At 68.2% G+C, this 55,294-nt stretch carries 54 protein-coding genes, 1 tRNA gene and 1 pseudogene (1 of these 56 cut by a window edge); 30 read left to right on the top strand and 26 right to left on the bottom strand.

Annotation, left to right across the window (positions count from 1 at the left end):
- Nucleotides 1–293 carry the 5' portion of a hydrogen peroxide-inducible genes activator gene (locus ACFOM8_RS15075; RefSeq protein WP_377762732.1) on the bottom strand. Its footprint begins 613 nt before the window's first position, so 293 of the gene's 906 nt are visible here — the first part of the coding sequence; it begins with the start codon at nt 291–293; the stop codon falls past the left edge of the window.
- 94 nt (nt 294–387) lie between these two features.
- On the opposite strand from ACFOM8_RS15075, the gene ACFOM8_RS15070 reads away from it, so the two are divergent.
- Nucleotides 388–1,869: a catalase gene (locus ACFOM8_RS15070; RefSeq protein ID WP_377762730.1), complete on the top strand. Its 1,482-nt coding sequence runs from the start codon at nt 388–390 to the stop codon at nt 1,867–1,869.
- Nucleotides 1,870–1,962: 93 nt separating this feature from the next.
- Here the strand turns inward: ACFOM8_RS15070 and ACFOM8_RS15065 are convergent, their stop codons facing one another.
- Entirely contained in the window at nt 1,963–3,099 is a 1,137-nt protein-coding gene (locus ACFOM8_RS15065; RefSeq protein ID WP_377762729.1) for a DUF6456 domain-containing protein, read from the bottom strand.
- A gap of 218 nt (nt 3,100–3,317) precedes the next feature.
- On the opposite strand from ACFOM8_RS15065, the gene ACFOM8_RS15060 reads away from it, so the two are divergent.
- Nucleotides 3,318–3,725, top strand: a complete 408-nt coding sequence (locus ACFOM8_RS15060) for a DUF6477 family protein (protein WP_377762727.1) — start codon at nt 3,318–3,320, stop codon at nt 3,723–3,725.
- Here the strand turns inward: ACFOM8_RS15060 and ACFOM8_RS15055 are convergent.
- Nucleotides 3,688–5,223, bottom strand: coding sequence for a helicase HerA-like domain-containing protein (locus ACFOM8_RS15055; RefSeq protein WP_377762725.1), 1,536 nt, complete (start codon nt 5,221–5,223; stop codon nt 3,688–3,690). The two genes, ACFOM8_RS15060 and ACFOM8_RS15055, sit on opposite strands and share 38 nt — an antisense overlap.
- A gap of 473 nt (nt 5,224–5,696) precedes the next feature.
- On the opposite strand from ACFOM8_RS15055, the gene ACFOM8_RS15050 reads away from it, so the two are divergent.
- Complete coding sequence (locus tag ACFOM8_RS15050; protein WP_377762723.1) at nt 5,697–6,464, top strand: invasion associated locus B family protein; 768 nt, start codon at nt 5,697–5,699, stop codon at nt 6,462–6,464.
- A gap of 105 nt (nt 6,465–6,569) precedes the next feature.
- Here ACFOM8_RS15050 and ACFOM8_RS15045 read toward each other — a convergent pair whose 3' ends face one another.
- From ACFOM8_RS15045 to ACFOM8_RS15030, 4 genes are read right to left on the bottom strand one after another with little or no spacing between them, the layout of a single operon-like run.
- Nucleotides 6,570–7,856, bottom strand: coding sequence for a beta-ketoacyl-[acyl-carrier-protein] synthase family protein (locus ACFOM8_RS15045; RefSeq protein WP_377762721.1), 1,287 nt, complete (start codon nt 7,854–7,856; stop codon nt 6,570–6,572).
- On the bottom strand, nt 7,853–8,119 hold the full coding sequence (locus ACFOM8_RS15040) for an acyl carrier protein (protein ID WP_207470541.1): 267 nt from the start codon (nt 8,117–8,119) through the stop codon (nt 7,853–7,855). Before ACFOM8_RS15040 ends, ACFOM8_RS15045 begins: the two co-directional genes overlap by 4 nt.
- Nucleotides 8,120–8,131: 12 nt before the next feature.
- Nucleotides 8,132–9,232, bottom strand: a complete 1,101-nt coding sequence (locus tag ACFOM8_RS15035) for a UDP-3-O-(3-hydroxymyristoyl)glucosamine N-acyltransferase (RefSeq protein ID WP_377762719.1) — start codon at nt 9,230–9,232, stop codon at nt 8,132–8,134.
- A gap of 40 nt (nt 9,233–9,272) precedes the next feature.
- Nucleotides 9,273–10,913, bottom strand: a complete 1,641-nt coding sequence (locus tag ACFOM8_RS15030; protein ID WP_377762718.1) for a L,D-transpeptidase family protein — start codon at nt 10,911–10,913, stop codon at nt 9,273–9,275.
- Nucleotides 10,914–11,183: 270 nt separating this feature from the next.
- On the opposite strand from ACFOM8_RS15030, the gene ACFOM8_RS15025 reads away from it, so the two are divergent.
- Both ACFOM8_RS15025 and ACFOM8_RS15020 read left to right on the top strand, forming a co-directional pair.
- The gene (locus ACFOM8_RS15025; protein ID WP_377762716.1) at nt 11,184–11,744 is read left to right on the top strand and encodes a YcbK family protein; all 561 of its coding nucleotides are present in this window, start codon (nt 11,184–11,186) and stop codon (nt 11,742–11,744) included.
- 158 nt (nt 11,745–11,902) lie between these two features.
- Entirely contained in the window at nt 11,903–12,490 is a 588-nt protein-coding gene (locus ACFOM8_RS15020; RefSeq protein ID WP_377762714.1) for a TetR/AcrR family transcriptional regulator, read from the top strand.
- On the opposite strand, the gene ACFOM8_RS15015 is transcribed toward ACFOM8_RS15020, so the two are convergent.
- Complete coding sequence (locus tag ACFOM8_RS15015) at nt 12,487–13,104, bottom strand: TetR family transcriptional regulator C-terminal domain-containing protein (RefSeq protein ID WP_377762713.1); 618 nt, start codon at nt 13,102–13,104, stop codon at nt 12,487–12,489. The two genes, ACFOM8_RS15020 and ACFOM8_RS15015, sit on opposite strands and share 4 nt — an antisense overlap.
- Nucleotides 13,105–13,321: 217 nt before the next feature.
- Between ACFOM8_RS15015 and ACFOM8_RS15010 the strand changes: the two genes are divergently transcribed.
- The 8 genes and pseudogenes from ACFOM8_RS15010 (at nt 13,322) to ACFOM8_RS14975 (ending at nt 20,887) form a co-directional block, all read left to right on the top strand.
- Nucleotides 13,322–14,587, top strand: coding sequence for a Zn-dependent hydrolase (locus ACFOM8_RS15010; protein WP_377762711.1), 1,266 nt, complete (start codon nt 13,322–13,324; stop codon nt 14,585–14,587).
- A 73-nt stretch (nt 14,588–14,660) separates the two neighbouring features.
- On the top strand, nt 14,661–16,112 hold the full coding sequence (gene hydA / locus ACFOM8_RS15005) for a dihydropyrimidinase (protein WP_377762710.1): 1,452 nt from the start codon (nt 14,661–14,663) through the stop codon (nt 16,110–16,112).
- Nucleotides 16,113–16,577 carry a hypothetical protein gene (locus ACFOM8_RS15000; protein ID WP_377762708.1) on the top strand — a complete coding sequence of 155 codons (465 nt, stop codon included), beginning with the start codon at nt 16,113–16,115 and terminating at the stop codon, nt 16,575–16,577.
- Complete coding sequence (locus ACFOM8_RS14995; RefSeq protein WP_377762706.1) at nt 16,570–17,349, top strand: ABC transporter ATP-binding protein; 780 nt, start codon at nt 16,570–16,572, stop codon at nt 17,347–17,349. Before ACFOM8_RS15000 ends, ACFOM8_RS14995 begins: the two co-directional genes overlap by 8 nt.
- Nucleotides 17,342–18,241, top strand: a complete 900-nt coding sequence (locus tag ACFOM8_RS14990) for an ABC transporter permease (RefSeq protein ID WP_377762704.1) — start codon at nt 17,342–17,344, stop codon at nt 18,239–18,241. Before ACFOM8_RS14995 ends, ACFOM8_RS14990 begins: the two co-directional genes overlap by 8 nt.
- Nucleotides 18,238–19,083, top strand: coding sequence for an ABC transporter permease (locus ACFOM8_RS14985; RefSeq protein ID WP_377762703.1), 846 nt, complete (start codon nt 18,238–18,240; stop codon nt 19,081–19,083). Before ACFOM8_RS14990 ends, ACFOM8_RS14985 begins: the two co-directional genes overlap by 4 nt.
- 23 nt (nt 19,084–19,106) lie before the next feature.
- Nucleotides 19,107–20,087 carry an ABC transporter substrate-binding protein gene (locus ACFOM8_RS14980; protein ID WP_377762701.1) on the top strand — a complete coding sequence of 327 codons (981 nt, stop codon included), beginning with the start codon at nt 19,107–19,109 and terminating at the stop codon, nt 20,085–20,087.
- A 157-nt stretch (nt 20,088–20,244) separates the two neighbouring features.
- Nucleotides 20,245–20,887, top strand: a pseudogene (locus ACFOM8_RS14975) (YitT family protein).
- Between the two features lie 34 nt (nt 20,888–20,921).
- On the opposite strand, the gene ACFOM8_RS14970 reads toward ACFOM8_RS14975, so the two are convergent.
- Nucleotides 20,922–21,923 carry a hypothetical protein gene (locus ACFOM8_RS14970; protein WP_377762699.1) on the bottom strand — a complete coding sequence of 334 codons (1,002 nt, stop codon included), beginning with the start codon at nt 21,921–21,923 and terminating at the stop codon, nt 20,922–20,924.
- Between the two features lie 135 nt (nt 21,924–22,058).
- Between ACFOM8_RS14970 and ACFOM8_RS14965 the strand changes: the two genes are divergently transcribed.
- The 7 genes from ACFOM8_RS14965 to ACFOM8_RS14935 all read left to right on the top strand — a co-directional run bounded on the left by ACFOM8_RS14965 (nt 22,059) and on the right by ACFOM8_RS14935 (nt 27,805).
- Nucleotides 22,059–22,394 (top strand): PepSY domain-containing protein, encoded by a 336-nt coding sequence (locus ACFOM8_RS14965; RefSeq protein ID WP_377762697.1) that lies wholly within the window; start codon nt 22,059–22,061, stop codon nt 22,392–22,394.
- A 10-nt stretch (nt 22,395–22,404) separates the two neighbouring features.
- Nucleotides 22,405–23,067: a response regulator transcription factor gene (locus ACFOM8_RS14960; RefSeq protein WP_377762696.1), complete on the top strand. Its 663-nt coding sequence runs from the start codon at nt 22,405–22,407 to the stop codon at nt 23,065–23,067.
- 10 nt (nt 23,068–23,077) lie between these two features.
- Nucleotides 23,078–24,376, top strand: coding sequence for an ATP-binding protein (locus ACFOM8_RS14955; protein WP_377762694.1), 1,299 nt, complete (start codon nt 23,078–23,080; stop codon nt 24,374–24,376).
- A 98-nt stretch (nt 24,377–24,474) separates the two neighbouring features.
- Nucleotides 24,475–25,833, top strand: coding sequence for an NAD(P)-dependent oxidoreductase (locus ACFOM8_RS14950; RefSeq protein ID WP_377762692.1), 1,359 nt, complete (start codon nt 24,475–24,477; stop codon nt 25,831–25,833).
- 12 nt (nt 25,834–25,845) lie between these two features.
- Complete coding sequence (gene preA / locus ACFOM8_RS14945; protein WP_377762690.1) at nt 25,846–27,147, top strand: NAD-dependent dihydropyrimidine dehydrogenase subunit PreA; 1,302 nt, start codon at nt 25,846–25,848, stop codon at nt 27,145–27,147.
- Nucleotides 27,144–27,485 carry a type II toxin-antitoxin system HicA family toxin gene (locus ACFOM8_RS14940; protein ID WP_377762688.1) on the top strand — a complete coding sequence of 114 codons (342 nt, stop codon included), beginning with the start codon at nt 27,144–27,146 and terminating at the stop codon, nt 27,483–27,485. Before preA ends, ACFOM8_RS14940 begins: the two co-directional genes overlap by 4 nt.
- Nucleotides 27,431–27,805: a type II toxin-antitoxin system HicB family antitoxin gene (locus ACFOM8_RS14935; protein WP_377762687.1), complete on the top strand. Its 375-nt coding sequence runs from the start codon at nt 27,431–27,433 to the stop codon at nt 27,803–27,805. Before ACFOM8_RS14940 ends, ACFOM8_RS14935 begins: the two co-directional genes overlap by 55 nt.
- A gap of 20 nt (nt 27,806–27,825) precedes the next feature.
- On the opposite strand, the gene ACFOM8_RS14930 is transcribed toward ACFOM8_RS14935, so the two are convergent.
- The 4 genes from ACFOM8_RS14930 to pdxH all read right to left on the bottom strand — a co-directional run bounded on the left by ACFOM8_RS14930 (nt 27,826) and on the right by pdxH (nt 29,809).
- Nucleotides 27,826–27,902, bottom strand: a tRNA-Pro gene (locus tag ACFOM8_RS14930).
- A 40-nt stretch (nt 27,903–27,942) separates the two neighbouring features.
- Nucleotides 27,943–28,446 carry a DUF192 domain-containing protein gene (locus ACFOM8_RS14925; protein WP_377762685.1) on the bottom strand — a complete coding sequence of 168 codons (504 nt, stop codon included), beginning with the start codon at nt 28,444–28,446 and terminating at the stop codon, nt 27,943–27,945.
- The gene (locus ACFOM8_RS14920) at nt 28,433–29,032 is read right to left on the bottom strand and encodes a cold-shock protein (RefSeq protein WP_377762683.1); all 600 of its coding nucleotides are present in this window, start codon (nt 29,030–29,032) and stop codon (nt 28,433–28,435) included. Before ACFOM8_RS14920 ends, ACFOM8_RS14925 begins: the two co-directional genes overlap by 14 nt.
- A gap of 162 nt (nt 29,033–29,194) precedes the next feature.
- The gene (gene pdxH / locus ACFOM8_RS14915; protein ID WP_377762681.1) at nt 29,195–29,809 is read right to left on the bottom strand and encodes a pyridoxamine 5'-phosphate oxidase; all 615 of its coding nucleotides are present in this window, start codon (nt 29,807–29,809) and stop codon (nt 29,195–29,197) included.
- Nucleotides 29,810–29,891: 82 nt separating this feature from the next.
- On the opposite strand from pdxH, the gene fabI reads away from it, so the two are divergent.
- The 4 genes from fabI (at nt 29,892) to ACFOM8_RS14895 (ending at nt 32,775) form a co-directional block, all read left to right on the top strand.
- The gene (fabI, locus tag ACFOM8_RS14910; protein ID WP_377762680.1) at nt 29,892–30,719 is read left to right on the top strand and encodes an enoyl-ACP reductase FabI; all 828 of its coding nucleotides are present in this window, start codon (nt 29,892–29,894) and stop codon (nt 30,717–30,719) included.
- Between the two features lie 9 nt (nt 30,720–30,728).
- A complete protein-coding gene (locus ACFOM8_RS14905; protein WP_377762678.1) occupies nt 30,729–31,340 on the top strand; it encodes a LysE family translocator in 612 nt (203 codons plus the stop codon).
- 11 nt (nt 31,341–31,351) lie between these two features.
- The gene (gpt, locus tag ACFOM8_RS14900; protein ID WP_377762676.1) at nt 31,352–31,852 is read left to right on the top strand and encodes a xanthine phosphoribosyltransferase; all 501 of its coding nucleotides are present in this window, start codon (nt 31,352–31,354) and stop codon (nt 31,850–31,852) included.
- Nucleotides 31,853–31,965: 113 nt separating this feature from the next.
- Nucleotides 31,966–32,775, top strand: coding sequence for a PRC-barrel domain-containing protein (locus tag ACFOM8_RS14895; protein WP_377762675.1), 810 nt, complete (start codon nt 31,966–31,968; stop codon nt 32,773–32,775).
- Nucleotides 32,776–32,822: 47 nt separating this feature from the next.
- On the opposite strand, the gene trpE is transcribed toward ACFOM8_RS14895, so the two are convergent.
- From trpE to ACFOM8_RS14875, 4 genes are all read right to left on the bottom strand, one after another.
- Nucleotides 32,823–34,328, bottom strand: a complete 1,506-nt coding sequence (trpE, locus tag ACFOM8_RS14890) for an anthranilate synthase component I (protein WP_377762674.1) — start codon at nt 34,326–34,328, stop codon at nt 32,823–32,825.
- Nucleotides 34,328–36,181 (bottom strand): peptidylprolyl isomerase, encoded by a 1,854-nt coding sequence (locus ACFOM8_RS14885; RefSeq protein WP_377762672.1) that lies wholly within the window; start codon nt 36,179–36,181, stop codon nt 34,328–34,330. The genes trpE and ACFOM8_RS14885 overlap by 1 nt, the downstream gene beginning before the upstream one ends.
- A gap of 66 nt (nt 36,182–36,247) precedes the next feature.
- Nucleotides 36,248–37,432, bottom strand: coding sequence for an aminotransferase (locus ACFOM8_RS14880; protein ID WP_377762670.1), 1,185 nt, complete (start codon nt 37,430–37,432; stop codon nt 36,248–36,250).
- Nucleotides 37,425–37,979, bottom strand: coding sequence for a hypothetical protein (locus ACFOM8_RS14875; protein WP_377762669.1), 555 nt, complete (start codon nt 37,977–37,979; stop codon nt 37,425–37,427). The genes ACFOM8_RS14880 and ACFOM8_RS14875 overlap by 8 nt, the downstream gene beginning before the upstream one ends.
- A 106-nt stretch (nt 37,980–38,085) precedes the next feature.
- Between ACFOM8_RS14875 and ACFOM8_RS14870 the strand changes: the two genes are divergently transcribed.
- From ACFOM8_RS14870 to ACFOM8_RS14855, 4 genes are read left to right on the top strand one after another with little or no spacing between them, the layout of a single operon-like run.
- Complete coding sequence (locus tag ACFOM8_RS14870) at nt 38,086–38,676, top strand: anthranilate synthase component II (RefSeq protein ID WP_377762667.1); 591 nt, start codon at nt 38,086–38,088, stop codon at nt 38,674–38,676.
- The gene (gene trpD / locus ACFOM8_RS14865) at nt 38,673–39,698 is read left to right on the top strand and encodes an anthranilate phosphoribosyltransferase (protein ID WP_377762665.1); all 1,026 of its coding nucleotides are present in this window, start codon (nt 38,673–38,675) and stop codon (nt 39,696–39,698) included. Before ACFOM8_RS14870 ends, trpD begins: the two co-directional genes overlap by 4 nt.
- Entirely contained in the window at nt 39,695–40,333 is a 639-nt protein-coding gene (locus ACFOM8_RS14860; protein WP_377762663.1) for a uracil-DNA glycosylase, read from the top strand. Before trpD ends, ACFOM8_RS14860 begins: the two co-directional genes overlap by 4 nt.
- 19 nt (nt 40,334–40,352) lie before the next feature.
- Entirely contained in the window at nt 40,353–40,583 is a 231-nt protein-coding gene (locus ACFOM8_RS14855) for a hypothetical protein (protein WP_377762661.1), read from the top strand.
- Between the two features lie 142 nt (nt 40,584–40,725).
- On the opposite strand, the gene hflX is transcribed toward ACFOM8_RS14855, so the two are convergent.
- From hflX to dusB, 9 genes are all read right to left on the bottom strand, one after another.
- Nucleotides 40,726–42,036 carry a GTPase HflX gene (hflX, locus tag ACFOM8_RS14850; protein ID WP_377762659.1) on the bottom strand — a complete coding sequence of 437 codons (1,311 nt, stop codon included), beginning with the start codon at nt 42,034–42,036 and terminating at the stop codon, nt 40,726–40,728.
- Nucleotides 42,037–42,270: an RNA chaperone Hfq gene (gene hfq / locus ACFOM8_RS14845; RefSeq protein WP_020949330.1), complete on the bottom strand. Its 234-nt coding sequence runs from the start codon at nt 42,268–42,270 to the stop codon at nt 42,037–42,039.
- A 94-nt stretch (nt 42,271–42,364) separates the two neighbouring features.
- Complete coding sequence (locus ACFOM8_RS14840; protein WP_377762658.1) at nt 42,365–43,993, bottom strand: potassium transporter TrkG; 1,629 nt, start codon at nt 43,991–43,993, stop codon at nt 42,365–42,367.
- Between the two features lie 6 nt (nt 43,994–43,999).
- Nucleotides 44,000–45,376: a Trk system potassium transporter TrkA gene (gene trkA, locus ACFOM8_RS14835; protein ID WP_377762656.1), complete on the bottom strand. Its 1,377-nt coding sequence runs from the start codon at nt 45,374–45,376 to the stop codon at nt 44,000–44,002.
- 319 nt (nt 45,377–45,695) lie between these two features.
- Entirely contained in the window at nt 45,696–47,087 is a 1,392-nt protein-coding gene (ntrX, locus tag ACFOM8_RS14830; protein ID WP_377762654.1) for a nitrogen assimilation response regulator NtrX, read from the bottom strand.
- The gene (locus tag ACFOM8_RS14825; protein WP_377762652.1) at nt 47,084–49,348 is read right to left on the bottom strand and encodes a sensor histidine kinase NtrY-like; all 2,265 of its coding nucleotides are present in this window, start codon (nt 49,346–49,348) and stop codon (nt 47,084–47,086) included. Before ACFOM8_RS14825 ends, ntrX begins: the two co-directional genes overlap by 4 nt.
- A 72-nt stretch (nt 49,349–49,420) precedes the next feature.
- Nucleotides 49,421–50,878 carry a response regulator gene (locus tag ACFOM8_RS14820; protein ID WP_377762650.1) on the bottom strand — a complete coding sequence of 486 codons (1,458 nt, stop codon included), beginning with the start codon at nt 50,876–50,878 and terminating at the stop codon, nt 49,421–49,423.
- 11 nt (nt 50,879–50,889) lie between these two features.
- Complete coding sequence (locus tag ACFOM8_RS14815; RefSeq protein WP_377762648.1) at nt 50,890–52,008, bottom strand: two-component system sensor histidine kinase NtrB; 1,119 nt, start codon at nt 52,006–52,008, stop codon at nt 50,890–50,892.
- Nucleotides 52,005–53,003 carry a tRNA dihydrouridine synthase DusB gene (gene dusB, locus ACFOM8_RS14810; RefSeq protein WP_377762646.1) on the bottom strand — a complete coding sequence of 333 codons (999 nt, stop codon included), beginning with the start codon at nt 53,001–53,003 and terminating at the stop codon, nt 52,005–52,007. Before dusB ends, ACFOM8_RS14815 begins: the two co-directional genes overlap by 4 nt.
- Nucleotides 53,004–53,230: 227 nt before the next feature.
- Here dusB and ACFOM8_RS14805 point away from each other — a divergent pair, with 227 nt between their 5' ends.
- Both ACFOM8_RS14805 and ACFOM8_RS14800 read left to right on the top strand, forming a co-directional pair.
- A complete protein-coding gene (locus ACFOM8_RS14805) occupies nt 53,231–54,613 on the top strand; it encodes an L-serine ammonia-lyase (protein ID WP_377762644.1) in 1,383 nt (460 codons plus the stop codon).
- Between the two features lie 104 nt (nt 54,614–54,717).
- A partial coding sequence (locus tag ACFOM8_RS14800) for a COG3650 family protein (RefSeq protein WP_377762642.1) occupies nt 54,718–55,294 on the top strand: 577 nt, incomplete at its 3' end.

The raw sequence follows: 55,294 nt of genomic DNA, 5'->3' as shown, positions 1-55,294 counted from the left end.
ATCATCCCCAGCATCAGCCGCCCGCCCCGCCCCGGCTGTCGCATCCCCTGCTCCAGCCCCGCCATGGCCGCCATGACCTTGCGGGCATGGGCTTCCAGGGCCCGGCCCTGCGGCGTCAGCAGCACGCCCGCCGCCGTGCGTTCGACCAGGGGGGCGCCGACCTCCTCCTCCAGGGCGCGGATCTGCATGGAAAGCGCCGGCTGGGTCACGTTCATCACCTCGGCCGCGCGGGTGAAATGCGCTTGCCGGGCCAGCGCCAGGAAATAGCGCAACTGGCGAAGGGTGATGTTCATTAGGATGCCTTATCGGGTTCATCTGTTTAAGCGATTTCCGTTTATGCCGATCCCCTGGCAGAAACGACCCGAACCGAGACCGAAGGAGCCAAGGATGACCCAGGACAGCCCCCGTCCCCGCATGACCACCACGGCAGGCGCGCCGATCGCCTCGAACCAGCACAGCGAAACCGCGGGCGACCGCGGGCCGGTGCTGATGCAGGACTATCAGCTTCTGGAAAAGCTGGCGCACCAGAACCGCGAGCGCATCCCGGAGCGCGTGGTCCACGCGAAAGGCTGGGGCGCCTTCGGCACCTTCACGGTGACGCACGACATCTCGCGGTACAGCTGCGCCTCGATCTTCGGCGCGGTCGGCAAGACCACCCCGATGCTGGCGCGGTTCTCGACCGTGGCGGGCGAGATGGGCGCGGCGGACCACGAACGCGATGTGCGGGGATTCGCGCTGAAGTTCTACACCGACGAGGGCAACTGGGACCTGGTGGGCAACAACACGCCCGTCTTCTTCGTCCGCGACCCGCTGAAGTTCCCGGACTTCATCCACACGCAGAAGCGCCACCCCCGCACCAATCTGCGCAGCCCGACGGCCATGTGGGACTTCTGGGGCCAGGTGCCCGAATCGCTGCACCAGGTGACGATCCTGATGTCGGACCGGGGCCTGCCGCAGGATCCGACCTTTATGGACGGCTTCGGCAGCCACACCTATTCCTTCTGGAACAAGGACGGCGAACGCTTCTGGGTCAAGTTCCATTTCAAGACCCGGCAGGGCCACCGCCATTACACCAACGGCGAGGCCGCCGAGATCATCGGCCACACCCGCGAGGGCTATCAGGAGGCGCTGTTCGGCAAGATCGAGCGGGGCGAGTTCCCCCGCTGGACCATGTTCGTGCAGATCATGCCCGAACTGGACGCGGAAAAGACCCCTTACGATCCCTTTGACCTGACCAAGGTCTGGCCGCACGGGGATTACCCGCTGATCGAGGTGGGCGAGTTCGAACTGAACCGCAACGCCGACAACTATTTCGCGCAGATCGAACAGGCGGCCTTTAGCCCGTCGAACAAGGTGCGCGGCATCGGCTACAGCCCCGACAAGATGTTGCAGGCCCGCGTCTTCAGCTATGCCGACGCGCATCGCTATCGCCTGGGCACGCATTACGAGCATCTGCCGGTGAACGCGCCGAAATGCCCGGTTCATCATTACCACAAGGACGGGCAGATGAACTTCTTCGGCCAGGCGACGGGCAGCACGGACGCGTATTACGAGCCGAACAGCAGGGGCGGCGCGGTCGAGGATCCGTCCTTTGCCGAGCCTCCGCTGCGTCTGTCCGGCGTGGCCGCGCGCCAGCCGCACCGCCAGCTGATCGACGACTACGAACAGCCCCGCGCGTTGCACGACCGCGTGCTGAACGACGAGGAGCGGGCGCGGCTTTACAAGAACATCGCCGCCGCGATGGAGGGCGCGGACGAGGACGTGATCGAACGCGCGCTGGTTCATTTCGACCGCATCAGCCCGGCCTATGGCGCGGGGATCCGCGCGGCGCGGGCCCAGAAGGCCCGCACCTCCGTCGCGGCCGAATGACACCGCCTTTGTGGTAGCGAGTCGATGGTTTCGTAGTCGCGCAACGAGTTCGCTGTTACCAACGGGGCGCCCGCGTGGCGCCCCTTTCCCGTGTCACCCGATCAGACGGGAACCGCTGCCATAGGTTTCCTGGTAATGCCGCTCCAGCCGCATGAGGGCCAGGCGCAGCACGATCTTGCCCGACCGGGCCGACCAGCCCAGGCGGCGCTCGGTCAGTTCGATCCCCTCAAGAAAGCAGCAGACCCGCAGCACGATGTCGCCCATGCCCGGGCCCAGGTCGCGCAGCGCCATCGCCACCCGGTCGCGCGCCGAGTCCGATCCGCCGCGATAGCCCCCGCCGCTGCGGGAAACGTCGATGCCCGATGTCATGAAGCCCGCCCAGTTCTGCGTCACGCGCGGCCCCATCTGCGCCAGCTCGAAATCCTCGCGCAGGCGCTCGCCCGCCGCGACCATGCCGGACGACAGGAAGGGCTTGCCCGCCCCGTCGCGGCGCCGCGCCAGCAGCAGCAGCGGACTTTCGGCGATGTTGACGCGGACACGGCGGCGGCGGCGATCCTCGGGGTCATCCATCACGCGGCTTTCCCAGACGCGGTGCCGGTCGGCATGGTCGAAACCTGCGGAAGCCTCGGCCATGCCCGCCGGGCCGTCGGCCACGGGGATCGCGTCGGTGAACTCGGCCGGTCCGGGCACGGCCTTGCGCTGGCGCGGCGATTGCAGCATGTCGCGCAGGGCGTCGCGCCCGGCGGGGGCGATGGCGTAACGCTGCACCCGCCCCGGCATGGCCGAGGGCACGACCCATCCCTTTAGCGCCATCAGTTCGGCGATCCAGCGTTCCAGGACGGCGGTGCGGATGTCGTCGCGGCTGATGATGGCCTTGTCCATGCCCTCGGCCGTGACCAGCACCGCGCCGGGTTCCGCCAGGCGGCGCAACAGGCGCATCGCCTGCCGGTCGTCCAGCTTGCGCGGACGGTCCGCGCCTTCGGCCAGGGCGCCATCGACCAGGGGATCGTCGCGCCGCGCCTCGAACCGGCGGATCCGGCGCAGGATGGTCGAGGCGTGGCAGCCCTCGGACCGCGCCAAGGCGCGGATCGACTGGCCTTCCTCGACATGGCGAAGGTAAAGGCGCGCATCGTCGGGCAGACCGTCAAGGGGGGTGGGGGCTGCCCCGGTCGGCGAACGGTGCTCCGCGGCAAGGCTGTCGATGGCGAAATCACCGGTCAAAAGCGTCATGTCTGGTTCCTTGTCATCCTTGGCAGCCGGGGGAGTGAACTACCTGAGGTTGCGTTAAACGTGGTTAATGGAACGGCTGATCATCAGCAGATAGCCGCAACATTCCCTAACAAATCCTAAAGATACGTTTCCCGACCGAACGCTGCGATAAAGCGGCAGGCAACACCCGTTAAAGTTGTGTGAAGCTGGTCTCACCAACACCAATGGGACAGTTCAAAATGAGCTACATGCCGAATGTGATCGCCTTCCGCCCCCGTCCCGCGACCGAGTCCCTGCGCCGCCCGCGCATCCTGATCCGCGCCGCCCGCGAGGGGCAGGCCGGATGGCGCCGCGGCCGCGACCTCAAGCGCCTGCTGCGGATCGACCACTGCCCCGCCCCCGGCGCTTGCCTGCCCCGCCTGCGCGCCGAGGAGGCGGCCATGAACGAGGCCCGGCTGCAACGCGCCGCGGAATACGACATGCACCGCCATGTTCTGCTGATGATCGCCATCCTGGCGGAAATGCGCGCGGCGGTGGCCGATGCCCCCGCCCCGGTCCGGGCGGGCGCGGGCGTCGGGGCGGCGATGTTGGCGCAGATCGGCGCCGCGTTCAGCGGCCCCGCAGCAGCGATCCCAGCACGCCCCTGACGATGGCCTGGCCGGTCTTGGTGCCAAGCTGCCGCGCCAGGCTTTTGCCGAAGGCTTCCACGATCGAATCGCCGCGGGACGACCTGGGGGGCGCCTCGTCCCGCGGCCGATACCGTCGGGCATTGCGGTATTCGGCGCGGTTCATGTCGAACAGCGCCTCGTTCTCTGCCCTGGCCGCCTCGCTGGTCCTGCGCGCCAGCAATTCATGCGCGGAATCGCGGTCGATGGTTTTCGTGTATTTCACCCCCATGGCAGAGGCCGCCATTGCCCCGGCCCGTTCCGCGTCCGAGATCGGCCCCATGCGGCTGAAGGGCGGGCGGACCAGCGTCCGCTGCACCATGCCGGGCACGCCCTTCTCCTCCAGCAGCGAGGTCACGGCCTCGCCGGTGCCGACATGCTGGATGGCCTCGGCGGTGTCGAAGCCGGGATTGGCGCGATAGTTTTCGGCCGCCATGCGCAGCGCCTTCTGATCCTTGGGGGTGAAGGCGCGCAGCGCGTGCTGGATGCGGTTGCCAAGCTGGCCCAGCACCCCCTGGGGAATGTCCGCCGGGTTCTGGCTGACGAACCACAGGCTGACGCCCTTGGAGCGGATCAAACGGGCGACCTGCTCGACCTTTTCGACCAGGGCCTTGGGCGCGTCGTCGAACAGCAGATGCGCCTCGTCGAAGAAAAAGGCGACGCGCGGCCGGTCGGGGTCGCCCACCTCGGGCAGCTGCTCGAACAGCTCGGACAAGAGCCACAACAGAAAGGTCGCGTAAAGGCGGGGCGACCGCATCAGCCGGTCGGCGGCCAGGATGTTGACGACCCCCTTGCCGGATGCATCCTGCCGGATGATGTCGGCCAGATCCAGCGCGGGTTCGCCGAACAGCCGGTCGCCGCCCTGGTTTTCCAGCACCAGCAGCGCCCGCTGGATGGCGCCCACGCTGGCCGTGCCGACATTGCCGTATCGCAGCGACAGATCGGCGGCGTTCTGCCCCACCCAGACCAGCATCGCCTGCAAGTCCTTCAGGTCCAGCAGCGCCAGCCCTTGTTCGTCGGCCACGCGGAAGGCGATGTTCATCACCCCTTCCTGCGCCTCGGTCAGATCCAGAAGGCGCGACAGCAGCAGCGGCCCCATCTCGGCCGGAGTGGTGCGGACGGGATGGCCCTTCTCGCCCCAGATGTCCCAGAAGGTCACGGGAAAGGCCCGATAATCCAGCGCCAGGCCGATCCGGGCGGCCCGTTCGGCAAAGGCCGCGTGCGGCTTTGCCTCGGCGCTGCCGGCATAGGCCATGCCCGCCAGATCGCCCTTCACGTCGGCCAGAACCACCGGCACGCCCGCCAGGGACAGGCTTTCCGCCAGGGTTTGCAGCGTGACCGTCTTGCCGGTGCCGGTGGCGCCTGCGATCAGCCCGTGGCGGTTGGCGTATTTCAGCAGCAGCCTTTGCGGAGCGGCGCTGTCCGGCCCGCCGCCGCCCACCACGATCGTGTTCGCCTGCCGATCCACCACATCCGTCATTCCTGTTCCCCCGTTGCGCCGGGCGCCGGTTTGCCGTCCGGCGCGACAATACATTGTTAATGCAACCATGACAGGATGCGAATCGTTCGTCACCAGGCTCGTCGGTGACGAACCTTCCTCCCTGTTGGACTTGCCGCGCCTTCGGGCGCGGTTTTTTTGTGATTGCGGCCTTGTCACGGAACTGTTGACGGATGGCGGCGGCGCGACTAGCGTGCAGATCAATGATGACCGGCCAGTCCGGCAGGGGGAAGACAGCGCCTATGGCGTCGGGGTCGTAGTTCGTGCCACGACCCTTTCCAGTTTCGCCCCGGCCCTTGATGTCACGCGATCCGTGTCGATGTGATGACAGGCAGATGCCTGCCAGATCCATGCGGGTCAACGCTTGGTGAACACCGCCATCCGGTTGCGGCCTGACAAACGCGAACGGACATGCTAGGCCCGCTCAACGCATTGAGCAAAGGGACGAAACAACCATGCCAATCAAACCCTCGCAGGCCCTTCTGGCGGCGCTTGCCCTTGTCGCGGCACCGGCCTTCGCGCAGGACAACGCCGCGCCCGCAGCACCGGCCCCCGCCGCCGAGGCCCCTGCCGCCGAGGCCCCCGCCGCCGAAGCTCCTGCCGCCGAGGCTCCCGCCACGCCGGCGGCCGAAGCGCCCGCCACGGACGGCGCCGCCGAGGCCCCCGCCACGCCGGCGGCCGATGCGCCCGCCGATGCGGAACCGCAGGTCGGCCAGTATTACGTCAAGACCACGAACCAGGACTGGACCACCCGCTGCCTGAAGGCCGAGCAGGGCAAGGATCCTTGCGAGCTGTATCAGCTGCTCAAGGACGACGAGGGGAACGCGGTAGCCGAGATGACCCTGATCCCGCTGAAGAACAGCGAGGACGTGGCGGCGGGCGCGACGGTGGTTGCGCCCCTGGAAACCGACCTGATCCAGGGCCTGGGCTTTGCCGTCGGCACGGGCGAGTCGCGGGGCTATCCCTTCAGCTTCTGCGCCCCGGTGGGCTGCGTCTCGCGGCTGGGCTTCACCCAGGCCGAACTGGACGCGCTGAAGCGCGGAAGCGAGGCGACGCTGACCCTGCTGCCTTTTGGCGGCAACCGCGACAATCCGGTCCGGCTGAAGCTGTCGCTGTCGGGCTTTACCGCGGCGTTCGACGCGCTGTCGGCCTATGCCGACGAGCCCGCCCCGGCAGCCGCTCCTGCGGCGGAAACGCCCGCGGCGGACGCCCCCGCCAACTGATCCGGGCCGCAGAACAGCAACCGCGCCCCGCCGGGCGCGGTTTTTTCATGCCCGCCGTCAGACTGGCCGTCAGACTGGCCGTCAGACCGGCCGTCGGATTCGCCGTCAGACCCGCCGCAGCGCGATCACCGCGTTCAGCCCGCCAAAGGCGAAGGCGTTGGACAGCACGGCATCGACGCGGGCATCCCGCGCCTCGTTCGGAACCACGTCCAGCGCGCATTCGGGATCGGGTTCCTGATAGCCGATGGTGGGCGCGATCACGCCATCGCGCAGCGCCATGATGCAGGCCAGCAGCTCCACCGCGCCGGTGCCGCCGATGACATGCCCGTGCATCGCCTTGGTCGAGGAGATCATCAGCCGGTCGGCGTGATGGCCGAAGGCATGGGCCACCGCTGCGCATTCGGTTTTGTCGTTGGCCGCCGTGCCGGTGCCGTGGGCGTTGATATAGCCCACGTTCTCGGGGTTCAGGCCCGCGTCCTCCAGCGCGCCGGTGATCGCCCGCTCGGCCCCCTGGGCCGAGGGCATCACGATGTCCTGCGCGTCCGAGGACATGGCGAATCCCACCACCTCGGCCAGGATGTCGGCGCCGCGGGCGCGGGCGTTGTCGAAATCCTCGAAAACGAAGACGCCCGCCCCCTCGCCCTGGACCATGCCGTTGCGGTTGGCGGAGAACGGGCGGCAGGCGTCCTTGGACATGACGCGCAGCCCTTCCCAGGCCTTGACGCCGCCAAAGCACAGCATCGCCTCGGACCCGCCGGTCAGCATCACCTGCGCCGCGCCCGACCGGATCATCTGAAAGGCCAGGCCCATGGCGTGGTTGGAACTGGCGCAGGCGGTCGCCACCGTGAAGGCCGGGCCGCGCAGCCCGAATTCCATGCTGACATGGCTGGCGGCGGCGTTGTTCATCAGCTTGGGAACGACAAAGGGATGGACGCGGTTCTTCCCTTCCTCGTAGACGGTGCGGTAGTTTTCGTCCCAGGTGTTCAGCCCGCCGCCCGCCGTGCCCAGCACGACGCCCGACCGCAGGCCGAGCGCGCCCTGGAAATCCAGCCCGGACTGCGCCACCGCCTGCTTGGCCGCCAGCAGCGCGAACTGCGTGAACTTGTCGTAGAGCAGGATCTGCTGACGGTTGAAGTAATCCTCGGCCCGCCAGTCGTGGATCTGCGCGCCGATCTGAATCGACAGGCGGTCCACGTCGCGGAAATCCAGCTGGCTGATGCCGCAGCGCCCTTCGCGAAAGGCGGCCAGCGTCGTCGGCACGTCATGGCCCAGGGCGTTTATCGTGCCCGCGCCGGTGATCACCACCCGGCGCGGGCCATCGGCACCGCGGGCGGGGGTCTTCTCGGGGTCAGGCGTTTCGGCGGCCTTCTTGCCGGACTTCTTGGGGCTCATGCGGCCTTCTGCGCCACCAGCCGTTCGACGGCTGCGATGATGGTACCCATGGTCGAGATGTCGAAGTCCGACTTTTCCGGCTCATTGGCGTTGAACGGGATCGAGATGTCGAACTCTTCCTCCAGCGCGAAGATCGATTCGACCAGCCCCAGGCTGTCGATGCCCAGATCCTGGGGGGTGGAATCGTCGCTGATCTGGTCGGGTTCAAGCATGGCCTGTTCGGCGATGATGGCCGTGATGCGGTCTCTGATCTGGTCGGTCATGAAGCCTCCTGCTCAGCCCTTTTCCAACAGTCGTGTAACAGTTTCCTGAAGCTTTGCCACTTGCTGCGCGAATCTTGGCAGGCGGCGCATGGCCTTCTGGATCTCCATCTGCGTTTCCATCTTGACGGCGGGGTTGCCCAGGATCACCCGGCCCGCGGGGACGCGCGTGAAGATCTTGCTGGCGCCACCGGCGATCACGTCGTCGCCGATCTCGATGTTGTCGCTGACGCCGACCTTGCCGGCCAGCACCACCCGGTTGCCGATCTTCGACGACCCGGCGATTCCCACCTGGGAACACAGCAGGCAGTCGTCGCCCACGACCACGTTGTGGCCCAGCATCACCAGATTGTCGATCTTGGTGCCGCGGCCCACGCGGGTCGCGCGGATCGTGCCGCGGTCGATGGTCGCGTTGGCGCCGATTTCCACGTCGTCGCCGATATCGACCCCGCCCAGCGAATGGATCCGCGTCCAGTGCTGCCGCTTGATGTCTTCGCGCGCGCCAAGGGTGCGGCGGATTTCCTCGATCCCCGACTCCTCGGGGGTGACAAAGGAAAAGCCGTCGCCGCCGACCACCGCGCCCGATTGCATGATCAGCCGATGGCCCGCGGTCACGCCATGGGCGATGCGCGCGCCCGCGTGGATCAGCACGTCGTCGCCCAGCCTGGAACCGCGACCGATCGACACATGCGGCCCGATCCGCGCGCGGGCTCCGATCCGCACATCGGGGCCGATCACCGCGAAGGGTCCGATCGCCGCGCCGTACCCGATCTGGGCCGAGGGGTCGATAACGGCGGTCGGATGGATGCCCGGCGCGATGTCGGGGCCGGGGTCGAAGGCGCGGGTCAGGCCCGCCATCAGCAGGCGCGGGCGCGGCGCAAAGATCGCGGCCTTCAGGCCCAAGGCTTCGGGGTCCATGCCCTGCGCCAGGATGGCCATGCTGCCGGGCTTCAGCGCTTCGGCGTATCCGGGCGACATCGCCAGGGCAATGACGCCGCCGTCCGGTCCGACCGGCCCGGTGGCGGCGGGCTCGGCCGCGCCGGTGACGGGCAGGTCCAGATCGCCCCAGCCCTGCGCGTCCAGCGCCTGCGCCAATTCGCGGATGGTGATTGCCATGGTCGCCCCCTTTGTCGGAAGCGACTTAGACCTTCCGGGCCTATGAATCCAGTCCGGCCTTCTGGATCGCGTCATACAGAACGGCGTCGCGGCCATAAACATCCTCGAACCGGCGGATGGTGCCGTCGGCGTCGGGAAAAGCCGTGAAATAGACCAGATGCACCGGAACCGGGGGGGTCAGCTTCAGCCAGGTTTCCTTGCCGCGATCCAGCGCCCGCCGGAACATCGCCTGCGGATCGGCGGCCTGCACCGACAGCAGGGCATGGGCCAGGTCGAAGGGATCGCCGATGCGGATGCAGCCGTGGGAATGGGCGCGCATGGCGTTGCCGAACAGATGCTTGGTGGGCGTGTCGTGCAGATAAATGTTCCAGGGGTTCGGGAAGATGAACTTCACCAGCCCCAGCGCATTGTCGTCGCTGGCCTTCTGCCGCATCCGGTAAGGGAAGTTCGCCGCCGTATAGCGCCCGAAGTCGATGCGGTCGCGCCCGATCACGTTGCCGTTCCCGTCCACCACGTCCAGATGCGACACGGCATGGCGGTTGGCCTGCAACTTCGGCAGGTATTCCTTGACGGTGATCGAACGGGGCACGTTCCAGCGCGGGTTCGCCACCACATATTCGATCTGGTCCGAAAATTCGGGCGTCTGCCGGTCGCGTTCGGTGCTGCCAACGACAACGCGGGTGCTGAACACCTGCGCCCCGCCCTCCATGATGCGGGCGGCGTATTCGGGGATGTTGACCCAGACATGGCGGGCGTCCAGATCCTCGCCCCCCATCCAGCGCATCCGCTCCAGCGCGACGACAATGGCGCGGCTGCGGCTGTCCTCGGGCACGTCGCCGTTCAGGTGGCGGATGGTCTTCGGTCCGGCCACCCCGTCCGGGGGCAGGCCCGCGGCCGCCTGATAGCGCGCGACCGCATCGGCCAGGGCCGCGTCATAGGCCTGCGGATCGGTCGCGGGCGCGGCAAAGCCGATGCTGTCCAGCCGGGCGCGCAGGGGCAACACGCCCTCGCCCCGCGCGCCGACGCGCCACATCCCCTCGGGCGCGCGGGGAAGGCCCGCGGGAACGGCCAGGGATTCGCCGCCGGACAGGGCGCGCTGCAAGGCCAGATAGGCGGGATGGCGCGGTTGCAGGTCCAGCAGGAACCGGCGCGGATCCGGGGCCTGGGTGAAATCGCGGATCAGCCGGTCGATGGGCGGGCGCCTGACCTCTCGCTTGATCAGCGGGTCGATGCTGGCGGGGCGCACGACGCCCCCCGTCATGTCGCGCAGGTAACGGGCCAGGATTCGCGCCTGCCCCACCTCGGCCCGGATGTCGCGCGCATCGCCGGCCAGCGCCGCGCCTGGATAGCGGCCCGCCGGGATGCCGTGGGCCGGCGCGGTGGCGACCGCGTGAAGCAGCGCCTCGCGCCGCTGGGCGGCCCGGGGGCCCATGAAGATCGGCCCCAGGCCGTGCGTGCCATAATAGGCTGCCAGATCGGGGTGCGCCGCCGCAGCCTGCGCCAGCGCCATTTCCGCAGGCGTGAAATGCAGGCGTGGTGCTGCGGCAACACCCATGGAGGGCGCAAGACCCGCCTGCGGCTGAGCAACCGCCGATTGAGCGCCCAGAATCAGAAGAATAGCTGCAACCAGCCTGAAGCCGTTCATGATCACCCCGCCCCGATCGTGATCCGAATCTGCCATTGGAACAGAGATTTCGCCAGCAAATGCGGGGCGGTCGGATGCCGCCGGGCGGCGATGGTTGCAGCCCTGCCACAGCGCCGGGACCCATTCGCAACACCGCCGTGACATCGGCAGGAAATCGCCTAACCTTGTGGATATTCATCTTCCGGGGGCAGGAAACTGTTTCTGAGCGCACGGTCTTTTGACATATTGTTAAGCAGCCGGGGATAACCTTGGTGGCGCCGCAGGGGATGTGGCGGACAAAAGACGAAGTGGGACAGGCGATCTGACATGACATTCGACCTTCTTTCGCGTCGCGGCATCCTGGGCGTGTTTGCGGCGACAACCGTGACGGCAGCGCCGGTAATGGCCAATGCCTTCGGCTTCCTGCGGGGCGCGGGCGACATGCGCCGCATCCGCATGTATTCGGGCAGAACCGGCGAAAGCCTCGACACCGTTTACTGGGTCGACGGCAAGTACATCCGCGAAGCCCTGAACGAGATCAACGTCTTCATGCGCGACTGGCGCACGGGCGAGGCGATCGGGATCGACCCCCGCACCGTTGATGTCGCCGCGGCCTCGCACCGGCTGCTGCAAACCAACGAACCCTACATGATGCTGTCGGGCTATCGCTCGCCCCGCACCAACGCGATGCTGCGCCGGTCCTCCAGCGGGGTTGCGCGCAATTCGCTGCACATGGTGGGCAAGGCTGCCGACCTGCGGCTGAAATCGCGCTCGGTCGGGCAGATGTACAATGCCGCGATGTCCTGCCGCGCCGGGGGCGTGGGCAAGTATTCGCGGTCGAATTTCGTCCACATGGACTGCGGTCCGGTTCGCAACTGGGGCGCCTGAACGGCCCCGGACCCCGATCGCTTGACCCTGCGCCGCACGCTTTTCCGCGCGCGGCGCCTTTTGCGTGTCCGGCTGCCGGACCGGACCGGGCGGGATGCGCCTTGACGAAACCCGACGGGTGCGAAACCCTTGACGACGAGCACAGGACAAAAGGCCGCATGATGCCGCATATGACGCGCCGGTACCGAACCGCCAAGAAGATCCAGGCGGCGGCGATCCGGCTGGCAGTGCGCGACGGATTGGCAAACGTCACCACCGAGGCGATCGCCCGCGAGGCAGGCATCAGCACCCGCACCTTCTTCAACTATTATCCCTACAAGGAAGCGGCGATGATGGGACCGCCCCCCGATTATCCCGCCGAGGCGTCCGAGCAGTTCGTTGCGGGCACCGGCACGCTGATCGAGGATCTGGGCCGCCTGATCACCGCGCATCTGTCGCGTTTCCTCGACGAGCGCGAGCTGCTGGTCCACATCCTGGCGCTGTCGGACACCGACCCCAAGCTGGACGCGCTGCGCAATTCCACCATGCTGTCGCGCCGCGCCCAGATGCGGGAACTGCTGCGCCGCCGCTGCCCCGCCGCCCGGCCCGCCCAGATCGAGATCCTGGCCGCCGCCATCGTCGCCGCGACCAATGCCGCCACCAAGGCCTGGACCAGCGGAGAGGCCGACGACTTCATCGCCGCCGCCCTTGAAAACCTGTCGCTGATCCAGCCCGCGGCCGAGATGCTGGGCCGGCGCCCCGGCTAGACGGCCAGCATTTTTCGGTAAAGCCCTTCGAGGAAAGGCTCGGCCTCGACAAAGGGGTCATGGCCCGGACCCAGCACGGCCCGCACCTGCACGTCGAAATCGGCGTAATGCTGGGTCAGGGCCCAGATCGAGAAGATCAGGTGATGCGGATCCACCCGCGCCAGCCGCCCCTGGTCCATCCAGCCTTGCAGGATGGCGGCGGCGGTATCGACGATCCGGCGCAGGCTGCCGCCCAGGATTTCCGTCAGATGCGGCGCGCCTTGCAGGATTTCATAGGCGAACAGGCGGCTTTCGCGGGGAAAGCGGCGCGACATGTCCAGCTTGGCGCGGACATAGCCCATCACCTCGGCCAGGGGCTCTCCTTGGGGGTCGATGCGGATCATCGGCGCCAGCCACATGTCCAGCAGCGTCGTCAGCAGCGTCTTGTGGATGTCGTCCTTGGACGGGAAGTAATAAAGGACGTTCGGCTTGGACAGGCCCGCGGCCTCGGCGATCTGGTCCACCGTGGCGCCCCGGAAGCCGTTGGTCGAAAAGGCGGTCAGCGCGCCTTCCAGGATCAGGTCGCGGTTCTTCTGCTGGATGCGGGTCAGGGGGGCGTCGGACTGGTCCGTCATGTTTCGGCTCCGTCTTGGCGGATGGCGCAATTTCGGGCATCGGGTCTTGCCGCGGCCTTCTGGATGCTTGACTGAGGCCCGCCCCGTGCTAGCCTGTTCCTGACCATTTGGTCAATAAAGGAAGGGGTTCAGGGCCGCCTGGCTGCCCGACGGACTGCCATGCCCCGATCAAGCCGACCCCGCGACAGAACGGGGGGCCAGACAGGAAGGACGACAGATGACCGACGCCAGCGGGCCGGTTTCGGCTGCCAACATGAAGGTGGACGGCGAAAGGCTGTGGGACAGCCTGATGCAGATGGCCCGGATCGGTCCCGGCGTGGCCGGCGGCAACAACCGCCAGACCCTGACCGACGCCGATGCCGAGGGCCGCGCCCTGTTCCGCCGCTGGGCCGAGGAGGCGGGCATGACCATGGGCCTGGACCGGATGGGCAGCATGTTCATGCGCCACGAGGGGGCCGAGCCGGATCTTGACCCCGTTTACATCGGCAGCCACCTGGACACCCAGCCGACCGGAGGCAAGTTCGACGGCGTTCTGGGCGTGCTGTCGGGGCTGGAGGTGATCCGGTCCATCCGCGACATGGGCATCAGGACGCGCCGTCCCGTCGTGGTGGTGAACTGGACGAACGAGGAAGGCACGCGCTTCGCCCCCGCCATGCTGGCCTCCGGCGTCTTCGCGGGCGTGCTGACCGAGGATTACGCCAACAGCCGCACCGACGCCGAGGGCAGGCGCTTCGGGGACGAGCTGGACCGCATCGGCTGGCGCGGGGACGAGCCGCCGGGCGGCCGCAGGATGCACGCGATGTTCGAATACCATATCGAGCAGGGCCCGATCCTGGAGGCCGAGAACAAGCAGATCGGCGTCGTCACGCATGGCCAGGGCCTGTGGTGGTTGCAGGTGACGCTGACGGGGAAAGAGGCGCATACCGGATCGACGCCCATGTCCATGCGCGTGAACGCGGGCCTGGGCATGGCCCGCGTCATCGAGGCCGTGCACCGCATCGCCATGGACCACCAGCCCGACGCCGTTGGCGCCGTGGGCCAGGCGGATGTCTGGCCGAACAGCCGCAACGTGATCCCCGGCCGCGCGGTCTTCACCGTCGATTTCCGCTCGCCCGATCTGGCCAAGCTGAATGCGATGCGGGCGCGGCTGGAGGAAGAGGCGCCCCGCATCGCCGCCGGCCTGGGTCTGGGGATCGCCATCGAGCCGGTCGGCCATTTCGATCCGGTGGCCTTCGATCCCGGTCTGGTCGAGGTGGTGCGGGGCGCGGCGGAACGACTGGGTTACAGCCACATGAACATCGTCTCGGGCGCGGGTCACGACGCCTGCTGGATCAGCCGCGTCGCGCCCACGGTGATGATCATGTGCCCCTGCGTGGACGGGCTGTCCCACAACGAGGCCGAGGAGATCAGCCCCGAATGGGCAAGCGCGGGCGCTGACGTGCTGCTGCACGCGGTGCTGGATGCGGCAGAGGTTGTCCGCTGACGCGGACGAACGCCGGGGGCTTCGCGCCCCCGGACCCCCGCGGGATATTTGAACAAAGATGAAAGGGATGGGGATGAGCACGGTTATACGGAACGGCACCATCGTCACCGCCGACCTTTCCTGCAAGGCCGACGTTCTGGTCGAGGGCGGGCGCATTGCCGCCATCGGCCAGGGGCTGACCGGCGACAGGGTTCTGGACGCGACCGGCTGCTATGTCATGCCGGGCGGCATCGACCCGCATACGCATCTGGAGATGCCCTTCATGGGCACCTATTCCGCCGACGATTTCGACAGCGGCACGCGGGCGGCGCTGGCGGGCGGAACGACGATGGTGGTGGACTTCGCCCTGCCCTCGCCCGGTCAGGGGCTGCTGGATGCGTTGCGGATGTGGGACAACAAGTCGGGGCGGGCGCATTGCGATTACAGCTTCCACATGGCCGTGACCTGGTGGAGCGAGCAGGTTTGGGACGAGATGCAGGCGGTGGTGGATCGCGGCATCACCAGCTTCAAGCATTTCATGGCCTACAAGGGCGCGCTGATGGTGAACGACGACGAGTTGTTCAGCAGCTTCCGCCGGGTGGGCGATCTGGGCGGCGTGGCCCTGGTCCATGCCGAGAACGGCGACGTGGTGGCCGAACTCTCCGCCCGGCTGCTGGCCGAGGGCAACACCGGCCCCGAGGCCCACGCCTATTCCCGTCCCCCGCAGGTCGAGGGCGAGGCCACCAACCGCGCCATCATGGTGGCCGACATGGCGGGCGTGCCGCTGTATGTCGTGCATGTCAGTTGCGAGGACAGCCACGAGGCGATCCGCCGTGCGCGGGCGCAGGGCAAGCGGGTCTGGGGCGAGCCGCTGATCCAGCACCTGACGCTGGACGAAAGCGAGTATTTCAACCCCGACTGGGACCATGCCGCGCGGCGCGTCATGTCGCCGCCCTTCCGCGACAAGCGGCACCAGGACAGCCTGTGGGCGGGGCTGCAATCGGGTTCCCTGTCGGTGGTGGCGACCGATCATTGCGCCTTCACCACAGCGCAGAAGCGCACGGGGGTGGGCGATTTTACCAAGATCCCCAACGGCACCGGGGGGTTAGAGGACCGGATGCCGATGCTGTGGACGCATGGGGTGACGACCGGGCGGCTGACGCCGAACGAGTTCGTGGCCGTCACCTCGACCAACATCGCCAAGATCCTGGGGATGTATCCCAGAAAGGGCGCGGTGCTGGTGGGGTCGGATGCCGATCTGGTGGTCTGGGACCCCGAGGCGGAGAAGGTGATCAGCGCAGAAAGCCAGCAGTCGGCAATTGATTACAACGTGTTCGAAGGGCAGCGGGTGAAGGGCCTGCCGCGATACGTTCTGACGCGGGGGGTGGTGGCGGTGACGGACGGCACGCTGGATAGCCGCGAAGGGCATGGAGAGTTCGTCGCCCGAGAGCCGCGCGGCACGGTGAACCGGGCGCTGTCGGCCTGGAAAGAACTGACCGCGCCGAGGCCGGTGGAGCGGTCGGGCATTCCGGCAAGCGGGGTTTGAATGGTCCGCTGGCTCAGACATCACGGGCTGGACTCGCGGATTGCGGCTCTGATCTTCGCCACCCTTTCGGCAACGGTCTTGGTTGGGGGCATGTTGCAAGAAGCGTTGCTGGCGGCTTTTTCGGAAAGAGCAGGTCCGCTTTTCACCGCGCCGCTAGCCGTTCTGATAGGCATGGCGATGCTTGCGCCTGCGCTTCTCGTCTTCTGGTTCTTGCCTTCCCTGGCGCTGTTTGCCCTTGCCGTCAGCCTCACCCGGCAATTTGCCGGGGCACGATCAGCCTTCGACTGGGCGGCACTGGTGACTGCCACCTCTACCCTGACTGTCGTTGCAATCATCTTTGTCACCGAAGGAGCAACTGTTGGCGAAGCTGTCGACATGATAGGTCTGCCTGGCGCCATTTACGTTGCCGTAGCGCCGCTCATGGCACGGCTGATCTATGCAGGAATGCCGACCCGCGATGCATGAATCTGTCATCACCGCCCGCGACGTTTCCCTCATCTTCCCCACCGCCGACGGCCCCGTCCACGCGCTGAAGGACGTCAGCCTCACCATCGACCGCGGCGATTTCGTCAGCTTCATCGGTCCCTCGGGCTGCGGCAAGACCACCTTCCTGCGGGCCATCGCCGCCCTGGAAACCCCCACCGGCGGGACGCTGTCCGTCAACGGCATGACGCCCGACGCGGCGCGGCGTGCCCGCGCCTATGGCTATGTCTTCCAGGCTCCGGGGCTTTATCCCTGGCGCACCATCGCAGGGAACATCGGCCTGCCGTTGGAGATCATGGGCTTTTCCCGCGCCGACCGGGCGCAGCGGATCCAGCGCGTGCTGGACCTCGTGGACCTGACCGGCTTCGGGGGCAAATATCCCTGGCAGCTTTCGGGCGGAATGCAGCAGCGCGCCTCGATCGCGCGCGCCCTGGCCTTCGACGCCGACATCCTGCTGATGGACGAACCCTTCGGCGCCCTGGACGAGATCGTGCGCGACCGTCTGAACGAGGCGCTGCTGAAGTTGTGGAAGAAGACCGGCAAGACCATCGGCTTCGTCACCCATTCCATCCCCGAGGCGGTGTATCTCTCCACCAAGATCGTTGTCATGTCGCCGCGCCCCGGCCGGATCACGCGGATCATCGACAGCCCCCTGCCCCGCGACCGGCCATTGGAGATCCGCGACACGCCCGAGTTCATCGCGCTTGCCCAGCAGGTCCGCGAGGGCCTGCGCGAGGGCCACGGCCATGACTGAGGCGGCCGCGGATGATGGGGCAAACCCCACCCTTCGGGGCGGTTTGCCCGTCCTGACCGTGCTGCTGGCGATTGTCGCCGTCTGGTACGGAGCGGCAATCTGGATGAACGCCCCTTGGGTGCGCGATCAGGCGGCCCGCGCCGAAACCGTGCTGACCGCCGGCGACCTGATGCGCCAAACCCTGACGCTGGAACGCCCGGTCCTGCCCGCGCCGCATCAGGTGGCGGCCGGGCTGTGGGAGGGGGTGGCGGGCCAGAAGATCACCTCGAAGCGCAGCCTGGTCTGGCACGGCTGGATCACGCTGTCGGCGACCCTGGCGGGCTTTGCCATCGGCACGCTGGCAGGGATCGCGTTGGCCGTGGGCATCGTCCACAACCGCGCCATGGACCAGTCGGTGATGCCCTGGGCGGTCGCCAGCCAGACGGTGCCGATCCTGGCCATCGCCCCCATGGTGATCGTGGTCATGGCAAGCGCGGGGATCACCGGCCTTTTGCCCAAGGCGATCATCGCGGCCTGGCTGTCCTTCTTTCCGGTTCTTGTCGGCATGGTGAAGGGATTGCGCACCCCCGACGCGATGCAGCTTGACCTGATGCACAGCTGGAACGCCAGCCGCGCGCAGGTCTTCTGGCGCCTGCGGATGCCCAGTTCGCTGCCCTTCCTGTTCGCCAGCCTCAAGGTCGCCATCGCCGCCGCCCTGGTCGGCACCATCGTGGGCGAGCTTCCGGCGGGCGCCACGGCGGGACTTGGCGCGCGGCTGCTGTCGGGCAGCTACTACGGGCAGACGGTGCAGATCTGGTCGGCGCTGTTCGCCGCCGCGATCCTGGCCGCCGTTCTGGTCATGCTGATCGGCGCGCTGGAAAGGCTGACGCTGCGCCGCATGGGGTTGGCATGACAAGCGCCTTGCCCATCATCGCGGTCTGGCTGGGCGCCTTGGCGCTGAACGCCTGGCTGGCCCGCTACGACACCCGGGCGACCCGGCTGGCGGTGGCGCTGATCTTCGGCGCCACGATCCTGGTGCTGTGGGAATTGGCGGTGCGGATCTATGCCGTGCCGCCGGTGATCCTGCCCGCGCCCAGCCGGATCGGCGCCAGCTTCGCGGCCAACACCGCGATCCTCTGGACCGATTTCGTGCAGACGATCCTGAAGGGCGCGCTGACCGGCTGGCTGATCGGCGCGGCCGCTGCCGTGCTGACCGCCATCGCCATCGACCGCAGCCCGTTCCTGCAACGCGGCCTGCTGCCCATCGGCAATTTCGTCGCCGCCCTGCCGATCGTCGGCATCGCGCCGATCCTGGTGATGTGGTTCGGCTTCGACTGGCAGTCCAAGGCCGCCGTGGTCGTGGTCATGGTGTTCTTCCCGATCCTGGTGAACACGGTCGCGGGGCTTGCCGCGGCCGATCCGATGCAGCGCGACCTGATGGCGACCTGGGCCGCGCCCTACCGCGCCAGCCTTTGGAAGCTGCGCCTGCCCGCCGCCATGCCGTTCCTGTTCAACGGGCTGAAGATCACCACCACGCTGGCCCTGATCGGCGCCATCGTGGCGGAATTCTTCGGCAGCCCGACCAAGGGCATGGGGTTTCGGATCTCGACCGCCGTGGGGCGGCTGGACCTGCCGCTGGTCTGGGCGGAAATCCTTGTGGCGGCCCTCGCGGGATCGCTGTTCTATGGCATCGTGGCGCTGATCGAGAAGAAGGTGACGTTCTGGCACCCGTCGCAGCGCCGTCAACGGGGCTGACGCCCCAACACAGGAGAGGGAAGATGAAGACATTGATGCTGGGCGCCGCCCTGATGTTTGCAGGCGGCGCGGCCGGGGCGCAGGAACTGACCCTGCAACTGAAATGGGTCACGCAGGCGCAGTTCGCCGGATACTATGTCGCCAAGGACAAGGGCTTCTACGAGGAGGAGGGCCTGGACGTGACCATCCTGCCCGGCGGCCCGGACATCGCGCCGACGCAGGTGCTGGCAGGCGGCGGGGCCGACGTGATCGTCGAATGGATGCCCGCGGCTCTTGCCGCGCGCGAAAAGGGCCTGCCCCTGGTCAACATCGCGCAGCCCTTCAAGGCATCGGGGATGATGCTGACCTGCCTCAAGGAAAGCGGCATCAGCGATCCCAAGACCGACTTCAAGGGCAAGACCCTGGGCGTCTGGTTTTCCGGCAACGAATACCCGTTCCTGTCCTGGATGAGCCAGCTTGGCCTGTCCACCGAAGGCGGCCCGGATGGGGTCACGGTCCTGAAGCAGGGCTTCAACGTCGATCCCCTGCTGCAAAAGCAGGCGGCCTGCATCAGCACCATGACCTATAACGAATATGGGCAAGTCCTCGACGCCGGCATCGCCCCCGACGATCTGGTGACGTTCAAATACGAGGATCAGGGCGTCGCCACGCTGGAGGACGGCCTTTACGTTCTGGAAAGCACGCTGGAGGACAGCGCCAAGGTGACCGATCTGGTCAAGTTCGTGCGCGCCAGCATGAAGGGCTGGAAATACGCCGAGGAGAACCCCGAGGAGGCCGCCCAGATCGTGCTGGACAACGACGAGACCGGCGCGCAGACCCTGGACCACCAGGTCCGCATGGTCACGGAGATCGGCAAGCTGACCGCCGGCAGCAACGGCGTGCTGGACGAGGCCGATTATCAGCGCACCGTGGACACGCTGATGGCGGGCGGTTCCGATCCGGTGATCTCGGCAGCGCCGGAAGGCGCCTTTACCCACATGATCACCGACCGCGCCTTCGACTGATCTTCTTTCTTGCCCGGATACCCTCGGGGTCTCAAGGCGGGGCCTCGCGGCGTCCGGGCGGAAGGCGGGATCGGAAAGGCGGTCCGGCGGATCTCTTTTCGGCAACAAAGGAACCGGCAGGGCCGGGCAAAAGGGGGGCGGACGGCCCCCCTTCCCCATGGCCCTTGCGTTGCCCCGAACCGCGCGGCATAGCCCCGGGCATGAGACCGCCGCCCCCCGGCACAGCTTCGCCGCCGACGCCCAGGGCATCGCACAAGGCAGCTTCATGGCCGCCGTCAGCGTGGTCCTGCTGACCCATCTGGGCTTTGCGACCGGACAAACGGCAGGGCTGGCGATCCTGATCTCCTATGCGGCGGGCTGGTCCTTCGGGCCGGTGTTCTTTGCCGTCAACATGCCGTTCTACTGGCTGGGCCGGAAACGCTTCGGGTCCGCCTTTGTCGCGAAAAGCTTCATGGCGGTGGCGATCCTGTCCGCCCTAACCCTGAACCCGACCCTGATCCTGCCGCCGCATCTGCGATTCGGCACCGTTCATCCGGCGATCGGCTGCCTGACCGGAGCGTGCTCGATCGCGCTGTTTCGCCACGGATCGTCCCTGGGGGGGCATCGGGATCGTGGGGCTTTACATCCAGGATGCCACGGGCGTCCGGGCCGGGTGGGTGCAACTGGGCTTTGATGCCATCCTGTTCGGGATTGCGCTGACGCCGCGCGACCCCGCAACGGCGGGGTGGAGCTTTCTGGGCGCGCTGATCCTGAACCTGACCATCGCGGTGAACCACCGCAAGGACCGCTATATCGCCTGATGCCGCAGGGGCGGTTGCCCGCCCCCAGGCCTGCTTATCGCGCCGTCTCGCGGACGACCTCGCCCTGCCGATCCAGTTCCAGCGTCACGGCTTCGCCCTGGGGATTGGTCGCCTCCAGCATCAGGCGGGGGCCCTGGGCGCGCAGGAATCCAAAGTCCTTGTAGCCCGCTTGCGTCAGTTTCCGATTGACCGCCACGGCGTCGAAGCCGGCCGGGACCGGCGCCGGGCCGCGCGCATCCGCCCCGCGCGGGCCGTCGCCGCGCTGGCCTTCGCGCGCATCCGCATTGCGCGGGCCTTCGCCGCGCGGGCCGTGGTCGCCGTGCTGGCCGGGGCCGCGGTCGCCGCGGCGTTCCTCGGCCGGGCGGTCTCCCTTCGGACCCCTGCCCTCCTCGCGGCCGAAACGCAGCACGCGGCCGTCGGCGTCGAACTCGGCGCGCATGTCATAGCCGTTGGCATCCTCGCCTTCGACCATGACGCGTCCATTGCGGTTCATGACCTCCTCGATGCGGTCGAACTGGCCGATCACCTCGTTGCCCCGGACGGCCTGGGGCAGCAGCGTGGAAACCAGATCGGCGGGGATCGCGGCGTCGTCCACCTCGACCCCGATCAGGCCGTTCTGCCGGTCGAACCGCGCCTCGATCTCGGCTCCGGTGGGCTGGCGGCCGTTGATCTCGACATGCTCGGGGCGCTGCTTGATCTCGGTGAGCGATCCGAACAGCGTCATCACCTGTTGTCCGCGCAGATCCGCCGGGACCATGGCGTCGACCAGCGATTGCGGCAGCACGCCGCCGTCCGCCTCGACCTCGATCAGGTTGCCCGCCATGTCGATCTTGGCCTCGATGTCTACGCCCTCGGCGGTGCGGCCTTCGATCTCGCGCGTGCCGTCGCGCTTGGTCTCGATCTCCAGGTTGTTCAGGTTCAGCCCCGCCAGCGGCGCGGGCAGATCGCCCGCGGCGGGGGCAGTTTGCGCCATGGCGTTCGTGCCGATCCCGGCGATCAATGCCAGCATGGCGGCTGATGTGGTGAATCTACGCATGACCATTGTCGTTGTCCTTTCCATTTTCCGGGCGGCATGGCGCCCTGACGAATCACGTTCTAACAACCCCTCGCCGAACGAATCGCCAATGGCCCGTTTGGTTTTCATTTGGGATCGCGCCGCTAGACTGGGGGCATGACCATGATCCGCGCCCTTGCCCTGTGCCTGCTGACCTGCGTCCCCGCGCAGGCCCAGGAGGTCGCGCCCGAGACGATCGACCAGTTCCGTCCCCTGCCCCTGCACCAGGTCGCGGCCGCGGTTTCGGAACGCTATGCGGGGCGGCTGCTGGCCGCCGACACCCGTGCCCCGCGGCCCGAGGAGCGCGGCCTGGGCGCAGAGCTGGTGTATCAGTTCCGGCTCGCGACACCGCAGCGGAACCTTTTGGACATCCGCATCGACGCGCGGACCGGGCGGTTCCTGTCCGTGTCGGGCCGGGGACAGCTTGCCGCCCGGCAGGCGGCGCAGGATTGAAGGAAACCCGATGCGCGCCTTGATCGTCGAGGATGACCCGGTCCTGTCGGGCCAGCTTGCCGCCGCCATGGCGGACGCGGGCTTTGTCACGGACTGCGCGAGGGATGGCGCGCGGGGCGAATACCTGGGGGCGACCGAATCCTACGACGTGGCGATCCTGGATCTGGGCCTTCCGGGAATGCCGGGGATCGAGGTGCTGACCCGCTGGCGCGACGCGGGGCTGGCCATGCCCGTGCTGATCCTGACCGCGCGGGGCGACTGGACCGACAAGGTGGCCGGGTTCCGCGCCGGGGCCGACGACTATGCCGTCAAGCCCTTCCGCCTGGACGAGGTCGTGCTGCGCTGCCAGACCCTGATCCGCCGGGCGGCGGGCCATGCCCGTCCGGTGATTCGCGCCGGCTCTCTGGTTCTGGACGGCCAGCTTGGCGTCATCACCCGCGACGGCGTCGCCCTGAAGCTGACCGCCTTCGAGCAGCGCATCCTGGCCTATCTGATCCACCACCAGAACCGCGTCGTCAGCCGCACGGAACTGTCCGATCATCTGTACGACGCCGACGCCGACCGCGACTTCAAGTCCATCGAGGTCGTGATCGGCCGCCTGCGCCGCAAGGTCGGCTTTGGCGTGATCGAGACCCGCCGGGGCGAGGGCTATCTGCTGCGGGCCGCCGGATGAGGGCGGGCGCATGATCCGGTCGATCCGGGGGCGGCTGCTGCTGCTGGCCGCCGCCTGGCTGGGGGCGGCGCTGCTGGCGGCGTTCCTGTTCATCTCGGCCCTGCTGGAGGATTTCGTGACCGACCGCTTCGACGCCGAGGCCGCCAGTCTTGCCGACGCGCTGCTGGCCGCGGTCGAGACGGACGAGGAAGGCCGGGTCGAACTGGACGATCCCCCCGCCGATCCGCGCTTTGACCTGCCCCTGACGGGCTGGTATTGGCAGATCCAGGTGGGGGATGCGGTGATCGCCCGGTCGGGATCGCTGCTGGACGGGCGCTTGCAGGCGCCCGCGGGCGATTTCGCGGGCGGCAAGGGCGTCGGGGCGGACGGCGCGGTTCTGCGCGTGCTGCGGCGGCAGGTCAGCCTGCCCGGCAGCGATGCGCCCGTCGCGGCAATCGTGACCGCGCCGCAAGGCCAGATCGACCACAGCCTGCGCCAGATCAGCCGCCCCCTGGGGATCGCGCTGGCCGGCCTGGGCATCGTCATGGCCGCCGCCAGCCTTGTGCAGGTCACCGCCGGGCTGGACAGCCTGAACCAGGTGCGCCGCGATCTGGCGCAGGTCCGCGCGGGCCACAAGAGCCGCCTGACCCCTCCGCCCGTCAGCGAGTTGCGCCCCCTGGCGGCCGAGATCAACGCGGCCCTGGACGGAAACGCCGCCCTGCTGGCCCGGTCGCGGCAGCATCTGGGCAACCTGGCCCATTCGCTGAAGACCCCCCTGGCCGCGCTGGCGAACGAGTTGCCCGCGGATCACAAGGGACAGGCGCTGATCGCCCGCATGGACCGGCTGATCGGCTGGCACCTGCGCCGCGCCCGGTCCGCCGGACCCCGCGCCCTGGGCCAGCGGACCCCGGTGCGCCCGGTGATCGACGACATCCTGATGGTGTTGCGCTGGCCCATGCAGGACAAGGGCATGACCGTTCGCATCGACTGCCCCGCCACCGCCGCCTTCGCCGGCGAGCGTCAGGATCTGGAGGAGATGATCGGCAACCTGACCGAGAACGCGGTGAAATGGGGCCGCGCCCGCTTGCAGATCACCGTCACGCGGGCCGATGCCCTGCGCATCCGCATCGAGGACGACGGCCCCGGCATGGCCGACACGGATGCCCCCCGCGCCCTGATTCGCGGGGGCCGTCTGGACGAACACGGCGCCTCGGGTTCCGGTCTGGGGCTGGCCATCGTGGCGGATCTGGCGGCGCTGCACGGCGGAAGCCTGCGGTTGGAGCGGTCGGACCTTGGCGGGCTGGCGGCCGTTCTGGGCCTGCCTGCCTGAAATCTTTGCAAAACGCGCCGGTCCAAGTTTTACCATTTGATAAAAAATCGGCCCTGTGCCAGCCTGATCCTTGCCAACAGGTGAGCCAGGAGACGCAAATGTCCCAAGCGAGACTGGCGCCGGGCGTTGTTCCCGGCCGCCTTACCCCCCACGAGCTGGCGGCGAACTTTGCCGATGTCGCCCCGCCCCTGGACGATCACGAAGCCCGCGTCGCTGCCGACCGCTGCTATTTCTGCCACGATGCGCCCTGCATCACGGCCTGCCCGACCAGCATCGACATTCCGCTGTTCATCCGCCAGATCGCCACGGGCACGCCCGACGCGGCGGCGATGACCATCTTTCACGCCAACATCCTGGGCGGCATGTGCGGCCGCGTCTGCCCGACCGAAAACCTCTGCGAAGGCGCCTGCGTCCGCACCGAGGCCGAGGGCAAGCCGGTCGCCATCGGCGCCCTGCAACGATACGCCACCGACGGGCTGATGGCGCAGGCCGGGCACCCGTTCCGCCGCGCCGCGCCCACCGGCAAGCGCGTCGCCGTGGTCGGCGCGGGACCGGCGGGCCTGGCCTGCGCGCACCGGCTGGCCGCCAAGGGCCATGAAGTCGTGATCTTCGAGGCGCGGCCCAAGCCTGGCGGGCTGAACGAATACGGCATCGCCAGCTACAAGGCGGTGGACGGCTTCGCCCAGGCCGAGGTGGACTGGCTGCTGGGCATCGGCGGCATCGCCCTGCGCCATGACCAGCGGTTGGGCCGCGACGTCACGCTGGAATCGCTGCGCGCGGAATACGACGCCGTGTTTCTGGGCATGGGCCTGGGCGGCGTTAACGCCCTGCGCGCCGAAGGCGAGGAACGGCGCAACGTGCTGGACGCGGTCAGCTTCATCCGCGACCTGCGGCAGGCCTCGGACCTGACGGCCCTGCCGGTGGGCCGCGATGTGGTGGTGATCGGCGGCGGCATGACGGCGGTGGACGCCGCCGTGCAGGCGAAACTGCTGGGGGCGGAAAACGTCACCATCGTTTATCGCCGCGACCAGTCGCAGATGGGCGCCAGCCGCCACGAACAGAACCACGCCACCAGCGCCGGGGTCCGCATCATCTGCAATGCCGCCCCCCTGAAGGTCCACGGCAACGGCGCCGTGGTCGAGGTCGAATTCGCCCACACCGCCGTCGATCCCGACGGCGGGCTGCACCTGACCGGCGACCGCTTCCGCCTGAAGGCCGACCAGGTGTTCCGCGCCATCGGGCAACGCCTGGACGGCGTGCCCCAAGACCTCGCGCTTGACGGGGGCAAGATCGCCGTTGACGGCTTTGGCCGCACCGGCGTCCCCGGCGTCTGGGCGGGGGGCGACTGCGCGGCGGGGGGCGACGACCTGACCGTCACCGCCGTGGCCCAGGGCCGCGACGCCGCCGAGGACATCGACGCCCATCTGACCGGCCGCCCGGTCGAGCTTCCCGGCTGAGGAGACATCATCATGGCAGACCTGCGCAGCGATTTCGTCGGGATCAAGTCCCCCAACCCGTTCTGGCTGGCCTCGGCACCGCCCACGGACAAGGAATACAACGTCCGCCGCGCCTTTCAGGCCGGATGGGGCGGCGTGGTGTGGAAGACGCTGGGGTCCGAGGGCCCGCCCGTCGTCAACGTGAACGGCCCCCGCTACGGCGTGATCCACGGTCCCGACCGCCGGGTGCTGGGGCTGAACAACATCGAACTGATCACCGACCGCCCGCTGGAGGTGAACCTGCGCGAGATCAAGCAGGTCAAGCGCGACTATCCCGACCGCGCCCTGGTCATTTCGCTGATGGTCCCCTGCGACGAGCAATCCTGGCGCGACATCCTGTCCCGGATCGAGGATACCGGCGCCGACGGGGTGGAACTGAACTTCGGCTGCCCCCATGGCATGTCCGAACGCGGCATGGGATCCGCCGTGGGCCAGGTGCCCGAATACATCGAGATGGTGACGCGGTGGGTCAAGCAGTATTCGCGGATGCCCTGCATCGTGAAGCTGACGCCCAACATCACCGATGTGAGGAAACCGGCCGAAGCCGCAAGGCGCGGCGGCGCCGATGCGGTCAGCCTGATCAACACGATCAATTCCATCACCAGCGTCGATCTGGACCTGTTCGCGCCCGAACCCACCATCGACGGCAAGGGCGCCCATGGCGGCTATTGCGGGCCTGCCGTCAAGCCCATCGCCCTGAACATGGTGGCCGAGATCGCGCGCAACCCCGCCACCCACGGCCTGCCGATCAGCGGCATCGGCGGCGTCACGACCTGGCGCGACGCGGCCGAGTTCATGGCGCTTGGCGCGGGTACGGTGCAGGTCTGCACGGCGGCCATGACCTATGGCTTCAAGGTCGTGCAGGAGATGATCTCGGGCCTGCGCGATTACCTGGACAGCCACGACATGGCGATGCCGGACCTGATCGGCCGCGCGGTGCCCAACGTCACCGACTGGAACCAGCTGAACCTCAACTATGTCACCAAGGCCCGCATCGACCAGGATCTTTGCATCAAGTGCGGCCGCTGCTATGCCGCCTGCGAGGATACCAGCCATCAGGCCATCGCCATGCTTCCTGGCCGCGTGTTCGAGGTGAAGGAAGACGAATGCGTCGCCTGCAACCTGTGCCTGGATGTCTGCCCCGTCGAGAACTGCATCGACATGCGCGAGCTTGCCGTCGGAGAGATCGACCTGCGCACCGGCATTCGCCGGGGTCCTTATGCCAACTGGACCACGCATCCGAACAACCCCATGGCCGTCAAGGCGGCGGAGTGAGGACCGGTTGCAGTTCCCCGTCGGCTTTCCAGGACAGGCGTTTCCATGCCCCACGGGCCGGGGCGGCGGACCTGGACACCAGGTCGCGGCGGCTCCTGGCGCTGCTGAAAGCCCCAGAGATCGAAGACGTTTCGCAGAAGCGATCCCGCCCGACGCTTCGGAGACGGGAAAGAACCGTCATTCGTCCGCATCCCGAAAAGGATCTGCCGTTTGGGACGATCAGAAGCATTCATCGGCAGTCCGGGCTTCTGGATCGAACCCCGTCCGCCAAGGATCGGAATCCATGCGCCATTTCGCGGCCATCGTCCATCAGGAGGGGGACAGCGCCTTTGGCCTGATCTTTCCCGATCTTCCCGGCCGCCTCGCGGCGGCTGACGACTGGAACGCCCTCCTGTCCGCCGCAACCGAGGCGGTGGATCCGTGGTTCGAGGATATGCGCGATGTCGAGCCGTCGAGCCTTGACACGCTGCGCCAATGCGCGGCTGTCCGGGAAGAACTGGCGGCAGGGGGTGTTCTGCTGCTTCTTTCCTACATCCCCGCAAACAGGACAGTCGAGCGGATCAATGTCACCGCAAAGGCGGGGCTGCGGCGGGCGATTGACAGGCCGGGCGGGCGCAACGCGGGGCGACCCGGTCCCCGACTCCGCCGCGCGCCATGAACTGACGGGTGCGTGATCCGTGGTCGGGGCGAGAAGATTCGAACTTCCGGCCTACGGTACCCAAAACCGTCGCGCTACCAGGCTGCGCTACGCCCCGACGGGTTCCGTTTAGCGGATCGCGGCGCCGGGGAAAAGCCCTAGCGGCAGGGCAGCGCTGCCGAATCCTGGCGCAGCCGGGGATGGGCCATCGGCTGGCCCACGGCAAGACCCAGCCGGTCCGCCTCGCCCCCGCCGATTTCCAGGATCATCTGCCGCTCGGGCCTCGGGTCGCCGGGCGCGGCGCCGGGAATGGGGGTTTCGTCCAGCGGCACGGCGTTGCGGTGGATATGGCGGATGGTGCCGGTCTGGTCCAGAAAGACCAGATCCAGCGGGATAAAGGTGTTGCGCATCCAGAAGCTGACGGCGCGCGGGCTGTCATAGATGAACAGCATCCCCGTTCCCGGGTCCAGCTTGCGCCGGAACATCAGCCCGCGCGCACGCTCGGCCTCGTTGTCGGCGACCTCGACCCGGACCGCCACGGGATCGCCGCCGGTCCGAAAGGTGACGCGATCCGGCGAGCAGTCCACAGGCGTGGCGGCCGCGGCGACCGACGCGCCCGACCACAGCAACAGGGCCGCAAGCGCCGCCTTATTCCGCGACATGCGTGATGAAGTCCTTGACCTCTTGCGCCTGGTCGCCGAAGCCCGGAGCGTCCAGAGACCTGGCGCCCTGCTCGGTTCCCCGGTCCCAGCTGGTGACCTGCGCCGCCATCAGCCCGCGCGGGCCTTCCACCACGCGGATGCCGATCGCCTCGCCGATGGTCAGGTCGGCAAAGCCGGAATGGCGCAGCACCTCGACATGCAGGAAAACGTCGTCGGGATGACCGAAGATGTTGGCGAATCCGAAACCCTTGGCCTTGTCGAACCACTTGACGCGCGCGGGCCGCAAGGGAAGCGTCTCAAGATGCTCGATCACGCCGTTGTCCAGATCCGCGATGGGCGCCCCTTCCGACAGCGGAGGCTCGATCGACACCACTTCGGTCGCTTGCAGGCCGCGTTGCGTCGGCTGCATCCACACGGTCACGCGCGACTGGTCGGCGACCGAACTGCGCCCGAAATTCCGCAGAACATTGGCGTGCAGCAGGATGTCCGCGCCGCCTTCCTCGTTCAGGATGAAGCCATAGCCCTTGGTCGGGTCGAACCACTTGACCAGCCCGGATACCAGCTTCGATCCTTTCTCTTCCGTCATCTTCCCACCACATGCGCACTGCGCGTCTTTGTTTTATCCTCGAATCAACCACAAAACCGTTCAAAAGTGCCCGACGAGCGGCGGTCAATCACGGAAAACAATGGCGAGCAAACAACTCAATGCATTTCCCATGGTCAGATACCAGGCACTTCTCGTCAAGCCCTAGGGTGATAAACGCTGAACAAACCAGTTGCCGCTCGCCTCTTTGTCCCACCGAAAGCGGTCATGCAACCGGAAAGCGCCGTCTGCCCAGAACTCGATCTGGATCGGAGCAATTCGGAACCCTCCCCAGAACGCGGGACGCGGCGGACGGGTTCCGTAACGTAAACTCAGTTTCGCGACCTCGGCTGCCAGCGCGGCGCGGCTTTCCAGCGGCTGCGACTGGCGCGAGGCCCAGGCCCCCAGCCGGCTTTGCAGCGCGCGGCTGTTGTAATAGGCATCGGCCTGCGCGCCCTCGACCCGGGTGACATGGCCGCGGACGCGGATCTGGCGGCGCAGGGATTTCCAGTGCATCACAAAGGCGGCCTTGCCGGTCGCGGCGATCTGGCGTCCCTTGGCGCTGTCGTAGTTGGTGTAGAAGACAAAGCCGCCCTCCACCCCCTGCCCTTCGATTTCCTTCAGCAGAACCATGCGCGCGTCGGGCATTCCGTTCTCGTCCACGGTGGCCAGCGCGATGGCGTTGGGGTCGTTCGGTTCGGTCTTTTCGGCCTCGGCCAGCCAGCGGCGGGCGATGTCGAAGGGGTCGTCGCCCGCGAACAGTCCGTCTCGATCAGCCATGGTGCTTGTCCTTGCGCTTGATGCTTGCACCCCTTTGGCCTAAGCACCTTTCACAAAGGGTTGAAAGCGCGGAAGGCAGCACATGTCAAGCGAGCAGAAGCAGGGTCTGATGGCCGGAAAACGCGGTCTCGTCATGGGATTGGCGAATGACAAGTCGATTGCCTGGGGCATCGCCCGCGCCGTCGCCGCCGAAGGGGCCGAGCTTGCGTTTTCCTATCAGGGCGAGGCGCTGAAGAAACGCGTCGATCCGCTGGCCGCGCAGCTTGGATCGTCCCTGGTGCTGCCCTGCGATGTCAGCGAGGAATCCTCGATCGACGCGCTGTTCCAGACCCTTCGGCAGGAATGGGGCAGCCTGGATTTCGTGGTCCACGCCATCGGCTTTTCCGACAAGGACCAGCTTCGCGGCCGTTACGCCGACACGACCCGCGACAATTTCCTGATGACGATGGACATCTCGGTCTATTCCTTCACCGCCGTGGCGCGGCATGCGTCGGCCATGATGCCCAACGGGGGCAGCCTGCTGACGCTGACCTATTACGGGGCCGAGCGCGTCATGCCGCATTACAACGTGATGGGCGTGGCAAAGGCCGCGCTCGAGGCCAGCGTGCGCTATCTGGCCGAGGATCTGGGCAAGGACGGCATCCGCGTCAACGCCATCAGCGCCGGGCCGATCAAGACGCTGGCCGCCAGCGGCATCGGCGATTTCCGCTACATCATGAAGTGGAACGAACTGAACTCGCCTTTGAGGCGCAATGTCACGCAAGAGGACGTGGGCAACTCCGCCCTGTATCTGCTGTCGCGGCTTGGCGCGGGCGTGACCGGAGAGACGCATCACGTCGATGCGGGCTATCACGTGGTCGGCATGAAGGCGGTCGATGCGCCCGATATCGCCACGGTCAAGAAGGACTGACCGCGCGCCATGACCGTCACCGTCGACCAGCTTCTGCTGTTCGTGGGGACGCTGGCCGTGGCGATCCTGTCCCCCGGTCCGGGCGTGATCGCGGTCAGCCAGGGGGCCTTTGCCCTGGGGCGCAGGCGCGCCCTGCCCTATGCCTGGGGCCTGGCGGTCGGGGCCTCGGTGTGGTGCCTGTTCGCGCTTCTGGGGCTGACGGTGGCCTTTCGCCTGATGCCCTGGACCTTTGTCGCGCTGAAGGTGCTGGGCGGGGCCTATCTGGTCTGGATCGCTTGGAAGATGTGGCGCCATGCCCCCGACCCGCTGCCCGATCCGGCGAACGGCAGCCGGGGCATGGGGTTCACGGGCGGCCTGATGCTGAACCTGTCGAACCCCAAGCCCGCGCTGTTCTATTCGGCGGTGCTGCTGTCGGTCTTTCCCGTGCTGCTGACGCCGGGCGACAAGCTGGCGATTTACGTTACGGCAGCGGGCGTGGAACTGGCATTTTATAGCGCACTCGCCTCGCTGATGGCTTTGCCTTGGCTGCGGCGCAGGTATTATGCCGCGAAATTCTGGATCGACCGCACGGCGGGGCTGGCCATCGGCCTGCTGGGCTTGTCGCTGATCCTGCGCCACTGAAAGGGACTTCGATGATCGACCGCCTGCCTCATGAAAAGGGTTTCCATGTCAGCTGGGACCAGTTGCACCGCGACGCCCGCGCCCTGGCCTGGCGGCTGGACGGGACCGACTGGCGCGCGGTCGTTGCCGTCACGCGCGGCGGCCTGGTGCCCGCCATGATCGTCGCGCGCGAACTGGACATCCGGGTGATCGACACGGTTTCTATCCGGTCCTACAAGGGCGTGGGATCGGATGCGGGCCAGGGCCAGCTCGAGGTGCTGAACAAGCCCGATCCCGTGCTGATGGGCGATGGCGAGGGGATCCTGGTCATCGACGATCTGGTCGATTCGGGCCGCACCCTTGAACTGATCCGCGAAATGTATCCCCGGGCGCATTTCGGCACCGTTTACGCCAAGCCCAAGGGCAAGCCGATGGTTCAGACCTATGTGACCGAGGTCAGCCAGGACACCTGGATCTTCTTTCCCTGGGACATGGCGCTGCAATACGTCCAGCCTTATCGCGGCGAGGACTGATCCCGCCCCGGGGCGGTTTTCGGGACCGCCTGCGGAACCGACAGGCAGGTCAGGCATTGTTTCCTCAATCGCGCATCGCACGCCATGCGCGGCTTTTTTCAGGAGGAAACGACATGCGCAACCTGATGCTGACCACCGCGATGGCCCTGCCGCTGATGCTGGCTCCGGCCCTGGCGCAGGATACCACGACGCCCGCGCCCGCCGACCCGGCCACCGACGCCACCACCGCGCCGATGGGCACCGACATGACCCCGGCCGCCGAAGGCGAGACCATGGAAACCGAGGCCGCCGCCGACGAGGCCAATGAAGCCGCCGCCGAAGCCGAGGTCGCCGCCAGCGGCATGGTCGAACAGCAGCAGGCCGAGAACGAGCTGCGCATCGACTGGATCACCGACTCGACCGTGAACGCGCCCGACGGCACCGCCATCGGCGACATCAACGACGTGATCGTGGATGCCGATGCCGGAACCGTGAAAGCGGCGGTGATCGGCGTGGGCGGCTTTTTGGGCATCGGCGAAAAGCAGATCGCCGTGCCGTGGGACCAGCTGACGATCAATTACGACGCGCAGGAAATCACCAGCGAACTGACCAAGGAACAGGCCGAGGCCGCGCCCGAATACGTCTTCCGCGACCAGGAGGAAGCCCCGGCCGAGGCTGGCGAGGCCGGCAGCGCCACCATGACCCCGGCAACGGACACGATGGGCACGACCATGGATCCGGCGGCAACGACCGACCCGGCCGCGACCACGGCCCCGATGGCGACCCCCGACGCGGCCGCCACGACCTCGACCGAGCCTGCGGCCACGGGCGCACCGATGCCGGCCGATACGGCCGAAACCCCGGCCACTCCTCCGGCCGACGGCGCGATGCCTGCCGATGGCACCATGCCTGCCGAGGGAACCACGACCGCCCCGGCGAACTGATCCTAAGGGGATCACGGACACGGCCCCCAACCGGGGGCCGTTTTCCGCTACTGGTTGCCGCGAACGAAACGCGCCGCGCCTTCGGCCGCGCGTTGCAGCGCGCGGCTCTTGTTCACGGTTTCGGTGAACTCGGCCTCGGGGTCGCTGTCATAGACCACGCCGCCGCCCGCCTGGATATACAACGCGCCGTCCTTCAGCACGCCGGTGCGCAGGGCGATGCACATGTCCATCTCGCCGTTGGCCGCGAAATAGCCCACCGCCCCGCCGTAAACGCCGCGCTTTTCCGGCTCCAGCTCGTCGATGATCTCCATCGCGCGGACCTTGGGCGCGCCGGACACGGTGCCAGCGGGCAACCCCGCCAGCAGCGCGGACAGCGCGTCCTCGCCTTCACGCAAATCGCCCACCACGTTGCTGACGATGTGCATGACGTGGCTATAGCGTTCGATCACGAACTGCTCGGTGGGGCGGACGGTGCCGGGCTTCGCCACGCGGCCCACGTCGTTGCGGCCCAGATCCAGCAGCATCAGGTGTTCGGCCAGTTCCTTCCGGTCGGCCAGCAGATCGGCCTCGAGCGCGCGGTCCTGCGCCTCGTCCGCGCCGCGCGGGCGGGTGCCCGCGATGGGGCGGATCGTCACTTCGCCGTCGCGCAGGCGCACAAGGATTTCGGGCGAGGCGCCGACGATCTGGAAGCCGCCCAGGTTCAGAAAGAACATGAAGGGCGAAGGGTTGGTGCGCCGCAGGCTGCGATACAGCGCAAAGGGCGGCAGCGGGAAATCCATCCGCCAGCGTTGAGAGGGCACCACCTGGAAGATGTCGCCCGCGCGGATGTAGTTCTTGGCCTTTTCCACCGCCGCCAGGTAATCGGCCTTGGAAAAGTTCGACACCGGCTCGCCGATCCGGGCGTCGTGGCCAAGCGCCCGGGGTTCCGAGGGCTGGCGGTCCAGCGACCGCAGCGCGTCCATCACCCGCTCAGCGGCCTGGGCATAGGCGGCCCGCGCGTTGTCGCCGCCGTTGCGCCAGACCGGGGCGCAAAGCGTGACCTCTCCCTTCACGCCGTCCAGCACCGCCACGACGGACGGACGCATCAGCATGGCGTCGGGCAGATCCAGCGGGTCGGGGTTCACATGCGGCAGGCGTTCGACCAGCCGGATCATGTCATAGCCCAGATAGCCGAACAGGCCCGCCGCGACCGGGGGCACGCCGTCGGGCATCGCCTCGATCCGGCTTTCCGCGATCAGCGCGCGCAGGCTGTCCAGCGCGGGACGGTCGTCGGGGCGGAAGTCGTCGGAAAAGCGCGCCTGGCGGTTGATGCGCGCGCGGCCGTCCCGGCAATCCCAGATCAGGTCGGGCTTCATGCCGACAATGGAATAACGGCCCCGGACCTCTCCGCCGGTAACCGATTCCAGCATAAAGGACATGGGAGCGGCTTCCGCCAGCTTCAGCATCAGGCTGACCGGCGTGTCCAGGTCGGCGGCCAGGCGGATGGTCACGAGCTGGTTCTGACCGGCATTCCACGCGGCCTCGAAGGCCGCGAAATCGGGCGTCAATTCCATCACTGGACCTGCGCGTTGATGGCGTTGATGGCCGACTGATCCAACTGGATGCCCGCATCGCGCTGCACCGCGCGGGCGTAGTAGTCGAAGATGTCGGATTGCAGCGACTGGTCCAGACGGCCGCGCACGGCGTCGGTGATGCGCCGCGCATCCTCGTCCGTCAGGTCGGCCTCGTGGATCGCGTCAAGGCGCAGCAGGATCACCCGGTTCTCCGCGTCGACGACCTCGATGTCGCCCGGCTGCTCCATGGCGAAGGCGCGGGTGACCGCATCCGAGGGGGCGCCCTCGATCCAGCCGTCGCGGGTGATGTCCTTGACGGCGGTCCATTCCGGGGCGGGCTGGCCCTCGGGCGTGGCGGGGGACAGGCGCTGTTCCTCGGCCAGGGCCAGAAGCTGGCGATGCGTCTCGGCCCGGCGCCAGTCGGCCTCGACCTCGTCGCGGACCTCCTCGAAGGGCTTCAGGGTCGGCGGCACGACCTGATCCAGGCGCAGCGCGAAGACGCCGCCATCGTCCAGGTTGGCCAGCTCCGGGAAATCGGCCTCAGAGATCTCGGCGGCCCGGTCGCGGAAGGCCTGATAGCCCGCGATGCTGCCTTCGGCAGGGGTGGCGTCCGCCGACCAGTCGATGGTGCCAAGCTCCAGTTCGGTTTCTTCGGCCACCTGCTCCAGCGAGGCGCCGCCGGCCAGCAGATCCTCGTAGTCGGCCGAGCGTTCCTCGATGGTGCGGGCGGCGCGGTCCAAGGCGGCCTCGGCGCGCAGATCCTCTCGGGCCTGCTCGAAGGGGATGTCCACCGGCTCCAGGATGGCATGGACCGCGAACAGCGCGGGCCCCAGATCGGTCTGGATCGGACCGACGGTGCCGGGTTGTTCCAGGGCAAAGACCTCGGCGCCCGCCGCGCCCAGGTCGGCCTGCGACACCTCGCCCAGTTCGGCATCCTCGGGCTGCAAGCCGCGACGGATCACGAAGCTTTCGAACGGGGCCGTGCCCGCGTCGATCTGCGCCTTGGCGGCCTGGGCCTCCTCGGCCGAGGGGAACACCAGGCGGCTGACGATGCGGCGTTCGGGGCGCCGGTATTCGTCGATGGCCGCGTCATAGGCGGCGCGCAGGGCGGCTTCGTCCAGCTGGACCGTTGGCGCCAGCATTTCGGGCGTCAGCCAGACATAGGTGAGCTTGCGCAGTTCGGGCGCGGTGAAGCGGTCGGCATTGGCGCTGTGCCACGCCTTCAGCGTCGCCTCGTCGGGATCGGCGACGGGGGCGGGCAGCATCTCGGCGGTCAGTTCGCGCCAGGCCACGTCGCGGCGTTCCAGGATCCACTTGGCCGTCGTTTCCACCGCGGGCTTGGGCGCGCTGATCCCGCCCGCCACGGCCCGCTGGATCAGCAGCCGGGCCTCGTCGGCGCGGACCTCGCGCTCGAACTCGGCCTCGGACAGGTTCTCGCGGCGCAGAACGTCGGCATAGGCGGCGCGGTCGAAGCTGCCGGTGGGGCCCTGGAAGGCCGGCGCCTCGGCGATGGTCCGGCGCACCTTGTCATCGCCGACGGAAACGCCGATGCGCCGGGCCTGCTCTTCCAGCGCGGCGGCGGTGATCAGCTGCGCCTGCACGGCCTGCGGCAGCCCGATGGCCTGGGCCTGCGCCATGGTCAGGGGCTGGCCGGTCTGCTGCTGATAGGCGTTCATCTGCTGGCGCAGGGCGCGGGCATAATCCTCGGCGGTGATGGTGGTGCCGCCGACCGATCCGATGGCGGTGGATCCGCCCGAGAAGCTGGTCACGCCGAAGCCGCCGAGTCCCAGAACCATCAGGCCCATCAGCACCCAGACGATCGTCGATTTCCCGTGTGTCCGCAGGTTCTTCATGGCCCGGCCTTCCCTCGTGGTCGTGTCGGGTTTCTTTAGGGCGCGCGCGGCCCCGCGACAAGCCTGTCAGCCGCCGAACACACGCAGCCGTGCGGCAAGCGCGGCGATCCGGGGCGCGTCGATATTGGCGAAAGCGATGCGCAGATGACGGGGACCGGCGGGATCGTCCGGCGGCACGAACATGGTGCCGGGCAGCGCCAGAACGCCGATTGCGGCCACCATGCGGCGCGCCAGATCGGCCGAGGATGCGGCAAAGGGATGTTCCACCCAGGCGAAATAGGCGCCCGCGCTTTTCACCCGCCAGCCCGGCAGGGCCGACAGCGCCGCCACCGTGGCCACGCGCCGCGACAGGATTTCCGCCCTTTGTTCCGCCAGCCAGCCGCGCAGGTTCTCGATCCCCCACAAGGCCCCGATCTGCCCCAGTTGCGCGGTCGAGATCGCCACGGTGTCCAGGAACTTTTCGACCTGCGCCATGCGGGCCTCGGACGTGATCAGCGCGCCGACCCGGTGGCCGGTCAGCCGGTAGGCCTTGGAAAAGCTGTAAAGCTGGATAACGGTGCGGTCCCAGCCGGGCCGCGCCGGCAGGTCGTGGGGCGGCCCGCTGCGGCTGTCGAAGTCGCGATAGGTCTCATCCAGGATCAGCGCCAGGCCGCGGCTTTGCGCCAGGTCGAAGAACCGCGCGACCAGCCAGGCCGGGTACTCCGCGCCCGAAGGGTTGTTGGGCGTGACCAGAACGATGGCCCGGCAGCGCGGCCCGATCAGGGCGGCCGCGCGGTCCGGGTCGGGCAGCAGGCCGTCGCCGCAGGGCAAGGGCACCGCGCGGATGCCCTGCATGTCCAGCCACATCTTGTGGTTGAAATACCAGGGCGTCGGCAGGATCACCTCGTCCCCCGCCTGCGCCAGCGTCGTGACGGCGGCGCAAAAGGCCTGGTTGCAGCCCTGGGTGATCGCCGCCTGCCCCGGCAAGACCCGGCCGCCATAGCTGGCTGAAAACTCCTGCGCCACGGCGGCGCGCAGGTCGGGATTGCCCAGGACCGGGCCGTAAAGATGCGCTTCGGGGCGGTGCAACGCGGCGTCCGCCATCGCCTGCCGCAGCGCCAGGGGCGGCGGATCCACGGGGGCGGCCTGGCTGACGTTGATCAGCGGGCGGTCCGGCGGAAAGGTCACGCCCGCCAGCCAGCGGCGCGCCTCCATCACGGGGGGCGCGCAGGTCGCGGCGATTGCCGGGTTCAAAGGGAGGAAATCAGTCACGCGACAGCCCTTGCAGGTCCGACAGGTCGGGCGGCAGCGACAGATCCAGCGCGGGCGCGGACAGGGCGGGCGTCGCGGGCGGGGGCGCCGCCGGCCGGTCCGGGGGGATGGAGGGCACGGCGTCGGGCGCATCGGCGACGGTCCTGCCCGGCGCGGCCGGGGCCGCCGGCTGCGGCAGGGCGGCGGGACGGTCCAGGCGCGGCGCGTCCTCGCCCGCGGCAGGGGCGCCCTGGACGGGGCCGTCCCCTTCGCCCGCCGGCCGGGGCCGCGGTTCGGCGGCGGTCACGGCCACCGGCGCGGGTTCCGAGGCCGGGGCGGCCACCGCAGGCGCCTCGGCCCCGTCCGGGCGTCCGGGCGCAAGCGGCGCCGGAACGCGCGGCACCACGTCGCCGCCCCGGCCGAATTCGGACCCGACTGGCAGGTCCACGGCCTCGGCCACGGGATCCCGTTCCGCTTGCGGCACGGGCGCGGCCAGCGACAAGGCGGCCAGGGCGGCAATGCTGACGGCGCCGCCGTGCAAAAGACCTGTCCAGAAACCGCGTGCCATGTGCCCCTTCATGCCCGTGCCAGTCTTGACCCTCCGGCGCGCTTCGGCCCATCTATAGCGGACCCGTTCAGGCGGGGAAACCGCCACCATATCAGGGCGCACCACCATGATCCTTCTGATCGACAACTACGACAGCTTCACCTGGAACCTCGTGCATTACCTGGCCGAGGCGGGGGCCGAGGTCGTTGTGCGCCGCAACGACGCCCTGACCGTGGACGAGGCGCTGGCGATGGCGCCTGACGGAATCGTGATCTCGCCCGGGCCCTGCGATCCGGCGCAGGCGGGCATCTGCATCGACCTGATCCGGGCGGCCGCCGACCGGGCCGTTCCGCTGTTCGGCGTCTGCCTGGGCCACCAGGCCATCGGCGAGGCCTTCGGCGGCAAGGTCGTGCGCGCCAACCGCATCATGCACGGCAAGACCGACGCGATCAGCCACGACGGCACCGGGGTCTTCTCCGGCCTGCCCTCGCCCCTGACGGCGACGCGCTATCATTCGCTGACGGTGCGGCCCGATGATCTGCCCGACTGCCTGCGCGTCACCGCGACATCGGACGACGGCACCATCATGGGCCTGATCCACGAGGCGCTTCCCATCGAGGGGGTGCAGTTCCATCCCGAATCCATCGCGTCCGAACACGGGCACGAGATGATCCGCGCCTTTCTGGCCCGCTGCACCCCGCGCGAGGCCGCGGCATGACCGGCACCGACATCCGCCCGCTGATCGGCATCGCCGCCACCCGCCCCCTGACGGGGACCGAGGCGGAGGCCGCGTTCTCCGCCCTGTTCGACGGCGCGGCGACGCCCGCCCAGATCGGCGGCCTGCTGATGGCCCTGCGCGTGCGCGGCGAGACGGTGGACGAGATCGCCGCCGCCGCCCGCGCCATGCGCAAGCGGATGAACCGCATCCATGCGCCCGAAGGCGCCATGGACATCGTGGGCACCGGGGGCGACGGCAAGGGGACGCTGAACATCTCGACCGCGACGGCCTTCGTGGTGGCGGGCGCGGGCGTGCCGGTCGCCAAGCACGGCAACCGCAACCTGTCGTCGAAATCGGGCGCGGCGGATGCGCTGACGGCCATGGGCATCAACGTGATGGGCGGCCCGACGATCGCGCAGCAGGCGGTCCGCGAGGCCGGAATCTGCTTCATGATGGCGACGATGCATCATCCGGCGATGCGCCATGTCGGGCCGCCGCGCGCGGAACTGGGCACAAGAACCGTCTTCAACCTGTTGGGACCGCTGACGAATCCGGCCTCGGTCCGCCGCCAGCTGACCGGGGCCTTCAGCGCCGCCTGGATTCGCCCCATGGCCGAGGTTCTGCGCGACCTGGGCAGCGACGCCGCCTGGCTGGTCCACGGCGCCGACGGCACGGACGAGATCAGCATCGCCGGCGAAACCCATGTCGCGGCGCTGAAGGACGGCGCCATCAGCGAATTCACCGTGACGCCCGAAGATGCGGGCCTGCCCCGCCACCCGTTCGAGGCGATCATCGGCGGCGAACCCCATGAAAACGCCGCAGCCTTCCGCGCGCTGCTGGCGGGGGAACGCGGCGCCTATCGCGACGCGGTGCTGCTGAACGCCGCCGCCGCGCTGATGATCGCGGGCAAGGTGGGCGACTTGCGCGAAGGCGCTGTCATGGCCGCCGAATCCATCGATAGCGGCGCGGCCCTGGACCGCCTGACCCGCCTGTCGCAGGTCACCGGGGCGCCCGAGGCATGAAACCCCCCGCGGCCTGGGACCACCTGCCCTTCTTCCGGCAGGACTGGCCCGCGATCCGCGACCGGCTGGAAGGACTGGACGACTGGCTGCCCGGTCCCGCCCTGGTCTTCGCCGCGCTGGAGGCTACCCCGCCCGAGAAGGTGCGCGTCGTCATCCTGGGCCAGGATCCCTATCCGACGCCGGGCCATGCCAACGGCTTGGCATTCTCGGTCGCGCCCGAGGTGACCCTGCCCCGGTCGCTGAAGAACATCTTCACGGAACTGCGCGAGGATGTGGGGTCGGCCCCTCCCACGGGCGACCTGTCAGGCTGGGCGCGCCAGGGGGTGCTGCTGCTGAACACGTCCTTGTCGGTGCCGCCCGGGGATGCCGGGCGGCACGCCTCCTGGGGATGGGACCGGCTGGCCCGCGACGCAGTGACGGATGCGCAGAAGCACGGGCCGCTGGCGTTTCTGCTGTGGGGCGCACATGCGCAGAAGGCAATGGCAGGGCTGCCGCGCCCGCAGGATCTGGTGATCGCGACGGCGCATCCTTCACCCCTGTCGGCGCGGCGGGGGTTCTTCGGCAGCAGGCCGTTTTCTCGGATCAACGCTTGGCTGGAGGAGCAAGGGCGCAAGCCGGTGGATTGGGCGAGTTAGTCCTTTGCGAGTTGTCTGAATGCTAAGCCAGAAGATCGCTCTCATCATTTTCCTTGGATCGGCAAGCTTGCAGTTTGTGCATGTGGTCGCCGTTATTCACCTGATGGGACCGCTGCCAGAACGTTACGATCCTGAATGGACATCGCGGATGTTCAAAGGAAGAATTGGCAAGCTGGTTGCCATTGCAACATGCAATGCCCTTATCGCTTTCGTTGCTCTCGCAGTCTTTGCTTTAAGCCAACACAGATAAGCTGATGTGCAGGGTGGAGTTTCACCCCACCATCGGCGTTAACCGTTGCGAAATGGTGGGGTAGAACCCTACTCCACGGGCGTAGGGTGCGTGCTTGCACGCACCATGGACGGGCGCAATGCGGTGCGTGCAAGCACGCACCCTACAGGGCCTCGAAGCCCGCCTTCTGCCGTTCCGTCCACAGCAGATGCAACGTCAGCCCGGCCTCGCCCGACTCCTCGCGCTGGACCACGCCCACTTCGTGCAGCCAGGCGCGGCGGCGGCCGTCCGAGAAGGGCAGCGTCACCGCAGCCTCCGTCTTCGGCTCGTCCAAGGCCTCGGACAGACGCGCGTCGATGGCGGCGGTCAGGTCGTCCAACCCTTCGCCGGTCAGGGCGCTGACGGCCTGGACCCCTTCGGTGCGCGCGTCGGTGCGGCGCAGGGCGTCGCGGGTGTCCTGGGACAGGGCGTCGATCTTGTTCCAGACCTCGATCAGCGCCACATCCTCATCGACGCCCAGCGACTCCAGGATCTCGGCCACGTCGGCGGCCTGTTCCTCGGTCTCGGGGTGGCTGATGTCGCGGACGTGCAGGATCAGGTCGGCCTCCAGCACCTCCTCAAGCGTGGCGCGGAAGGCGGCGACCAGTTCCGTGGGCAGGTCGCTGATGAAGCCCACGGTGTCCGACAGGATGATCTTGCGCCCCTGCCCGCCGCCCGCGCCGGGAAGGCGGATGGCGCGCATTGTCGGGTCCAGCGTGGCGAACAGCATGTCCTTGGCCAGGACATCGGCCCCGGTCAGGCGGTTGAACAGCGTGGACTTGCCCGCGTTCGTGTAACCCACCAGGGCCACGATGGGGTAAGGCACCTTGGCCCGCGCCGCGCGATGCAGGGTGCGGGTCTTGACCACGCGGTCGAGCTGACGGCGCAGCCGGGTCATCTGTTCGTCGATGGCGCGGCGGTCGGCCTCGATCTGGGTTTCCCCAGGACCGCCCACGAAGCCCAGGCCGCCCCGCTGGCGTTCCAGGTGGGTCCAGGCGCGGACCAGGCGCGTGCGCTGATAGGACAGCGCCGCCAGTTCCACCTGCAACACGCCCTCGCGCGTTCGCGCCCGGTCGGCGAAGATCTCAAGGATCAAACCCGTCCGGTCCAAGAGCTTGACGCCCCAGTCCTTTTCCAGGTTGCGCTGCTGCACCGGAGAGACCGGGCCGTCGACCAGAACCAGATCGACCTCGGCGGCCTCCAGCCGGGTGCCGATCTCGGCCAGCTTGCCCTTGCCGAACAGGCGGCCCGGATCGGGCTTGCGCAGGCGCGCGACCTCATCGCCCACGATCTCGATCCCCGGCAGGGCATGGGCCAGGGCGACGGCCTCGGCCAGGGCGTGTTCGGGTTCGCGCCGCTGCGTCCGGCTGGCCAGATCCGGGTGGATCACATAGGCGCGCGTCGGTTTCGCTTCGGTGTCCGCAGGTTCGGCCAATCAGTCCTCGCCTTCGTAAAGGCTGATGGGCTGGCCCGGCATGATCGTGCTGATGGCGTGCTTGTAGACCAGCTGCGACTGCCCGTCGCGGCGCAGCAGCACGCAGAAATTGTCGAACCAGGTGATGACGCCTTGCAGCTTGACGCCGTTGATCAGGAAGATCGTGACGGGCACCTTTGCCTTGCGGACGTGATTGAGGAACGCGTCCTGAAGGTTCTGCTTGTCGCCAGCCATTGTTTTTCCGTTTTTTACTGTCCCGGTCGGACTTCACGTTTATGCGCTTGAGACCCCCCTTGCAAGCGTGTCGCGCCCCCTGCGACCGGGGCCGTCAGCGGCGCCAGAACTGTGGCGAAAATAGCGCAAGAACCGCCAGCGTCTCGATCCGGCCGACGATCATCGCGCCCGCCAGGATCGTCTTGGTGAAAACCGGCAGGCCCGACCAGCCTTCCCACGGGGCCGAGGCGATGCCGGCGCTGGCCTGGAAGGCGGGGGTCAGCGGAATGGCGGCGGCCAGGGGGCCGGTGTTGGTCAGCGCGGCGATGGAGAGGATCGTGGCCGTCTCGATCTCGATCCTCTGGATCGAGACAAGCGCCACCACCACCGCGATCGAGGTCGCAAACAGCATAAAGAAGATGAAGGCCAGGTATGCCCCCTCGCGCCGCAGCCTGCGGGCGATCTGACCCCCGCCGGCGACCGAGTTGGGGTGCACGATCCGCTCCATCTCGCGCTGGCCGTGGCGGGCCAGGGCATAGACGCGCAGCAGCTTGACCCCGCCCGCCGTGGTCGCGACTCCGCCCCCCATCATCGCCAGCCCCGCCAGGATCAGGCCCGGAGAGGTCAGCCCCGACCAGGCCCGCGCCCCCTGCCAGTCGATCGAGGTCCAGCCGGTCGTGGTCAGATAGCTGAGGCCGTTGAACAGCCCGCCCCAAAAGGCCGCCAAACCGTTCCTCAGGTCGTGCAGCAGTTCCAGCGACCCTTCGGGGGCCTGCTCGGCCTCGATGGCGCCCAGGAAATGACGCGCGAACAGCGACAACGCCACCAGCGCCACCAGCCCGCCCGCCATCATCAGCTCGGGATCGTCCCGCAGCTTGTCGGTGGCGCGCAGCTGCCCGCCGCCGGGCCAGAAACGGCGCGACAGCGCCGGGATCAGGAACAGGAAGACCGCCACCTCTCCGGCAAGGCCCGAGGCGGCGCCCGGCGGTCCCAGCACCGGGGAAATCCCGCTGGTGGACAGCGTGCCCATGGCCCGGCACAGCGCGACCAGCGCCGGATCGCCCAGCAGCAGCAGGATCAGCCACAAGGCCAGCGTCAGCCCGGCATAAACCGGAAAGACCTGCGCGGCCGACCGCATCAGGCGGACATGCGGAAGGACCAGCCGCGTCTGGAACACCGGCGAGGACAGATGCGGGTTGCGGTCCAGCGGCTCGGCGGACCGGGGAAGACGCTCCAGGTATTCGGGGCGGCCATAAGGACGGGCCATGATCTCGAACCCGCCGATGTGCAGGGGCGCAAGGATCGCCGTTGCGGCGACAAGAATGAAAAGGCCGCCCATCCAGCCCGCCATGGCCCGCCACAGATGCAGCGGCAGGGGCAGCAGGTCGGCGGAATAAAGCGAGGCGCCGGTGGTTGTCAGCGCCGAGGTCATTTCCCACCAGGCGTTGAACAGGCCCGTGTCGGGCATCGACTCGGCAAAGGGCAGCGCCATGATCAGCGGCATCCCCCCGTAAACCGCCAGCATCGCCAGCAGCGTGTCGCGCGCGCGCGGCGGATGGGGATTGGCCGCCGTCGCAAGCCCGACCATCCCCGCCCCGACCATCACCAGAAGCCCGGAATAGAAGAAGTTGCGTGCCAGGTCGTCCTGGTCGCCGACCGAGGCATAGGCGGCGGGCAGCATCATCGCCAGCCCCGTCATCGCGGCCAGGATCACGAACAGGGGCAGGCGCAGCAGAACGGTCATGGCACCTCAGAAGAAGTCGATCGAGACCTGAAGCAGGCGCTCGACCTCTGGCACGTCCTTTGTCAGGGCGAAGATCAGGACGATGTCGCCTTCCTCGATCCGGGTGTCGGGAACGGGCTTCACGATGCGGTCGCCCTTTTGCACGGCGCCGATCAGCACGCCTTCGGGAAACTCGATGTCGCGGATCGCCCGGCCCGAGATGGGGGACGTGGAAAGCGCCTGCGCCTCGATCACCTCGGCCTCGGCGTCGCCGATGGAATAGATGTCGCGCACCCTTCCATGGCGGATATGGCGCAGGATGGTGGAAACGGTGGTGGCGCGCGGGTTGATATAGGCGTCGATGTCCAGCGCGTCCATCAGCGACACCAGCGTCGGGTCGTTGATCAGCGCAATCGCCAGCCTGGCCCCCGCCTGCTTGGCGCGGACAGACGCCAGGATGTTGGTCTTGTCGTCGTCGGTCACGGCCAGAACGGCGTCGGCGGTGGGCACGGCGGCCTCCTCCAGCAGTTCGGCGGACAGGCCGTCGCCGTTCAGCACGATGGTCCGTTCCAGCCGGTCGGCGGCGAATTCGGCGCGGCCCCGGTCGCGCTCGATCAGCTTGGCGCGGATGCGGTCGGGCCGCGTTTCCAAGGCCTGCGCCACCGCAAGGCCCACGTTGCCCGCCCCAATGATGGCCACGCGTTCCTGCTTCAAGGGCGGCTTGCCGAAGATTTCCAGCGTGCGGCCCACGTCCTCGCGGTGGCTGAAGACATAGATCTGGTCGCGCGCGAAAAGCTGGTCGCCCGGTTCGGGCGCGAACAGCCGCCCCTGGCGCCGCACTCCCACAACAATGGCGCGCAGGGTGGAAAACAGGTCGTTCAGCTGGCGCAGGGGCGTGTTCAGCGCGGGGCAGTCGTCTTCCAGCACGATGCCCAGAAGCTGGACCTTGCCGCCCATAAAGGTTTCCACGTCAAAGGTCGATGGCGCGGACAGGCGTTGCAGGGCCGCGTTCGCGACCTCCCTTTCGGGGCTGATCACCACGTCGATGGGCAGGTGCGACGTGGTGTAAAGGTCCGAATAGATCGCGTCCAGATAGGCGCTGGAGCGCAGGCGCGCGATCTTGCGGGGCACCTGGAAGATCGAATGGGCGACCTGGCAGGTGACCATGTTCACCTCGTCCGAATGGGTGGCGGCGATGATCAGGTCGGCGTCTCGCGCCCCCGCGCTGTCCAGCACGTCGGGATGGCTGGCAAATCCGGTCACCCCCTGCACGTCCAGCGCGTCGGTCGCGCGGCGGATCAGTTCGGCATTGTTGTCGATGATCGTGACATCGTTGCGTTCGCCCGCCAGGTGCCGGGCGATCTGCCAGCCCACCTGACCGGCGCCGCAGATGATGATCTTCATGGCCGCCCTTTCCGCCGCAGATCCTGTCCCACCCTTTGCCTATGCCGCCCGGCCGCGTGGCGCAACCGTCCCGCGAAGGCAGGCCGCCGCGAAGGGAAAGCCGGATATCAACCTGGGGTTGCATCAGGGCCGAAAGTGGTGAAAAAGAGGTTAATGCCCCGGGTCCGGGCCCCGGGAATGCCTGTGCGGGAAGGCTGCGGCATTGTCTGCCGCCGCGGCCTTCCGGCCAGAGGCAGGTGTTTCCCCAAACACTCCCGCCGGGCCCGGACGCGGCCGGCAGCACCGCCAAGGCGCGCTGCCGCCGGCCAAGCCTGGCGGTCTACTTGCCCATCAGCAATTCGTCCTCGGGACGCATCCCGCCGACCACGCCCAGCGATTTCAGCTTGCGGTGGAGCGCGCTGCGCTCCATCCCCACGAACTGCGCGGTGCGGCTGATATTGCCGCCGAAGCGGTTGATCTGGGCCACCAGGTATTCGCGCTCGAACATCTCGCGCGCTTCGCGCAGGGCCATGGCGGTGATCTGCGGGCCAAGGGACAGGGCGTCGCTGTTGTCGGGGGTGGCGCCCTGGGGTTCCAGTTCGGCGGGCTGGATCGGACCGCTTTCCTCGGCCAGGATCAGCACGCGCTCGATCACGTTGCGCAGCTGGCGGATGTTGCCGGGCCAGCGCATGGATTGCAGCGCGGCCACGGTTTCCTCGGGCAGATCGCGCGGGGTCAGCCCCTGGGTCTTGTGGAACCCGTCGATGAAATGCCGCGCCAAGAGACCGATGTCGTCGCGGCGCTCTGCCAGCGAGGGGACCGCCACCGGCACCACGTTCAGCCGGTCATACAGTTCCTGCCGGAACCGCCCGGCCGCGATTTCCGCAGGCAGGTCGCGGTTGGTGGACGAGATCACCCGCAGATCGACCCGCACGCGGTCCGCGCCCCCGGCCCGCACGAACTGCTGCTCGGTCAGCACGCGCAGGATTTTCGGCTGCGTTCCCAATGGCATGTCCCCCACTTCGTCGAAATAGATGACGCCGCCATGGGCCTGTTCCAGCAGGCCCGGCTCGACACCGCGTTCGGGGGTTTCGCGGCCGAACAGCACCTCCTCCATCCGCTCGGGCTCGATGGTGGCGCAGGGCACGGTGACAAAAGGCGCATTGCTGCGCGGGCTGTGCGCGTGGATATAGCGGGCGGCCATTTCCTTGCCGGTGCCCGGCTCGCCCGCCAGCATGACGCGGCCGTTGGATTTCGCCACCTTGTCCAGCGCGTCGCGCAGCCGCTTGAAGGCGACGGAATGGCCCAGCATGGCGGCCCCGCGGTCGCCGCCGCGCCGCAGGGTGCTGTTTTCCCGGCGCAGGCGGCTGGTTTCCATCGCCCGGTTCACCACCACCATCAACTGATCGATGTTGAAGGGCTTTTCGATGAAGTCATAGGCGCCCTGCTTGATCGCCGCCACCGCGATCTCGATGTTGCCGTGCCCCGAGATGATGATCACGGGCACGTCGGGGTTGTTGCGCTTGACCTGCTTGAGGATGTCGATCCCGTCCATGCGGCTGTCCTTCAGCCAGATGTCCAGAACCATCAGCGCGGGCTGACGGTCGTTCAGCGCCGCCAGGGCCTCGTCCGAGTTCGCGGCAAGGCGCGTTTCGAACCCCTCGTCCTTCAGGATGTCCGCGACCAGCTCGCGGATGTCGCGTTCGTCGTCAACGATCAGGATGTCGCTCATATCGGTGCTGCCTCGTCTTCTTTTGTTTTTGTCTTGCGTTGCGCGCCGCGCACGGGATGGCGTTCCCGCGGCAGGCGGATCTCGGCCATGGCCCCTTGCCCGTCGGGCCGGTCGCCCAGGGACAGGCTGCCGCCATGTTCCTCGACGATCTTCTTGACGATGGGCAGGCCAAGGCCGGTGCCGCTGGCCTTCATGGTCACATAAGGCTCGAACAGGCGGGACCGGTCGGCGGGCAGGCCGGGGCCGTTGTCGGCGATGCGGATGGTCACGGCGTCGTGGTCGGCCCGCATCACCACGGTGATCCGCGGCGTCCAACCGTCGGGCGGATTTTCCCGCTGTTCCTCGACGGCTTCGCCCGCGTTCTTCAGCAGGTTCGTGAAGGCCTGCCGCAGCATCCCCGCGTCGCAATCGACGATCACGGGCACGTGGGGGATCTGCGCCTGCAAGGCCCCTTTCAGCGCGTCCTGTTGCAGCAGCGTGACTTCCTTCAGCAAGGCCGCAAGGTCGGTCTCGGCGCGGTCGGGTTCGGGCATCCGGGCAAAGCGGCTGAATTCGTCCACGATCCGGCGCAGGTCGCCGGTCTGGCGGATGATCACGTCGGTGTATTGATCCAGGGACGCCTTGTCCTCGGCCGAGGCCAGCTTGCCGAACTTGCGGCGCAGGCGTTCGGCGGACAGCTGGATCGGCGTCAGGGGGTTCTTGATCTCGTGCGCGACGCGGCGCGCGACATCGCCCCAGGCGGCCATGCGCTGCGCCGTCACAAGCTCGGTCACGTCGTCGAAGGCCACCACATAGCCTTCCAGGTCGCCGTCGGTGCCGCGGCGCACGGCCATGCGCACCAGCAGGCTTTCGACGCGGCCTTCGCGCATCAGCCGAACCTCGTCCTGCACGGTTTCCGCGACCGAGGCCGACAGGCGGTCGAACAGCGGCGCGAATTCGGGCACCGCCTCGGACAGAAGGGCGTCGATGTCGCGCTTGGGGTCAAGCCCCAGCAGGCGGCTGGCCGAGCGGTTCACGAAGTCGATCTCGCCCGCGGCATCCAGGCCGATCACCCCGGACGTGACGGACGACAGCACGTTGTCGAACAGCCGCCGCTGTTCGTCGCTGATGCGATAGCTGTCCACCAGTTCCTCGCGCTGCGCCTTGAGCTGCCGCGTCATGCGGTTGAAGGACTGGCCCAGCGTCTGGATTTCATCCCCCGTGTCGGGTTCGGGCACCTGCACGTCCAGGTTGCCGCGCCCGACCTGTTCGCTGGCCTGGGCCAGCAGCCCGATGGGCCGCGACAGGCGCGAAGCGAACCACAGCCCCAGCAGCACGGCGGCGGCGACCAGCAGCAGCGCGAAGGCCAGGTAGACCAGCGAGAATTCGAACAGAACCTGGCTGCGCGTTTGTTCCAGCTGCCGATAGCTGCCGACGGTCGCGCGGGTATCGTCCACAAGACCCAGAAGGTCGCCGTCCACATCGCGCGTGACGTACAGATAGCGGTCGGCCAGGGGCGGCAGGGCCACAAGGGCGCGGAACTCGTTGTTCTGCCAGTCCTCGATCAGAACGACGCCCTCGGTCTGCGCCCGGTCCAGATCGCCGCTCGACGGAGGCTCGTACCAGAACAGATAGGACCGTTCGCCCCGGGCGCGGATCTCGGCATTGCCGTTGATGACATAGGCTTCGCGCAGTCCGCGCTGGATCATGGCCTGGCCCTGCCCCAGCAGCAGCCGCAATTCGCCGTCCTCGATCATGGGATTGGCGCGCCCGGCCTGGGTCAGGACGCCCGCCAGGGCCTTTGCATCCTCGGTCAGGTCGCGGCGGTGTTCCTCTTGATAGGCTTCGGCGGCGGCCTGCGAGGTCGTGACGACCTGCTGCACCCGGCCCGAAAACCAGCCTTCAAGCCCGATGTTGACCAGAAAGCCCGCGAACAGCGCGACCAGCACCGTGGGCACCAGGGCCAGGCCCGCGAAGATCAGCACAAGCCGCGCGTGCAGGCGCGATCCGGCGGCGGTCTTGCGGCGCGCGGTGATCAGCCGGGCCATGCGCAGAACGATGATGCCGATCAGCAGGATCAGGTAAACCAGATCCAGCAGCAGGATCAGGCGCAGCATCCGGCTTTCGGCGCCCTGGGCCAGCGGGCCAAGCACGGTCATCGTGGCAATCGCCAGAAGGATGCCGACGGCCACAACGGCCACGGCCATGGCGCCGCGCCAGTGACGCGGCAGCTTGACCTTTGCGAGCCTGTCCCAGCTCAACCCTGATGCGGCACCTGCCATTGCCCCCGCCCGCCGTCTGACGCGGCTTTCTGTTGCAGCGCCGATACGGATGGCGCCGCCCCTGTGGCGGTTTTACATCAGTTTGCGGCGCCGTGTCACCTCGATATTCAGTTCGGTCAGCTTCTTGCGCAGGGTATTGCGGTTTATTCCCAAAAGGTCGGCGCATCTCAGCTGATTGCCGCCCGTCGCATCCAGCGCAACCTGAAGCAGAGGGCGTTCGATTTCCCGCAAGATGCGGTCGTAAAGGCCCGGCGGCGGCAGGCTGTCGCCATGCAGGTCGAAATAGCGTTGCAGATGCGCCTCGACCGAATCCGACAGCGGGCCGTTGCCGCCGCCAAGCTGAAAGGCCGCCGGGATGGCGCTGTCGCTGGCAGGTTGCGCCAAGGGCACCGGCATGGCGGCGATGGGGGTGGCACGGGTGCCGCCCCCCTGGCTCAACGCCTCGCGCATCTCGGGCGCGGTGATCGCGGCGTTGCTGGCGGTCAGGGCCAGGCGGCGCATCATGTTTTCCAGTTCGCGCACATTGCCGGGAAAGGCATGGGCGCGCAAAAGGCCGGCGGCGTCGTCGCCCAGGGTGCGGTCGGGCAACCCTTGCGCCGCCGCGCGGGCCAGCAGGTGGTTGGCCAGCGGCAGGATGTCGTCGACCCGGGCGCGCAGCGGCGGCACCGTCACCGTGACGCCCGCCAGCCGGTAATACAGGTCCGACCGCAGCCGCCCCGCCGCCACGTCGGCCTGGGGGTCCGGGCCGGTGGTCGCCACGATGCGCGGGGCCATGGCGCGGTCGGGACCGCTTTCCAGCGACTCGATCAGCCCGATCAGCCGGGCCTGGGCGGCGGGATCGAAGCCCGCCGGGTTCTCGATCACGACCGTGCCGCCGCGCGCCTTGTCGGCGGCGCGGGTGATCGCCTCCTCGGCGGCATCGGCCGAGGTCAGGATCGCGATGCCGTTGTCGCGCCGGTCCGACAGATCGTGAAAGGACCGCGCGATGGTGGTCTTGCCCACCCCGGGCTCGCCTGCGATCAGAACCGGCAGGTCGGCGTTCAGCACGCGCGCCACCATGCGGAACAGCGCCTGCATGGCGGGCGCGTGGCCGATCAGCGGCATGGCGGGGTCGGCTGCGGGACGCGGGGCCGGGATCGCGTCCGGCACCGGGTCGGACTTTCTGGGACGGCGGGACAGGGCCTGGTTGGCCTTGGTCATCAGGTCCGGCAGGTCGAAGGGCTTGGGCAGGTATTCGAAGGCCTCGGCCTCGGTCGCGCGGATCGCGGTGACAATGGTGTTCTGGGCCGAGATCACGATCACCGGCAGGTCGGGCCGCGCTTCCCGGATCGCGGGGATGCGGTCGATGCCGTTGCCGTCGGGCATCATCACGTCGGTGATCACCAGATCGCCGCGCCCTTCCTCGACCCATTTCGACAATTGCGCCAGGCTGCCCGTGGCATGGACCCGGCAGCCCGCGCGGGTCAGCGCCTGCGTCAGCACCGTGCGGATGGTGCGGTCGTCGTCGGCGATCAGAACGGTTCCGTCCATGGCGTCGGTCCTTATGCCTTGGGCAATGATATGCGGAAAACGGTGCGGCCGGGGCGCGAATCCACGCGGATCAGCGCGCCGTGGTCGGTGATGATCTTGCTGACAAGCGCCAGGCCCAGGCCGGTGCCGTTTTCGCGCCCCGACACGAAAGGTTCGAAGATCTGGTCGGCGATGGCGGGGGGAAGGCCGGGGCCGTTGTCCTCGATCTCGATTTGGAGGGGCAAGGGGCGGCCGGCGGGATCGTCCTCGTCCGGGGGCAGGCGCAGGGTGTGGTCGTAAAAGCTGCGCAGCCGGATCGCGGGGTGATCGGTGTCCTTCAGCGCCTCGGCCGCGTTCTTGACCAGGTTCAGACAGACCTGGGTCAGCTGGTCGGCATCGGCCAGGGCATCGGGCAAGGACGGGTCGTATTCCGCGACGACGCTGATCTTTTTGGCAAAGCCGACAACGGCCGAGCGGCGGACCTTTTCCAGCACGTCATGGACATTGACCGCCCGAAGGTTCGGGGCCGAGGTGTCGCCGAACCGTTCCACCTGTTCCAGCAGCGACACGATGCGCTTGGACTCGCTGACGATCATCTCGGCCATCTCGCGGTCGTCGGGGGACGCGTTCATGCCGATCAGCTGCGCGGCGCCGCGGATGCCCGCCAGGGGGTTCTTGATCTCGTGCGCCAGCATCTCGGCCATGCCGATGGCGCTGCGGGCGGCGGTGCGGACGGCGCGGTTCTGGGTCTGCAACCCCGCCTCGTCCAAGGGCACCAGCAGCAGGGTCACGGCGCCGCCGACCTGTCCGGCGGGACCGGCATGAACGGCGGCGCGGCGGTCCTGGTGGCCGCCCGCCCGGTCGCCGATCTCGAAACGGACATCGGGGTGGTAAAGCGCCTCGTCGCTGCGCATCACGCGGCAGATCAGCGGCGACAAAGAGGGCCGGACGCGCAGGCGGGCCGCCATCTCGTCCCCTTCCAGCGGCTTGCCGACCGTCGAGGTGCGCGACAGGTTCAGCCAGATTTCGGCGGCATCGTTCATCGCGGCCACCCGGCCCTGGCCGTCCAGCACCAGAGCGGGCAGCGGCAGCGCGTCCCATCCGGGGCCCGGCCGAACCTCGTCGAAACCGGCCGGGCCGCGGCGCGTCATGCGGCCACCCGCGCATGGCCGAAGGCCTGGCGGATCAGCGCCAGCACCGCCGCCGGGCTGTCGGCGCGCAGCATCCGGTCGCGCAGGGGCGCGCCATTCGCGTCGGCATACCAGCCCAGGTGCTTGCGCGCCACGCGCAAGCCCAGATCGGTGCCGTAGAAATCCAGAATATCCTCGTAATGCTCGGCCACGGCATCGGCCAGGGCATCGCCCTGCGGCACATCGGGCGCGGGCGCGCCCACCAGCTCATGCGCGATCTGCGCCAGCCGCCAGGGCGCGCCCTGCGCGCCGCGCCCGACCATCACCGCTTCGGCCCCCGAGGCCGCCAGCGCCGCGCGGGCCGAAGCCGCATCCACCACGTCGCCGTTGGCGACCAGCGGCGGCCGCCCCGGCAGGTTCGCAACCGCGCGGATCCGCGTCCAGTCGGCCTGACCCTTGTAGAACTGCGCGCGCGTCCGGCCATGCACGGTCAGCATCCCGACCCCGGCATCCGCCGCGCGGCGCGCCAGATCGGCGGCGTTGAGACAGTCCTCGTCCCAGCCAAGCCGCATCTTCAGCGTGACCGGCACCGACACCGCGCCCACCACCGCGTCGATCAGCGTCAGCGCATGGTCCAGATCGCGCATCAGCGCAGCGCCCGACAGCCCGCCCGTGACCTTCTTGGCGGGGCAGCCCATGTTGATGTCGATGATCCGCGCGCCCATGCCTTCGACGATCCGCGCCGTTTCGGCCATGGCCCCGGCCTCTCGCCCCGCGATCTGGACGCTGACGGGCAGCGCGCCCTCCGTCAGCGCCTTGGCGCGGACGGCGGCGCGCGTCGAGGGGCGCGGCGTCACCATCTCGGTCGAGGCGACCATCTCGCTGACCATCAGCCCCGCGCCATACCGCGCAACGGCGCGGCGAAAGGGCAGATCGGTGATTCCCGCCATGGGCGCAAGATATACCGGCGGGCCAAGCCGCGTGTCGCCAAGAATGATCGGGTCGCCGAACTGCATATCCGTTCCTTCACTCTGCCGGGCGCCCGCGGCAAGATCGCCCGCCGCAGGCCGCCGCGCCGCCTGTTTAATCATCCGCTCAACTGCCTATATTTGATGCACGACGCCCGTTTTCAAAGCAGTTCTCGGTTGGACGCGTGTCGCTAAGATCCCGCCCGCCTGTCGCAAACGGAATGGCCTTTGGCCGGGCAGATGCTTAGATGGGAACCAAAACACAAGGGGGACGCATGTTCCTGTCGGTTTTCGACCTGTTCAAGGTGGGCGTCGGCCCGTCATCCTCGCACACCATGGGGCCGATGGTCGCGGGGGCGCGTTTCCTGGACGAGTTGCGCCAGCAGCCGTTCAAGGCGCATGGCCTGAAGGCCAGCCTGCACGGCAGCCTCGCCTTTACCGGCAAGGGCCACGCGACCGACCGGGCGACGATCCTGGGCCTTGCGGGCTTCGTGCCCGCCACGCTGGATGCCGAAGCCGCCGAGGCCGCGCTGGCGAAGAACCGGGAAACCCGCGTCCTGTCGCCGGAAGGCCTGGGCGATCTGGTCTTCGATCCCGACCGCGACCTGCGCTTCGATTTCGACCATGCGCTGCCGGGCCACGCCAATGGGATGACCCTGTCGGCCACGGACGCGCAGGGCGACGTGATCTTTCACCGCATCTACTATTCGATCGGCGGCGGCTTCGTGCTGACCGACGAGGAGCTGGCCCGCAAGGGCGACGAAAAGCGCAGCGACGACGCGCCCGCCGTGCCCTATCCCTTTTCCAGCGCCGCCGAGATGCTGGCCATGGCCAAGGCCTCGGGCAAAAGCATCGCCCGGATGAAGCACGACAACGAACGGGTCTATCGCTCGGAGGCCGAGATCCGCGACGGGCTGCTGCGCATCTGGCAGGTGATGCGCGACTGCATGGACCGGGGGCTGACCAGCGACGGCATCCTGCCGGGCGGGCTGTCGGTCAAGCGCCGCGCCAAGGCGATCCATGAAAAGCTGCTGGCCGAACGCGGCATGAACCTGACCGCGCCCCATGTCATCAACGACTGGATGTCCACCTATGCCATGGCCGTGAACGAGGAAAACGCGGCAGGCGGCCAGGTCGTGACCGCGCCCACCAACGGCGCCGCGGGCACCGTGCCCGCCGTGATCCGATACTGGCTGGACCATGTGCCCGGAGCGTCCGAACGCGACATCCCCGAGTTCCTGCTGACGGCGGCGGCCATCGGCGGGCTGGTCAAGCACAATGCCTCCATTTCCGGCGCCGAGGCCGGCTGCCAGGCCGAGGTCGGCAGCGCCTCCGCCATGGCAGCGGCGGGGCTGGCGGCGGTTCTGGGCGGCACGCCGGAACAGGTCGAAAATGCGGCGGAAATCGCGCTGGAGCATCACCTGGGCATGACCTGCGATCCGGTGCGCGGACTGGTGCAGGTGCCCTGCATCGAACGCAACGGCCTGGGCGCGATCAAGGCGGTCAGCGCGGCCAGCCTGTCGCTGCGCGGCGACGGCACCCATTTCGTGCCGCTGGACGCGGCCATCGAGACGATGCGCCAGACCGGCCGGGACATGTCGGACAAGTACAAGGAAACCTCGCTGGGCGGGTTGGCGGTCAACGTCCCGAATTGTTGATCGCCGATCCGGCGGGCTGTCGCCGTCCCCGCCCTCGCGCGCTTGTGCGCCCGCGCGGCGGTTGCTAACGCTGGCGTGACAGTGATCCCATAGAAGGCTGACCGATGACACCGCGTCTTGCACTCATCGCGCTGATGACCCTGCCGCTTGCCGCCTGCGAGGGCGTTGACCTTCCCGGTCTGCGGACCTCTGCCCCCCAGGCCGAAGGCCACAAGGGGCCGCCGGGCGTGTCGCCCCTGGAACAGCCGATCGAGACGGGGGCGGAAGCCCGGCCCGTATCCACCGCCGAGCCCAGCACCTACAACACCGCCGCCTTCAGCGCGCGCGGAAACGAGCCCTTCTGGGCCGTTGATGTCGCGGGCGGCACCGCGATCTACAAGACGCCCGACAACCAGAAAGGCCGCCCGATCCGCGTCAACCGCCTGGTCTTCGCGCAGGGCGTGGAATACGTGGGCGTTCATGCGGGCCGTCCCTTCGCGCTGAACGTCCGCGCCGCCGAGTGCCGGGACGGCATGTCGGGCCAGGACTTTCCCTTCACCGCGCGCCTGACCGTGTCGGGCAGAACGGAAACCGGCTGCGCATCCGCCGCCACGGCCGAGGTCGCCCAGGCGGTCGCCGCCACCCGCGCGCCCGCGCCCGCCGCGCCGCGCCAGGCCACGGCGGCCCGCCGTCCGGCAGCCG

The organism is Paracoccus angustae (assembly GCF_042648745.1).
Taxonomy (GTDB): domain Bacteria; phylum Pseudomonadota; class Alphaproteobacteria; order Rhodobacterales; family Rhodobacteraceae; genus Paracoccus; species Paracoccus angustae.
The sequence above is the reverse complement of the archived record's forward strand: the minus strand, read 5'-3'. Positions and strand labels throughout refer to the sequence as shown.

Bases quoted from the DNA above. Each gene is read 5' to 3' on its own strand.
- ACFOM8_RS15070 (WP_377762730.1), top strand. From the start codon at position 388: ATGACCCAGGACAGCCCCCGTCCCCGCATGACCACCACGGCAGGCGCG.
- ACFOM8_RS15065 (WP_377762729.1), bottom strand. From the start codon at position 3,099: ATGACGCTTTTGACCGGTGATTTCGCCATCGACAGCCTTGCCGCGGAG.
- ACFOM8_RS15060 (WP_377762727.1), top strand. From the start codon at position 3,318: ATGAGCTACATGCCGAATGTGATCGCCTTCCGCCCCCGTCCCGCGACC.
- ACFOM8_RS15055 (WP_377762725.1), bottom strand. From the start codon at position 5,223: ATGACGGATGTGGTGGATCGGCAGGCGAACACGATCGTGGTGGGCGGC.
- ACFOM8_RS15050 (WP_377762723.1), top strand. From the start codon at position 5,697: ATGCCAATCAAACCCTCGCAGGCCCTTCTGGCGGCGCTTGCCCTTGTC.
- ACFOM8_RS15045 (WP_377762721.1), bottom strand. From the start codon at position 7,856: ATGAGCCCCAAGAAGTCCGGCAAGAAGGCCGCCGAAACGCCTGACCCC.
- ACFOM8_RS15040 (WP_207470541.1), bottom strand. From the start codon at position 8,119: ATGACCGACCAGATCAGAGACCGCATCACGGCCATCATCGCCGAACAG.
- ACFOM8_RS15035 (WP_377762719.1), bottom strand. From the start codon at position 9,232: ATGGCAATCACCATCCGCGAATTGGCGCAGGCGCTGGACGCGCAGGGC.
- ACFOM8_RS15030 (WP_377762718.1), bottom strand. From the start codon at position 10,913: ATGGCAGATTCGGATCACGATCGGGGCGGGGTGATCATGAACGGCTTC.
- ACFOM8_RS15025 (WP_377762716.1), top strand. From the start codon at position 11,184: ATGACATTCGACCTTCTTTCGCGTCGCGGCATCCTGGGCGTGTTTGCG.
- ACFOM8_RS15020 (WP_377762714.1), top strand. From the start codon at position 11,903: ATGATGCCGCATATGACGCGCCGGTACCGAACCGCCAAGAAGATCCAG.
- ACFOM8_RS15015 (WP_377762713.1), bottom strand. From the start codon at position 13,104: ATGACGGACCAGTCCGACGCCCCCCTGACCCGCATCCAGCAGAAGAAC.
- ACFOM8_RS15010 (WP_377762711.1), top strand. From the start codon at position 13,322: ATGACCGACGCCAGCGGGCCGGTTTCGGCTGCCAACATGAAGGTGGAC.
- hydA (WP_377762710.1), top strand. From the start codon at position 14,661: ATGAGCACGGTTATACGGAACGGCACCATCGTCACCGCCGACCTTTCC.
- ACFOM8_RS15000 (WP_377762708.1), top strand. From the start codon at position 16,113: ATGGTCCGCTGGCTCAGACATCACGGGCTGGACTCGCGGATTGCGGCT.
- ACFOM8_RS14995 (WP_377762706.1), top strand. From the start codon at position 16,570: ATGCATGAATCTGTCATCACCGCCCGCGACGTTTCCCTCATCTTCCCC.
- ACFOM8_RS14990 (WP_377762704.1), top strand. From the start codon at position 17,342: ATGACTGAGGCGGCCGCGGATGATGGGGCAAACCCCACCCTTCGGGGC.
- ACFOM8_RS14985 (WP_377762703.1), top strand. From the start codon at position 18,238: ATGACAAGCGCCTTGCCCATCATCGCGGTCTGGCTGGGCGCCTTGGCG.
- ACFOM8_RS14980 (WP_377762701.1), top strand. From the start codon at position 19,107: ATGAAGACATTGATGCTGGGCGCCGCCCTGATGTTTGCAGGCGGCGCG.
- ACFOM8_RS14970 (WP_377762699.1), bottom strand. From the start codon at position 21,923: ATGCGTAGATTCACCACATCAGCCGCCATGCTGGCATTGATCGCCGGG.
- ACFOM8_RS14965 (WP_377762697.1), top strand. From the start codon at position 22,059: ATGACCATGATCCGCGCCCTTGCCCTGTGCCTGCTGACCTGCGTCCCC.
- ACFOM8_RS14960 (WP_377762696.1), top strand. From the start codon at position 22,405: ATGCGCGCCTTGATCGTCGAGGATGACCCGGTCCTGTCGGGCCAGCTT.
- ACFOM8_RS14955 (WP_377762694.1), top strand. From the start codon at position 23,078: ATGATCCGGTCGATCCGGGGGCGGCTGCTGCTGCTGGCCGCCGCCTGG.
- ACFOM8_RS14950 (WP_377762692.1), top strand. From the start codon at position 24,475: ATGTCCCAAGCGAGACTGGCGCCGGGCGTTGTTCCCGGCCGCCTTACC.
- preA (WP_377762690.1), top strand. From the start codon at position 25,846: ATGGCAGACCTGCGCAGCGATTTCGTCGGGATCAAGTCCCCCAACCCG.
- ACFOM8_RS14935 (WP_377762687.1), top strand. From the start codon at position 27,431: ATGCGCCATTTCGCGGCCATCGTCCATCAGGAGGGGGACAGCGCCTTT.
- ACFOM8_RS14925 (WP_377762685.1), bottom strand. From the start codon at position 28,446: ATGTCGCGGAATAAGGCGGCGCTTGCGGCCCTGTTGCTGTGGTCGGGC.
- ACFOM8_RS14920 (WP_377762683.1), bottom strand. From the start codon at position 29,032: ATGACGGAAGAGAAAGGATCGAAGCTGGTATCCGGGCTGGTCAAGTGG.
- pdxH (WP_377762681.1), bottom strand. From the start codon at position 29,809: ATGGCTGATCGAGACGGACTGTTCGCGGGCGACGACCCCTTCGACATC.
- fabI (WP_377762680.1), top strand. From the start codon at position 29,892: ATGTCAAGCGAGCAGAAGCAGGGTCTGATGGCCGGAAAACGCGGTCTC.
- ACFOM8_RS14905 (WP_377762678.1), top strand. From the start codon at position 30,729: ATGACCGTCACCGTCGACCAGCTTCTGCTGTTCGTGGGGACGCTGGCC.
- gpt (WP_377762676.1), top strand. From the start codon at position 31,352: ATGATCGACCGCCTGCCTCATGAAAAGGGTTTCCATGTCAGCTGGGAC.
- ACFOM8_RS14895 (WP_377762675.1), top strand. From the start codon at position 31,966: ATGCGCAACCTGATGCTGACCACCGCGATGGCCCTGCCGCTGATGCTG.
- trpE (WP_377762674.1), bottom strand. From the start codon at position 34,328: ATGGAATTGACGCCCGATTTCGCGGCCTTCGAGGCCGCGTGGAATGCC.
- ACFOM8_RS14885 (WP_377762672.1), bottom strand. From the start codon at position 36,181: ATGAAGAACCTGCGGACACACGGGAAATCGACGATCGTCTGGGTGCTG.
- ACFOM8_RS14875 (WP_377762669.1), bottom strand. From the start codon at position 37,979: ATGGCACGCGGTTTCTGGACAGGTCTTTTGCACGGCGGCGCCGTCAGC.
- ACFOM8_RS14870 (WP_377762667.1), top strand. From the start codon at position 38,086: ATGATCCTTCTGATCGACAACTACGACAGCTTCACCTGGAACCTCGTG.
- trpD (WP_377762665.1), top strand. From the start codon at position 38,673: ATGACCGGCACCGACATCCGCCCGCTGATCGGCATCGCCGCCACCCGC.
- ACFOM8_RS14860 (WP_377762663.1), top strand. From the start codon at position 39,695: ATGAAACCCCCCGCGGCCTGGGACCACCTGCCCTTCTTCCGGCAGGAC.
- ACFOM8_RS14855 (WP_377762661.1), top strand. From the start codon at position 40,353: ATGCTAAGCCAGAAGATCGCTCTCATCATTTTCCTTGGATCGGCAAGC.
- hfq (WP_020949330.1), bottom strand. From the start codon at position 42,270: ATGGCTGGCGACAAGCAGAACCTTCAGGACGCGTTCCTCAATCACGTC.
- ACFOM8_RS14840 (WP_377762658.1), bottom strand. From the start codon at position 43,993: ATGACCGTTCTGCTGCGCCTGCCCCTGTTCGTGATCCTGGCCGCGATG.
- trkA (WP_377762656.1), bottom strand. From the start codon at position 45,376: ATGAAGATCATCATCTGCGGCGCCGGTCAGGTGGGCTGGCAGATCGCC.
- ntrX (WP_377762654.1), bottom strand. From the start codon at position 47,087: ATGAGCGACATCCTGATCGTTGACGACGAACGCGACATCCGCGAGCTG.
- ACFOM8_RS14825 (WP_377762652.1), bottom strand. From the start codon at position 49,348: ATGGCAGGTGCCGCATCAGGGTTGAGCTGGGACAGGCTCGCAAAGGTC.
- ACFOM8_RS14820 (WP_377762650.1), bottom strand. From the start codon at position 50,878: ATGGACGGAACCGTTCTGATCGCCGACGACGACCGCACCATCCGCACG.
- ACFOM8_RS14815 (WP_377762648.1), bottom strand. From the start codon at position 52,008: ATGACGCGCCGCGGCCCGGCCGGTTTCGACGAGGTTCGGCCGGGCCCC.
- dusB (WP_377762646.1), bottom strand. From the start codon at position 53,003: ATGCAGTTCGGCGACCCGATCATTCTTGGCGACACGCGGCTTGGCCCG.
- ACFOM8_RS14805 (WP_377762644.1), top strand. From the start codon at position 53,231: ATGTTCCTGTCGGTTTTCGACCTGTTCAAGGTGGGCGTCGGCCCGTCA.